Annotated in this window: 72 protein-coding genes (2 of these 72 cut by a window edge); 20 read left to right on the top strand and 52 right to left on the bottom strand. The window is 31.4% G+C overall.

All coding sequences use genetic code 11. From position 1 onward, the window contains the following. Positions 1–248: the 3' end of an energy transducer TonB gene (locus BWR22_RS04205; RefSeq protein WP_076732179.1), read on the top strand. 607 nt of this gene lie to the left of the window's left edge; the window shows 248 of its 855 coding nt (coding positions 608–855); the start codon falls outside the window, past its left edge; the stop codon is at positions 246–248. A 75-nt stretch (positions 249–323) separates the two neighbouring features. Here the strand turns inward: BWR22_RS04205 and BWR22_RS04200 are convergent, their stop codons facing one another. After that, positions 324–1,967, bottom strand: coding sequence for a dipeptidyl-peptidase 3 family protein (locus BWR22_RS04200; RefSeq protein ID WP_076732178.1), 1,644 nt, complete (start codon positions 1,965–1,967; stop codon positions 324–326). Between the two features lie 108 nt (positions 1,968–2,075). On the opposite strand from BWR22_RS04200, the gene BWR22_RS04195 reads away from it, so the two are divergent. After that, entirely contained in the window at positions 2,076–2,537 is a 462-nt protein-coding gene (locus tag BWR22_RS04195; RefSeq protein WP_076732177.1) for a hypothetical protein, read from the top strand. 4 nt (positions 2,538–2,541) lie between these two features. Here BWR22_RS04195 and BWR22_RS04190 read toward each other — a convergent pair whose 3' ends face one another. Beyond that, positions 2,542–3,540, bottom strand: coding sequence for a hypothetical protein (locus BWR22_RS04190; protein WP_076732176.1), 999 nt, complete (start codon positions 3,538–3,540; stop codon positions 2,542–2,544). A 210-nt stretch (positions 3,541–3,750) separates the two neighbouring features. Here BWR22_RS04190 and BWR22_RS04185 point away from each other — a divergent pair, with 210 nt between their 5' ends. Further along, positions 3,751–4,233 (top strand): hypothetical protein, encoded by a 483-nt coding sequence (locus BWR22_RS04185; RefSeq protein ID WP_076732175.1) that lies wholly within the window; start codon positions 3,751–3,753, stop codon positions 4,231–4,233. Between the two features lie 114 nt (positions 4,234–4,347). After that, the gene (locus BWR22_RS04180) at positions 4,348–4,701 is read left to right on the top strand and encodes a hypothetical protein (protein ID WP_076732174.1); all 354 of its coding nucleotides are present in this window, start codon (positions 4,348–4,350) and stop codon (positions 4,699–4,701) included. Positions 4,702–4,775: 74 nt separating this feature from the next. On the opposite strand, the gene hemL is transcribed toward BWR22_RS04180, so the two are convergent. From hemL to BWR22_RS04160, 4 genes are read right to left on the bottom strand one after another with little or no spacing between them, the layout of a single operon-like run. Next, a complete protein-coding gene (gene hemL / locus BWR22_RS04175; RefSeq protein ID WP_076732173.1) occupies positions 4,776–6,056 on the bottom strand; it encodes a glutamate-1-semialdehyde 2,1-aminomutase in 1,281 nt (426 codons plus the stop codon). A gap of 5 nt (positions 6,057–6,061) precedes the next feature. Next, the gene (locus tag BWR22_RS04170) at positions 6,062–6,877 is read right to left on the bottom strand and encodes a glucosaminidase domain-containing protein (protein WP_076732172.1); all 816 of its coding nucleotides are present in this window, start codon (positions 6,875–6,877) and stop codon (positions 6,062–6,064) included. 3 nt (positions 6,878–6,880) lie between these two features. Further along, positions 6,881–7,792 (bottom strand): 1-aminocyclopropane-1-carboxylate deaminase/D-cysteine desulfhydrase, encoded by a 912-nt coding sequence (locus tag BWR22_RS04165; RefSeq protein ID WP_076732171.1) that lies wholly within the window; start codon positions 7,790–7,792, stop codon positions 6,881–6,883. After that, complete coding sequence (locus tag BWR22_RS04160; protein WP_076732170.1) at positions 7,789–8,121, bottom strand: hypothetical protein; 333 nt, start codon at positions 8,119–8,121, stop codon at positions 7,789–7,791. Before BWR22_RS04160 ends, BWR22_RS04165 begins: the two co-directional genes overlap by 4 nt. A gap of 50 nt (positions 8,122–8,171) precedes the next feature. Here BWR22_RS04160 and BWR22_RS04155 point away from each other — a divergent pair, with 50 nt between their 5' ends. The 3 genes from BWR22_RS04155 to BWR22_RS04145 are packed head-to-tail and all read left to right on the top strand — an operon-like array spanning position 8,172 to position 10,906. After that, positions 8,172–8,351: a DUF5522 domain-containing protein gene (locus BWR22_RS04155; protein ID WP_076732169.1), complete on the top strand. Its 180-nt coding sequence runs from the start codon at positions 8,172–8,174 to the stop codon at positions 8,349–8,351. A 1-nt stretch (position 8,352) separates the two neighbouring features. Then, positions 8,353–10,338, top strand: a complete 1,986-nt coding sequence (locus BWR22_RS04150; RefSeq protein ID WP_076732168.1) for a urocanate hydratase — start codon at positions 8,353–8,355, stop codon at positions 10,336–10,338. A 19-nt stretch (positions 10,339–10,357) separates the two neighbouring features. Further along, positions 10,358–10,906, top strand: coding sequence for a DUF4136 domain-containing protein (locus BWR22_RS04145; RefSeq protein ID WP_076732167.1), 549 nt, complete (start codon positions 10,358–10,360; stop codon positions 10,904–10,906). Positions 10,907–10,952: 46 nt separating this feature from the next. Here the strand turns inward: BWR22_RS04145 and BWR22_RS04140 are convergent, their stop codons facing one another. From BWR22_RS04140 to BWR22_RS04110, 7 genes are all read right to left on the bottom strand, one after another. Beyond that, a complete protein-coding gene (locus BWR22_RS04140; protein WP_076732166.1) occupies positions 10,953–11,279 on the bottom strand; it encodes a thermonuclease family protein in 327 nt (108 codons plus the stop codon). Between the two features lie 154 nt (positions 11,280–11,433). Continuing rightward, on the bottom strand, positions 11,434–12,360 hold the full coding sequence (locus BWR22_RS04135; RefSeq protein WP_076732165.1) for a malate dehydrogenase: 927 nt from the start codon (positions 12,358–12,360) through the stop codon (positions 11,434–11,436). An 82-nt stretch (positions 12,361–12,442) separates the two neighbouring features. Continuing rightward, on the bottom strand, positions 12,443–13,453 hold the full coding sequence (locus tag BWR22_RS04130; RefSeq protein ID WP_076732164.1) for a DUF6588 family protein: 1,011 nt from the start codon (positions 13,451–13,453) through the stop codon (positions 12,443–12,445). Positions 13,454–13,516: 63 nt separating this feature from the next. After that, a complete protein-coding gene (locus BWR22_RS04125; RefSeq protein WP_241828229.1) occupies positions 13,517–14,311 on the bottom strand; it encodes a tetratricopeptide repeat protein in 795 nt (264 codons plus the stop codon). A gap of 124 nt (positions 14,312–14,435) precedes the next feature. Continuing rightward, positions 14,436–16,385 (bottom strand): DNA topoisomerase (ATP-hydrolyzing) subunit B, encoded by a 1,950-nt coding sequence (gene gyrB, locus BWR22_RS04120; protein ID WP_076732162.1) that lies wholly within the window; start codon positions 16,383–16,385, stop codon positions 14,436–14,438. 287 nt (positions 16,386–16,672) lie between these two features. Beyond that, positions 16,673–18,346 carry an asparagine synthase B gene (asnB, locus tag BWR22_RS04115; protein ID WP_076732161.1) on the bottom strand — a complete coding sequence of 558 codons (1,674 nt, stop codon included), beginning with the start codon at positions 18,344–18,346 and terminating at the stop codon, positions 16,673–16,675. A 222-nt stretch (positions 18,347–18,568) separates the two neighbouring features. Next, positions 18,569–19,198: a 7-carboxy-7-deazaguanine synthase QueE gene (locus BWR22_RS04110; RefSeq protein ID WP_076732160.1), complete on the bottom strand. Its 630-nt coding sequence runs from the start codon at positions 19,196–19,198 to the stop codon at positions 18,569–18,571. Positions 19,199–19,306: 108 nt separating this feature from the next. Here BWR22_RS04110 and BWR22_RS04105 point away from each other — a divergent pair, with 108 nt between their 5' ends. The 9 genes from BWR22_RS04105 to BWR22_RS04065 all read left to right on the top strand — a co-directional run bounded on the left by BWR22_RS04105 (position 19,307) and on the right by BWR22_RS04065 (position 26,184). Continuing rightward, positions 19,307–20,005: a hypothetical protein gene (locus tag BWR22_RS04105; RefSeq protein ID WP_076732159.1), complete on the top strand. Its 699-nt coding sequence runs from the start codon at positions 19,307–19,309 to the stop codon at positions 20,003–20,005. A gap of 100 nt (positions 20,006–20,105) precedes the next feature. Next, positions 20,106–21,644 carry a helicase HerA-like domain-containing protein gene (locus tag BWR22_RS04100; protein WP_076732158.1) on the top strand — a complete coding sequence of 513 codons (1,539 nt, stop codon included), beginning with the start codon at positions 20,106–20,108 and terminating at the stop codon, positions 21,642–21,644. Between the two features lie 86 nt (positions 21,645–21,730). Then, a complete protein-coding gene (locus BWR22_RS04095) occupies positions 21,731–22,282 on the top strand; it encodes a hypothetical protein (RefSeq protein WP_076732157.1) in 552 nt (183 codons plus the stop codon). Between the two features lie 54 nt (positions 22,283–22,336). Then, a complete protein-coding gene (locus tag BWR22_RS04090) occupies positions 22,337–22,741 on the top strand; it encodes a hypothetical protein (RefSeq protein WP_076732156.1) in 405 nt (134 codons plus the stop codon). Next, the gene (locus tag BWR22_RS04085; protein ID WP_076732155.1) at positions 22,738–23,712 is read left to right on the top strand and encodes a YitT family protein; all 975 of its coding nucleotides are present in this window, start codon (positions 22,738–22,740) and stop codon (positions 23,710–23,712) included. The genes BWR22_RS04090 and BWR22_RS04085 overlap by 4 nt, the downstream gene beginning before the upstream one ends. Positions 23,713–23,727: 15 nt before the next feature. Next, positions 23,728–24,093: a cupin domain-containing protein gene (locus BWR22_RS04080; protein ID WP_076732154.1), complete on the top strand. Its 366-nt coding sequence runs from the start codon at positions 23,728–23,730 to the stop codon at positions 24,091–24,093. A 4-nt stretch (positions 24,094–24,097) separates the two neighbouring features. Next, positions 24,098–24,925 (top strand): alpha/beta hydrolase, encoded by an 828-nt coding sequence (locus tag BWR22_RS04075; protein ID WP_076732153.1) that lies wholly within the window; start codon positions 24,098–24,100, stop codon positions 24,923–24,925. Between the two features lie 18 nt (positions 24,926–24,943). After that, positions 24,944–25,729, top strand: coding sequence for a 23S rRNA pseudouridine(2604) synthase RluF (rluF, locus tag BWR22_RS04070; RefSeq protein ID WP_076732152.1), 786 nt, complete (start codon positions 24,944–24,946; stop codon positions 25,727–25,729). A gap of 23 nt (positions 25,730–25,752) precedes the next feature. Further along, a complete protein-coding gene (locus BWR22_RS04065; RefSeq protein WP_076732151.1) occupies positions 25,753–26,184 on the top strand; it encodes a VOC family protein in 432 nt (143 codons plus the stop codon). Here the strand turns inward: BWR22_RS04065 and BWR22_RS04060 are convergent. From BWR22_RS04060 to ffh, 3 genes are all read right to left on the bottom strand, one after another. Next, positions 26,177–26,899, bottom strand: a complete 723-nt coding sequence (locus tag BWR22_RS04060; RefSeq protein WP_083678198.1) for a YwaF family protein — start codon at positions 26,897–26,899, stop codon at positions 26,177–26,179. The two genes, BWR22_RS04065 and BWR22_RS04060, sit on opposite strands and share 8 nt — an antisense overlap. A 10-nt stretch (positions 26,900–26,909) precedes the next feature. Then, a complete protein-coding gene (locus tag BWR22_RS04055) occupies positions 26,910–27,791 on the bottom strand; it encodes a bifunctional 5,10-methylenetetrahydrofolate dehydrogenase/5,10-methenyltetrahydrofolate cyclohydrolase (RefSeq protein WP_076732150.1) in 882 nt (293 codons plus the stop codon). A gap of 129 nt (positions 27,792–27,920) precedes the next feature. Next, positions 27,921–29,249: a signal recognition particle protein gene (ffh, locus tag BWR22_RS04050; RefSeq protein ID WP_076732149.1), complete on the bottom strand. Its 1,329-nt coding sequence runs from the start codon at positions 29,247–29,249 to the stop codon at positions 27,921–27,923. 416 nt (positions 29,250–29,665) lie between these two features. On the opposite strand from ffh, the gene BWR22_RS04045 reads away from it, so the two are divergent. The 4 genes from BWR22_RS04045 (at position 29,666) to BWR22_RS04030 (ending at position 34,202) form a co-directional block, all read left to right on the top strand. Continuing rightward, complete coding sequence (locus BWR22_RS04045; RefSeq protein WP_076732148.1) at positions 29,666–30,181, top strand: RNA polymerase sigma factor; 516 nt, start codon at positions 29,666–29,668, stop codon at positions 30,179–30,181. Between the two features lie 67 nt (positions 30,182–30,248). Then, positions 30,249–31,148: a FecR family protein gene (locus BWR22_RS04040; RefSeq protein WP_076732147.1), complete on the top strand. Its 900-nt coding sequence runs from the start codon at positions 30,249–30,251 to the stop codon at positions 31,146–31,148. Continuing rightward, a complete protein-coding gene (locus BWR22_RS04035; protein ID WP_076732146.1) occupies positions 31,141–33,450 on the top strand; it encodes a TonB-dependent receptor plug domain-containing protein in 2,310 nt (769 codons plus the stop codon). Before BWR22_RS04040 ends, BWR22_RS04035 begins: the two co-directional genes overlap by 8 nt. Before the next feature lie 188 nt (positions 33,451–33,638). Further along, positions 33,639–34,202, top strand: coding sequence for a helix-turn-helix domain-containing protein (locus BWR22_RS04030; RefSeq protein ID WP_076732145.1), 564 nt, complete (start codon positions 33,639–33,641; stop codon positions 34,200–34,202). Positions 34,203–34,308: 106 nt separating this feature from the next. Here BWR22_RS04030 and BWR22_RS04025 read toward each other — a convergent pair whose 3' ends face one another. The 36 genes from BWR22_RS04025 to fusA form a co-directional block, all read right to left on the bottom strand. Beyond that, positions 34,309–35,223: a dimethylarginine dimethylaminohydrolase family protein gene (locus BWR22_RS04025; RefSeq protein ID WP_076732144.1), complete on the bottom strand. Its 915-nt coding sequence runs from the start codon at positions 35,221–35,223 to the stop codon at positions 34,309–34,311. 62 nt (positions 35,224–35,285) lie between these two features. Continuing rightward, complete coding sequence (locus BWR22_RS04020; RefSeq protein WP_076732143.1) at positions 35,286–36,572, bottom strand: citrate synthase; 1,287 nt, start codon at positions 36,570–36,572, stop codon at positions 35,286–35,288. A gap of 175 nt (positions 36,573–36,747) precedes the next feature. Then, complete coding sequence (gene eno / locus BWR22_RS04015) at positions 36,748–38,040, bottom strand: phosphopyruvate hydratase (RefSeq protein WP_076732142.1); 1,293 nt, start codon at positions 38,038–38,040, stop codon at positions 36,748–36,750. A 151-nt stretch (positions 38,041–38,191) separates the two neighbouring features. Continuing rightward, a complete protein-coding gene (carA, locus tag BWR22_RS04010; protein WP_076732141.1) occupies positions 38,192–39,295 on the bottom strand; it encodes a glutamine-hydrolyzing carbamoyl-phosphate synthase small subunit in 1,104 nt (367 codons plus the stop codon). A 97-nt stretch (positions 39,296–39,392) separates the two neighbouring features. Further along, entirely contained in the window at positions 39,393–40,157 is a 765-nt protein-coding gene (locus tag BWR22_RS04005; RefSeq protein ID WP_076732140.1) for a hypothetical protein, read from the bottom strand. A 124-nt stretch (positions 40,158–40,281) separates the two neighbouring features. Further along, positions 40,282–40,998, bottom strand: a complete 717-nt coding sequence (locus tag BWR22_RS04000; protein WP_076732139.1) for a hypothetical protein — start codon at positions 40,996–40,998, stop codon at positions 40,282–40,284. A gap of 128 nt (positions 40,999–41,126) precedes the next feature. Next, positions 41,127–41,594, bottom strand: coding sequence for a 50S ribosomal protein L17 (rplQ, locus tag BWR22_RS03995; RefSeq protein ID WP_076732138.1), 468 nt, complete (start codon positions 41,592–41,594; stop codon positions 41,127–41,129). Positions 41,595–41,664: 70 nt separating this feature from the next. Continuing rightward, positions 41,665–42,657 (bottom strand): DNA-directed RNA polymerase subunit alpha, encoded by a 993-nt coding sequence (locus BWR22_RS03990; RefSeq protein ID WP_076732137.1) that lies wholly within the window; start codon positions 42,655–42,657, stop codon positions 41,665–41,667. Positions 42,658–42,752: 95 nt separating this feature from the next. Continuing rightward, positions 42,753–43,358 carry a 30S ribosomal protein S4 gene (gene rpsD / locus BWR22_RS03985; protein ID WP_076732136.1) on the bottom strand — a complete coding sequence of 202 codons (606 nt, stop codon included), beginning with the start codon at positions 43,356–43,358 and terminating at the stop codon, positions 42,753–42,755. 185 nt (positions 43,359–43,543) lie between these two features. Beyond that, positions 43,544–43,936, bottom strand: coding sequence for a 30S ribosomal protein S11 (gene rpsK / locus BWR22_RS03980; protein ID WP_076732135.1), 393 nt, complete (start codon positions 43,934–43,936; stop codon positions 43,544–43,546). 109 nt (positions 43,937–44,045) lie between these two features. Next, a complete protein-coding gene (rpsM, locus tag BWR22_RS03975; protein ID WP_076732134.1) occupies positions 44,046–44,420 on the bottom strand; it encodes a 30S ribosomal protein S13 in 375 nt (124 codons plus the stop codon). Between the two features lie 2 nt (positions 44,421–44,422). Then, complete coding sequence (gene ykgO / locus BWR22_RS03970; RefSeq protein ID WP_076732133.1) at positions 44,423–44,539, bottom strand: type B 50S ribosomal protein L36; 117 nt, start codon at positions 44,537–44,539, stop codon at positions 44,423–44,425. Between the two features lie 5 nt (positions 44,540–44,544). Continuing rightward, positions 44,545–44,760, bottom strand: coding sequence for a translation initiation factor IF-1 (gene infA / locus BWR22_RS03965; protein WP_007094967.1), 216 nt, complete (start codon positions 44,758–44,760; stop codon positions 44,545–44,547). A 9-nt stretch (positions 44,761–44,769) separates the two neighbouring features. Beyond that, complete coding sequence (secY, locus tag BWR22_RS03960; protein WP_076732132.1) at positions 44,770–46,122, bottom strand: preprotein translocase subunit SecY; 1,353 nt, start codon at positions 46,120–46,122, stop codon at positions 44,770–44,772. 15 nt (positions 46,123–46,137) lie between these two features. Beyond that, a complete protein-coding gene (gene rplO, locus BWR22_RS03955; protein WP_076732131.1) occupies positions 46,138–46,590 on the bottom strand; it encodes a 50S ribosomal protein L15 in 453 nt (150 codons plus the stop codon). A 14-nt stretch (positions 46,591–46,604) separates the two neighbouring features. Beyond that, positions 46,605–46,787, bottom strand: a complete 183-nt coding sequence (gene rpmD / locus BWR22_RS03950) for a 50S ribosomal protein L30 (RefSeq protein WP_076732130.1) — start codon at positions 46,785–46,787, stop codon at positions 46,605–46,607. Positions 46,788–46,798: 11 nt separating this feature from the next. Next, on the bottom strand, positions 46,799–47,323 hold the full coding sequence (rpsE, locus tag BWR22_RS03945; RefSeq protein ID WP_076732129.1) for a 30S ribosomal protein S5: 525 nt from the start codon (positions 47,321–47,323) through the stop codon (positions 46,799–46,801). A 6-nt stretch (positions 47,324–47,329) separates the two neighbouring features. Next, entirely contained in the window at positions 47,330–47,686 is a 357-nt protein-coding gene (rplR, locus tag BWR22_RS03940; protein ID WP_076732128.1) for a 50S ribosomal protein L18, read from the bottom strand. 10 nt (positions 47,687–47,696) lie between these two features. Next, positions 47,697–48,239, bottom strand: a complete 543-nt coding sequence (rplF, locus tag BWR22_RS03935) for a 50S ribosomal protein L6 (RefSeq protein ID WP_076732127.1) — start codon at positions 48,237–48,239, stop codon at positions 47,697–47,699. A 19-nt stretch (positions 48,240–48,258) separates the two neighbouring features. Further along, the gene (gene rpsH / locus BWR22_RS03930; RefSeq protein ID WP_076732126.1) at positions 48,259–48,657 is read right to left on the bottom strand and encodes a 30S ribosomal protein S8; all 399 of its coding nucleotides are present in this window, start codon (positions 48,655–48,657) and stop codon (positions 48,259–48,261) included. A 60-nt stretch (positions 48,658–48,717) separates the two neighbouring features. After that, complete coding sequence (gene rpsN / locus BWR22_RS03925) at positions 48,718–48,987, bottom strand: 30S ribosomal protein S14 (protein ID WP_040278732.1); 270 nt, start codon at positions 48,985–48,987, stop codon at positions 48,718–48,720. 3 nt (positions 48,988–48,990) lie between these two features. Continuing rightward, on the bottom strand, positions 48,991–49,542 hold the full coding sequence (gene rplE / locus BWR22_RS03920) for a 50S ribosomal protein L5 (RefSeq protein ID WP_076732125.1): 552 nt from the start codon (positions 49,540–49,542) through the stop codon (positions 48,991–48,993). 2 nt (positions 49,543–49,544) lie between these two features. Next, positions 49,545–49,856: a 50S ribosomal protein L24 gene (gene rplX / locus BWR22_RS03915; protein WP_076732124.1), complete on the bottom strand. Its 312-nt coding sequence runs from the start codon at positions 49,854–49,856 to the stop codon at positions 49,545–49,547. A 13-nt stretch (positions 49,857–49,869) separates the two neighbouring features. Further along, positions 49,870–50,238 (bottom strand): 50S ribosomal protein L14, encoded by a 369-nt coding sequence (gene rplN / locus BWR22_RS03910; protein ID WP_013869034.1) that lies wholly within the window; start codon positions 50,236–50,238, stop codon positions 49,870–49,872. Between the two features lie 2 nt (positions 50,239–50,240). Further along, complete coding sequence (gene rpsQ / locus BWR22_RS03905) at positions 50,241–50,498, bottom strand: 30S ribosomal protein S17 (RefSeq protein WP_013869035.1); 258 nt, start codon at positions 50,496–50,498, stop codon at positions 50,241–50,243. A 12-nt stretch (positions 50,499–50,510) separates the two neighbouring features. After that, complete coding sequence (gene rpmC / locus BWR22_RS03900; RefSeq protein WP_013869036.1) at positions 50,511–50,702, bottom strand: 50S ribosomal protein L29; 192 nt, start codon at positions 50,700–50,702, stop codon at positions 50,511–50,513. Between the two features lie 13 nt (positions 50,703–50,715). Next, positions 50,716–51,135, bottom strand: a complete 420-nt coding sequence (gene rplP, locus BWR22_RS03895) for a 50S ribosomal protein L16 (RefSeq protein WP_055435711.1) — start codon at positions 51,133–51,135, stop codon at positions 50,716–50,718. A gap of 21 nt (positions 51,136–51,156) precedes the next feature. Then, positions 51,157–51,876 (bottom strand): 30S ribosomal protein S3, encoded by a 720-nt coding sequence (rpsC, locus tag BWR22_RS03890; RefSeq protein WP_076732123.1) that lies wholly within the window; start codon positions 51,874–51,876, stop codon positions 51,157–51,159. 7 nt (positions 51,877–51,883) lie between these two features. Beyond that, complete coding sequence (gene rplV / locus BWR22_RS03885) at positions 51,884–52,291, bottom strand: 50S ribosomal protein L22 (protein ID WP_076732122.1); 408 nt, start codon at positions 52,289–52,291, stop codon at positions 51,884–51,886. A gap of 6 nt (positions 52,292–52,297) precedes the next feature. Next, a complete protein-coding gene (rpsS, locus tag BWR22_RS03880; RefSeq protein ID WP_013869040.1) occupies positions 52,298–52,576 on the bottom strand; it encodes a 30S ribosomal protein S19 in 279 nt (92 codons plus the stop codon). A 3-nt stretch (positions 52,577–52,579) separates the two neighbouring features. Beyond that, the gene (gene rplB, locus BWR22_RS03875) at positions 52,580–53,404 is read right to left on the bottom strand and encodes a 50S ribosomal protein L2 (RefSeq protein WP_076732121.1); all 825 of its coding nucleotides are present in this window, start codon (positions 53,402–53,404) and stop codon (positions 52,580–52,582) included. 10 nt (positions 53,405–53,414) lie between these two features. Next, complete coding sequence (rplW, locus tag BWR22_RS03870; RefSeq protein ID WP_076732120.1) at positions 53,415–53,705, bottom strand: 50S ribosomal protein L23; 291 nt, start codon at positions 53,703–53,705, stop codon at positions 53,415–53,417. Positions 53,706–53,713: 8 nt separating this feature from the next. Then, positions 53,714–54,343, bottom strand: a complete 630-nt coding sequence (gene rplD, locus BWR22_RS03865; protein WP_076732119.1) for a 50S ribosomal protein L4 — start codon at positions 54,341–54,343, stop codon at positions 53,714–53,716. Further along, positions 54,343–54,960: a 50S ribosomal protein L3 gene (gene rplC / locus BWR22_RS03860; protein ID WP_076732118.1), complete on the bottom strand. Its 618-nt coding sequence runs from the start codon at positions 54,958–54,960 to the stop codon at positions 54,343–54,345. Before rplC ends, rplD begins: the two co-directional genes overlap by 1 nt. A 123-nt stretch (positions 54,961–55,083) precedes the next feature. Further along, positions 55,084–55,389: a 30S ribosomal protein S10 gene (rpsJ, locus tag BWR22_RS03855; protein WP_007650482.1), complete on the bottom strand. Its 306-nt coding sequence runs from the start codon at positions 55,387–55,389 to the stop codon at positions 55,084–55,086. A gap of 11 nt (positions 55,390–55,400) precedes the next feature. Beyond that, positions 55,401–55,876: the final stretch of an elongation factor G gene (gene fusA / locus BWR22_RS03850; protein ID WP_076732117.1), read on the bottom strand. It continues 1,651 nt past the right edge of the window; only the last 476 of its 2,127 coding nucleotides appear in the window; its start codon lies off the right edge, out of view; the stop codon is at positions 55,401–55,403.

Genomic DNA, 55,876 nt, shown 5'->3' with positions numbered 1-55,876 from the left:
AAGCCGTTAGAGAAGAAGCTAATGTTGACCCAATGAAATTACAACCTGCTAAAATATACTTTACAGTAAGTAAAGACGGTAAAATTTCAGATGTTAAATTAGACAGAAGCTCAAATTATCCTTTAGTTGATAAAACCATGATAGCATTAATTAAAAATTTACCCGGAAAATGGAATCCTGCAGAAAACGAAAAAGGAGAAAAAATAAGTCAAGAACAAGTAGTATCTTTTGGTTTAATAGGCTGCTAAAAATCTAAATAAAATAGTAAAGGAATTACATTTCTGTAATTCCTTTACTTATTCTAACTTTTCTACCAATTTAAATTATTCCAAACCTAAAGTTTCAACTCCTTGCTCGAATACAACATCTACTGGAATATTAGCATCGCTTAAACGGTTTAAATCGCTTTGAAGCTCTTTAGCAATACTACCATAATTTTTAACAAACTTGGCAACGCCTTCATAATCACCATCTCCTTGGTAAGTTAAAATAACTTGAGATAGCATTTCCATAGCTGTTTTTAGTTTTTCAAAATTTACAGTATATGTACCATTACTATTTCTTGTAAAAGCTCCCATTTGGTTAAAGAAATTAAATCTTATCATGTTTGCTTTACCGTGAGCACTTGATGCTCCAAAACGCACCGATCTAAAGATACCTGCCATAAAAGTTACCATGTTATCTTTTAAATCATTTGTTAACTCACCTTTTTTATGTAATTGTTCTACCATGTATAATCCTAAAATATCTGCTTTACCTTCTTCTAAAGCGCTAGCGTGTTCTTTAAGCGAAGTTCTTACTGTTCCATTTCCGTTAATTGTATTTTTTATTCCTAATCCGTGAGCAACTTCATGAAACATTGTGTTTTCAAAAAAGGCATCAAAAGTAACGTGTTTACGCTGGCTTTCGTCTATTAACACATTCGAAATTGGTATTAATATTTTATCGAATTTAGCACGCATAGCATTTTTAAGCTGTAAACGTCTTGTTCCTTTTTTAAGTTGTACTTCTTCATCGTTAGGTAAGTTAATAGCTATAGTTTTACTACCTGAGTTACAATCTCCTGCATAAAACACAACATCATAAGCATTTAAATCGCTATCTGTACCTGGTTTTTCTTTTTTGTATTTTTCTTCTACAGGTAATCCTTTTTGAAGCTCTGGTAAAAAACTACTAAACTTAGCTAATTTTGCGCTCCACTCTTGATCTTTAATTAATACATAGCCTTCGTGCGCTGCTTTATTTCCAAAAAGTTGATCTTCGTAAGTTTCTATAGGACCAATTACAATATCAAGTGTGTTTGTTTTCATATCCATCCAAGCAAAATCACTTTCTTGGTATTCGTCGTTTAATACTGCTTGTGCTCTTAATTCTAAATACTTTTTTAAACCAGCATCTTCTGCTAATTTTGAAGCTTCTAATAATAAATTTGACACTTCTTTTACTTCTGCCTCAAACTTTTTATGATAAGGTATTGTATATAACTTACCGTCGTTATCACGTCTCACAAAATTATAAAGACTTGATTTGTTTTCCATTTCGGCAGTCTCAAACTCTTCTTTAGTTATATCTGCTGGATAAAAATTAGCTCCTTTTGGTTTTTCGCCAATTCCTTCTACAAACGGTTTGTTATTTGCCAACCTATCCCAAGGCCCATAATTTATTTTTACATACTTCTTGGTATCTTCGTCTTTAATATCTGCTAATAAAGCATCACAATCTCCATAAGCTTCGTACCAAAATAAATCGTTCATTTTATTAGCTGCACTAATTAATATAGGTAGCATTTGTCTTTCTTTATCGGATAAAACACTTAAATCTGTTGTTAATTTAACATTAACGTATTTATCAAGATTGGTTTGCATTTCGGTTGTTGTGTTTTCTGTTTCTATAGTTTCTACTTGTTTAACTTCTTCTTTACAAGAAAAAGCAGCAGCAAATACTAAAATATATATTATTTTTTTCATTGATTTATTGGAATTAATTATCGCTTTGTAAAGTTAGTTAATTTAATAAGTATTAAATTAGACAAGAGGTAAAATTCTGTTATTTAAATTTAAAATATTGCCATTATAATGAATGCAAACCAACATCTTGAGCACATAAAGCTTATTTTAAAAAAAGAAAACAATATTTTACTAGCTAGAGCCTATTTAAATGAGCAAGACATTGATGAAAGTACAAAAAACCTTTTATTTAGTCATGCTAAAGTTATTGTAAAAAATAATAAAGAAAACAGAATGGCTTGGACTCTAGTTATTTGTTTGGCGCTAAGTGGTGTTTTTATTTTTGCTACCTATTTTGCAATTACGCAGCAGAGCACCAACGAATACGATTTACTAAAATTATTAGACAATTTAGATATAATTCTATTTAGAGTAATACCTGTAGGCTCTATACTTTTATCCTTAATTATTGCGGCCACTTTGTCTGAAGAAGATTCTTATGGCATGCGTTTTATTAAAGCAAATGTAGTTACAGGCCTAGTGTGCTATATTTTGACCTTTTTTGTGGTTTTATCTGGAGCTTTAGGATAAATTTTTATCTATACTCAATAGTTCTAAAAAACAGTTTAATTGTTTTTTTAGTTTCGTTTTTTACTTCTCTATAAACCCAATTATTATATTCATCATATTTGTATTTTATGGTTTGTTTTTTTGTATGAATAGGCTTCTCTAAATATTCTCCATTAACTCGATACAAATCTTCAGAAACACTTATAATATTATTATTATCATCAAACTTATATATAGTTACAAAATTTATCTTTTTTGAGGATTCTTGATTAGAAAAACGCACTTCATTTTTGTTTTTATTATAAGTCATTAATACATTATTTGTAGATAAATAACCTTCATCTTTTATTTCGTAACCATTGTTGTTGTATGTTATATAAGAATTAGAATTGGAAAGTCCTGAAAAGCTTTCGTTTTTTACTAACTTGTTATCTTTAAAGTATAGTTTCTGAAATTTTTCAAACTCACCTTTAGAATCATCATTAAAATCTGGATCGTCAACTACATTTTTGTAAAAGTCTTCTTTTTGACTTATAACTATAGAGTCTTTATAGTGCTCAAAATTATAATAAACACTTTCTAATTCTTGAATATTTTTAGAATCGTATTTAAGTACTAATTTTAAATCTTTTAATTTATTTTCTTCATTATATGTATAAAAATACTCTTTAACAGAGTTTTCTCTATCATCTGGTTTATCTAAATCTTTGGCATATTTTTTCTGGTTTTTATTGTTGAAGATTTCAAATCGAGAACCTAGAAAATTTTCATCTGCTTCATTTTCTTTATAAACCTTGGTTTTTATTTGTTTTATATCTCCAGAATACTTTTCGTCAAAAACATAAAATTCATCTTGATTATTTTCTAAATAATCGATAAAAAAGTAATAAGAATATAAATCTATTTCATCTGTAAATTCGTTAAGTTTAAAATTGGTTATTGAGTTATCTATAAATCCGTTATTAATTTGCCCAAAGGACAAAACGCTATAGAAACTTAAAAATAGTAGTACAAGGTTTTTCATTTATTTTAAAATTAAAAAAAAACAATATACTATATATTATCTATTATAATAAAACATATTTTATGCAATTTTAGATTTATACATTACAAATACTAAGAGCTTATTTATAACGCATAAAATGTTAATTAAAAGCTAAATATTTAATGACATTTAAACTATTCTCGTTTTTATTTGTCTTAAGAGTGTAGAACAATTTAAAACAATAAAAACATGAAAAAATTATTAATAGTAGCAGTAGCATTATTTGCATTACAAATAAATGCTCAAGACAAAAAAGAAAACAAAAAAGAGCTGAGAAAAGAAAAAATGGAACAGTATAGAAATATGGATTCCAAAGAAATTGCAGCTTTACAAACTAAAAAAATGACGCTTGCACTAGATCTTACTCCAGAACAACAAAGTAAAGTTGAGCAAATAAATATTAAAAATGCAGATTTACGCAAAGCTGCAATGGAAAAACGAATGGCAGCAAAAGACACTGACAAAAAACTTTCTCCTGAAGATAAATTAAAAAGAGAAAACGAAAGGTTAGACCAAGAAATTGCTACAAAAAGAGAAATGAAAGCTATTTTAACACCAGAGCAATATGAAAAGTATTCAAAAATGTCTAAAAGACGTGGGAATAAAGGAATGCGTGGTAAAATGAAGGGCAAAAAAGGTGAAAAGAAAGAGCATAAAATGGAGAAAGAATAACTCCTAAATCATTTAATAGTAAAAAAGTGCCGATTATCTATTCGGCACTTTTTTATTTGCAATAGTTAAGTAAATAGCTTTACTTTGGTATATTAACGAATAACTTCTAAGACAATGAAAAAAATATTTACTTTTTGCTTTTTTGCTTTTGCTTTATTAATTGGAACTCAATCTGCATTAGCTCAAGACAATGCTAAAGTTAATGAAAAGGCTTACCTTAAAGCTAAAGAATTACGTTCTACATTAAAATTTGACGATAATACTTTAGAAAAGGTATATAAAGCTTACCAAGCATACGAATACAAATTTTTATCTATTTCTGAGCACCAAGAATCTGGATCTTCAGATTATAACAATTCTATGGCAACCTTAAATAATACTTTACAAGAAGGTATAAAAAACGCTTTAGGAAATGACTTATATAAAAGATATTTAATTATAAATGAATTAGAACACACTGTGGACTAACAATTATTTTTAAACATAAAAAAAGGCGATAACTAAAATAGTTATCGCCTTTTTTTATTGAGCTTATTTTAATATTATTTAAATACAGCATCACAAGCTGCTATTGTTTTGTCTAAATCTTCGTAGGTTAAAGCATCTGTTATAAACCAAGTTTCAAATGCACTTGGAGCTATATAAATACCGTTATTAAGCATACCATGAAAAAAGGTTTTAAACCTTTCATTATTTCCTTTAGCTGCTGTTTTAAAATCTATTACTTTTTCTTCATTAAAATGAACAGAAATCATAGAACCCATTCTATTAATTGTATGTGTAATATTATTTTTTTCTAAAACTTTAGCTAAGCCTTTATGCAAATATTCGGTTTTTTCTGCCAATCTATTGAATATTTCAGAATCTTCGTTTAATGCTTTTAACATTGCTAATCCTGCTGCCATAGCTAATGGATTTCCACTTAATGTTCCTGCTTGATAAACAGGTCCTAAAGGTGCTAAATAATTCATTATTTCATTTCTAGCAGCAAAAGCTCCAACAGGTAATCCACCACCAATTACTTTTCCAAAACAAACAATATCTGCATTAACGTTTAATAATTGTTGAGCTCCACCTTTTGCAAGACGGAAACCAGTCATTACCTCATCAAATATTAATAAAATATCATTGGCATCGCAAAGCGACCTTAAGCCTTCTAAAAAACCTGCAACTGGAGGTATACAACCCATATTTCCTGCAACTGGCTCTAAAATAATACAAGCTATTTCATTTTTATTAGCTTGTATTAATGCCTCTACATTCTTTAAATCGTTATAGTTGGCCAGTAATGTATCTTTTGCTGTACCTTCTGTTACTCCAGGACTATTAGGGCTTCCAAAAGTTACTGCTCCACTTCCTGCTTGTATTAAAAATGAATCGCTATGGCCATGATAACAGCCTGCAAATTTTATAATTTTGTCTTTTCCTGTATAACCTCTTGCTAACCTTACAGCACTCATACAAGCTTCGGTTCCAGAGTTTACAAATCTAATTTTATCAATATTTGGTACCATTGATACTGCTAATTCTGCAATTTCAGTTTCAATTTCGGTAGGCATTCCAAAGGACGTTCCTTTTTTTGCCTTTTCTACAACGGCGTTAACTACAGGAGCGTATGCGTGACCAAGAATCATTGGTCCCCAAGAATTTATATAATCTATTAGAACATTTCCATCTTCATCATATAAATATGCACCTTTAGCTTCTTTAACAAAAATTGGTGTTCCACCTACGGCTTTAAAGGCTCGAACTGGAGAATTTACACCTCCAGGAATTACTTTTTCTGCATTTGCAAAAAGAGTACTACTACGTTTATAAATCATTATAATTAATCTTTTGGTAAGGGCTTGATAAATAATACTTGTCCAACAAATAAATCGCTAGACTCTAAACTATTTAAAACTTTAAGTTCTGATACTGAAATATTATATTTTCTAGATAATGAATATAAAGTATCACCAGATACAACTGTATGCTTATCGTTTAATTCTGTTTCAACTCCTAAAACTTCGTTATCGAAACGATATAGTTGATAACGTTCTATTAAACTTATTAGTTTTTCTGGATATTTTCTATCTGTTGCATATCCTGCTTTTCTTAAACCTTTTGCCCAAGCTTCGTAGTCTCCTTTTCCAAGTTGAAACAATCCTGCATATCGAGAACGTTCTTTTAAAAATAGAGAGTGATCTCTAAAAGAATATTTAGAATTTTTATATTTTCTGAAACATTCTTGGCTAGCATCATCATCATGATAAATTTTACCACCAGTCCAACCTGTATGACACTTTATACCAAAATGATTATTAGCCTCAACAGATAACCTTCCTTTTCCAGATCCAGACTCTAAAATACCTTGAGCTAAAGTAATACTAGCAGGAACACCATAGTTACGCATTTCGTCTTGAGCAATATCGCTGTAAATAGCTATATACTCATCTGTTGGTGTTGCATATTGTTCTGGAGTTTCTTTTATAACAACAGTAACCTCCTTGTTTTCTGGAGCATTTACAACAACTCTAGGTTTCTTTTTAGTTTTAACTACACGCTCTGTTTTGGTTTTAGATTTTTTAGTGGTTACTTTTTTGCTTGAGCCACAACTTGCAACTAAAGCCATTAAGCATAATATTGTAAATAATCTTTTCATCAACTATTGTATTAATGGTAAATTTTTCTGTTTTAATCTATTATTCATTCCTGCAATACCTTGTATTCCTCCTGTATGTACTGCTAAAATTCTTGAGCCTTCTGGAAAATAATTATTTTTAATCATATCTACAATTCCATACATCATTTTTCCTGTATAAATTGGATCTAACTGAATTTTATTTTCTGTCTTAAATCTGTTTATAAACGTAATTAAATCTGTATTTATTTTCGCGTACCCACCAAAATGGTAATTATTAACTAACTCCCAATTATTTTGTTTAGCAAATTTACTAATATCTTCTTGTAAAAAGTCTCCTTTTAAGGCTGAAAAACCTAAAATTTGCTGATTAGGTTTTGAACCATTAATTAAACCTGCTAAAGTTCCTCCTGTTCCAACTGGAGCACAGACATAATCGAAATTATAATCTTCTTCTAGCAATATTTCCTCACATCCTTTTACAGCTAAACTATTTGTACCGCCTTCAGGAATTACATAAAAGTTTCCAAATTCCATTCTTAAGGCTTCAATAAAATTAGAATCATTTTTTTTTCTAAAATCACTACGGCTAACAAACTTAAATACCATACCACAATTTCTAGCATAGTTTAAAGTTGTATTTTCATCAATTTTAGATGCTAACTCTTCACCTCTTATAACTCCTATTGTTTTAAAACCGTATACGTTTCCTGCTGCTGCAACTGCGGCTATATGATTTGAAAAAGCACCTCCAAAAGTTAATAAAACAGTCTTGTTTTTTGATTTTGCTGCTTCGATATTGTATTTTAATTTCCTGTATTTATTTCCGGAAATAATATTATGTATAGCGTCTTCTCGTTTAATATATAACGAGACATTTGAGCTGTTTTTTAATTTAACAGCCTCATTTATACTTTGCTCTACTTTAAAAATCATGGGCTGCGAAGATACTTTAAAAAACTCCAAAAATTGCGCTCCTTTAAATACTTTAAATTAGCTTCATTGGTGTAAGACTCTCTTTCAAAAGAGATATTTCTATATGCTTTATACCAATTTTTATACTGAATCAATCTTATTAAAAACTCAAGCGTATAAAAAAAATAAAAAGGAATTATTAATAACTCTAGCTGCTGTTTTAAATGAATTTTTTCATGATTAATCAATACCTTATCTTTCTTTAAAGCTTTACTCTTTAAAAAAACAAATGGAAATATTGTTATACCAGTATAACCTTTAGGCACTAAATATTTAGAAATTAATATCACAAATTGATGTTTTCAAAAATCACTCCAATTTAAGTTATATTTGTAATATAATGAAGAAATATACTCCAATAGAAGAAGGCGATTACTATTTAACAACCGAAGGTTATAAATGCTTTACAGAACAATACCATTTAAAAAGAGGCTATTGTTGCGAAAGTGGTTGTAGGCATTGCCCATACGGATTTGATAAAAAAACAAACTCAGTAAAAAAAAGTAAAGGCGCAAAATAATATGACATTTAAAGAGCAAATATTAGAAGGTATACCAGAACAATTACCAAGTGTAAAACCTTTTGAAAAAGAAATAAATCACGCACCTAAAAGAAAAGCTATTTTAACTAAAGAAGAAGAAAAGCTTGCACTACGCAATGCTCTTAGGTACTTTGATAAAAAACACCATAAAATATTAATAAAAGAATTTAAAAACGAATTAGATACTTACGGAAGAATCTACATGTACCGTTTGCGTCCAGATTACAAAATGTACGCTAGACCAATAGAAGAGTATCCTGCAAAATCTAAACAAGCAGCAGCAATCATGTTAATGATTCAAAACAACTTAGATTATGCTGTTGCACAACATCCACACGAACTTATTACATATGGTGGTAACGGTGGTGTATTTTCTAATTGGGCACAATATAGGTTAACCATGAAGTATTTAGCCGAAATGAATGATGAGCAAACCTTAGTTATGTACTCTGGTCATCCAATGGGCTTATTTCCATCTCATAAAAATGCTCCTAGAGTAGTCGTTACAAATGGAATGATGATACCTAATTACTCGCAACCAGACGATTGGGAAAAATTTAATGCATTAGGTGTTACACAATATGGGCAAATGACTGCTGGAAGCTACATGTATATTGGTCCACAAGGTATTGTTCATGGTACAACTATTACCGTTTTAAATGGATTTAGAAAAATAAAAAAAGAGCCAAAAGGTAATTTATTTGTCACCTCTGGATTAGGTGGTATGTCTGGTGCACAACCAAAAGCCGGAAATATTGCTGGTTGCATTACAGTTTGCGCAGAAGTAAATCCGAAAATAACTCAAGTACGTTTAGATCAAGGTTGGATAAACGAAAAAATCACCAATTTAGATGAATTGGTAACGCGTGTAAATAAAGCGAAAGCCAATAAAGAAACTATTTCAATAGCTTATCTAGGCAACATTGTAGATGTTTGGGAAAAATTTGACCAAGAAAACATACATATAGATTTAGGAAGCGACCAAACATCACTTCATAATCCTTGGGCTGGTGGTTATTATCCTGTAGGTTTATCTTTTGAAGAAGCAAATGATATGATGGCAAATAATCCTGAAGCTTTTAAAACCGAAGTTCAAAAAACATTACGTCGTCATGCTAAAGCCATAAATAAACACACAGCAAAAGGAACCTATTTTTTCGATTACGGTAATGCTTTTTTATTAGAAGCTTCTCGTGCTGGTGCAGATGTTATGGCAAAAAACGGAGTAGATTTTAAATACCCAAGCTATGTTCAAGATATTATGGGACCAATGTGTTTCGATTATGGTTTTGGACCATTTAGGTGGGTTTGCGCTTCTGGGAAACCAGAAGACTTAGCAAAAACCGATGCTATTGCTTGTGCTGTTTTAGAAGAAATAAAACAAAATTCTCCAGAAGAGATACAACAGCAAATGGCAGATAACATTCAATGGATAAAAGGTGCCCAAGAAAATAAACTAGTCGTTGGCTCGCAAGCAAGAATACTTTATGCAGATGCTGAAGGTAGAGCAAAAATAGCCGAAGCTTTTAACCAAGCTATTGCAAAAGAAGAAATAGGAACTGTTATTTTAGGCCGAGACCATCATGATGTTTCTGGTACAGATTCTCCATACCGTGAAACTAGTAATATTTACGATGGTTCACGCTTTACAGCAGATATGGCAATACACAACGTTATTGGCGATAGTTTTCGTGGTGCAACCTGGGTAAGTATTCACAACGGTGGTGGCGTTGGTTGGGGAGAAGTTATTAACGGCGGTTTTGGTATGGTTCTTGATGGTAGTAAAGAAGCATCAACGCGCTTAAAATCAATGCTATTCTGGGATGTAAATAACGGAATTTCACGAAGAAGTTGGGCTAGAAACGAAGGCGCGATTTTTGCCATAAAGCGAGCCATGGAAATAGAGCCTAATTTAAAAGTAACATTACCTAACACTGTAGATGATGCTATAATTGATTCGTTATAACTATTTAAATCTTTTTACTATGAAAAAATTAATACAAAAAACATTACCATTTTTAGCATTATTAATTATTATTAGCTCTTGCTCGTCTGTTCAGGTAGCTTCAGATTACGATAAAAATGCAGATTTCAACAATTATAAAACTTTTGCGTTTTTTAAAACAGGAATTGATAAAGCTGAAATTAGCGATTTAGACAAACGTAGAATTTTAAGAGCTATAGAAGCTGAACTTATTGCAAAAGGATTTACAAAATCTGAAAAACCAGATTTACTTGTTAGTATTTTTACAAAAGAAAGGCAAGAAGTAAATGTTTGGAATAACGGATATGGTGGTTTTGGTTATGGTTGGGGATGGAGCCCTTTTTACGGTAATTTAAACCACAATGTTACTTCTTCAATACAAGGTTCATTATACATAGATCTTATTGATGCTAAAAAGAAAGAACTAGTTTGGCAAGGTAAAGGTTCTGGTTATTTAAGCAGAACTTCTAATGTAGATAAAAAAGAAGCAAGAATAAAAGAATTTGTTTCAGAAATCATGATGGAATATCCACCAGAATGGAAAAAATAAAAAACACTTTAAAACGCGGTTCAAAATAAAAATGAATCGCTTTTTTTTATGGCAAATAAACCTTTGCATGACCATTTGCAACTAACCATTGGTTAACATCGATGCCATCTATAATAATAGTCGCTAAATAACGTCCGTATTTTCCTTGTTTATCTTTATATGTTATAAGCTCGACTTCTTTATCAAGAATCATTTCTCTTAAAATATCTCTAACTTTTTTTCCCTCTTCTTTTTCTTCTCCACGTAATTCTGGAGTATCAATACCATAAAGACGAAGTTTCATTTCTTGAGAATGTAGAAACCCTAAATCTACAACTGCGGTTACAGTGTCACCATCGTAAACACCTATTATTTTAGCGTAATAATTATACATAAAATTTAATTTTAATTTACTGAAAATCAATTTACAATATAATTTTTAAAAAATAATAATCATCAAAAACAAAAAAACCTCACAAAGTAATTGTGAGGTTTTTTTATAGTTTTTAAATCTGAAAATTAAAAAACTTATAAGCGGTGTTATTTTATTATAACTCTAATAAGCCGTTTGTTTTTTTAACTCCTTCTGCAGATTCTGATAATTTTGATTTTTCAGCATCTGTTAAACTAATTTCTACAATTTTTTCAATTCCGTTAGCTCCTAATACACAAGGTACACCAATTGATAAATCGCTTAATCCAAATTCACCATTTAATAAAGCTGAACATGGGAATATTTTTTTAGTATCGCAAGCAATTGCCTGAACCATTGCAGATACTGCTGCTCCAGGTGCGTACCAAGCAGAAGTACCTAATAATCCTGTAAGTGTTGCTCCACCAACTTTAGTATCCTGTACTACTTGCTCCATTCTTTCTTCTGATAAGAACTCTGAAACTTTTACACTGTTTCTTGCTGCTTTACCAATTAATGGCACCATACCTTTATCGCTATGTCCACCAATTACCATTCCATCTACATCACTAATAGGTGCTCCTAAAGCTTCTGCTAAACGGTACTTGAAACGTGCAGAATCTAATGCTCCACCCATACCAATAATTCTATTTTTAGGTAAATCTGTTGTTTTATGAACTAAATAAGTCATTGTATCCATTGGGTTAGATACTACAATAATAATTGTATTTGGAGAATGCTCGATTAAACTAGCAGATACACTTTTTACTATTCCTGCATTAATACCAATTAACTCTTCACGAGTCATACCAGGCTTTCTTGGAATACCTGAAGTAATTACACAAACGTCTGATCCTGCTGTTTTAGAGTAATCGTTTGTACTTCCTGTAATTTTTGTATCGAAACCATTTAAAGAAGCAGTTTGCATTAAATCCATTGCTTTACCTTCGGCAAAACCTTCTTTAATGTCTAATATTACAACTTCACTTGCGAAATCTTTAATAGCAATATATTCAGCACAACTTGCACCTACTGCTCCTGCTCCAACTACTGTTACCTTCATTTTAATTATGTTTTTTGTTTATTTTAATTTTAAGTATCAAATTTACAAATTTTGCTTCAGAAAATAGTGATTAATAAAACTTTTAAAAGGTGAAATTCATTCCTAAAGAAGCGCTATTAAATTCTGCAAAAGAATACGAAGCATTTAATCCAAAAATTCCTAATTTTAAATTTGCTCCTAAAGTTGAAATTAAACCGTCTGTATCTTCATTTATGTTAACTGGATCTGTAACTCCTTCTGAAAAAACAGCAAGATTAGATACACGATATTCTCCGGCTAGTTTTGTTTCGCTTTGGCCATCTACATAACCAATTGAGCCATAGAAATTAATTTTATTTAGTTTTGTACCAACAATAGCTTGATATAACATTGTACTGGTTTCTGTTTCTATTCTTTGATTGCTTCCTGCTACACGAATGTTTCCTTGCAAATCGTACTCACCGTTTAATTGAGTATAAGCAATTAGTCCGGTAACAGTAAGTGGGAACAAGCTATCTTCTTTTAAAAATGCTGTAAAGTCTTGCTGTAAACCAATACCATAAAAGCCTGTTTCGACATCGTTTTGGTCTATTTTAGGAAAGTACCTCACCTTAACTTGTGTACCATAAAATGGAGCAAAGCTAGCTTGCAAGAAAGCTGTTGGCAAGGTGTTTATATTCATTTCGGCTAGGCCTGTTGGCAAGTCTATTGTTATTTCTTGACCTCCAAATATTGGCGCATCGTAGGTAAGAATTACTTGTTGTTTTGGGTCTCTATGCCCTAAAGCGGTAACTACTGTTTTTGAAGCACTATTATCTGGAAAACGTAAGTTATTATACTCATTTGCTCTTAAAACAAATTCTCGATCTTCATCTTTAATAAATACTCCATTTCCAATAATTGAAATTTCAAATCCAAAACGTTTAAGTGTTTTTGTATTGTTGTACCAACTATTATTAATACCATAAACCAACGCGCTATTGGCTGGTCTAAGATAATCTGCTGCAAAACGTTGTGCATCTTCTGCTCCAGCAATTAAAAAATCGTCTAGATTTTGTGATGATATTGATACCGAAAATAGTAACGTTACTATTAATGTTATTTTAATTTTCATGTTATATATTTTTTTGTTAGTTATTATATTAACGTAAATAGAGGGTTTTTAGTTTTAAAATTTTTATAAACCAAACCAATGTTTTTGTACTTGATACGGATAGCGCTCATAAATTGAATTATCTTCACGCATAGTATTATTATTTAAAAAATCTTCTTTAGCTTCTATAAGCATAACTTGGCCTTCATCTATTTTTTTTATATTAAACAAACTTAAGGCTTTATAATATTTTACATCGCTAAATTTTGGCTGTTGCAACAAGGCTTTATCGAAAACTTTTATAGCATTTTCATAATCTTTTAATTCATATTTTGCAATTCCTAAATACATTAAATCTGTATAATGCACCCAATCTTCGCTTTCTTCTCTTATAGATTGATCTATACTTTTTTGAAAATAATCTTCAGCTTTTTTAAATTCATTTAATTGCAAATTACATAAACCTAAATAAAAATAGTAAGAATGATCCATAACATAAGATGCTCCATTTAGCTTTAATGCCTTATTAAAATCTAATATTGCATCTTTATAGTTTTTAGAGAAAATACATTTTATAAATGCCATATATTCTACATATGTTTTTGGATCTAAGGCTGCTGCTTTCTCTAAATATGGTAATCCTAACTCATCTTTATCTTGTTTATACAAAGGCATAGCTCTTTGTTGGTAGAAGTAAGCAATATTAGGATGTTTTTTTATGGCAGAATCTAAAGCTAGTCTTCTTTCTTGAGAGTTTAAATAATACTTATTAACCTTTTCCATAACCTTATTTACAATAGAATCTCTCTTTTCTACAGAAAAATTAACATTATCGCCTTGTGCCTTATTTGTTTTAGAGCTTGTATTACATGAGAGCACAAAAAGACTAATTATTATAAAAAGACAACTTCTAACACCTAACATAAAAATAGAATTAAAAAAAGCCTGTATGAATAAAACATTACAGGCTTTTGATTTAAGTTTTTAAAACTTGTAAAAGTATTTATGCATCAATATTTGCATAGACAGCATTCTTTTCTATAAAATCACGTCTTGGTGGCACTTCGTCTCCCATTAACATTGAGAATACTCTATCTGCCTCTACTCCATTGTCTATATGAATTTGACGTAATGTTCTAAACTCTGGGTTCATAGTTGTATCCCAAAGTTGTTCTGCATTCATCTCTCCAAGACCTTTATAACGCTGTATTTTTGCTCCATCTCCATATTCTGCCATTAGTGCTGCACGTTCTTCATCGTTCCATGCATACTGCTTTTTAGCTCCTTTTTTAATTAAATATAAAGGTGGCGTTGCAATATAAATGTGTCCGTTTTCGATTAATTCTTTCATATAACGGAAGAAGAATGTTAAGATAAGTGTTTCAATGTGAGAACCATCAATATCGGCATCACACATGATTACTATTTTATGGTATCTTAATTTTGAAAGGTTTAGTGCTTTACTATCTTCTTCTGTACCTATAGTAACACCTAAAGCTGTAAAAATATTTTTTATTTCTTCATTTTCAAAAACCTTATGTGTCATAGCTTTTTCGACATTAAGAATTTTACCTCGTAATGGTAAAATAGCTTGAAATGCTCTATCACGACCTTGTTTTGCAGTTCCACCTGCCGAATCTCCCTCTACAAGGTATACTTCACATTTTTCTGGATCTTGCTCTGAACAGTCTGATAATTTTCCTGGTAAACCACCAATACTCATTACTGTTTTTCGCTGTACCATTTCACGCGCTTTTTGTGCTGCGTGACGTGCTTGTGCTGCAAGTATTACCTTTTGTACAATGGTTTTAGCATCTTCTGGATGTTCTTCTAAATAATCGGATAACATTTCAGACACTGCTTGACTTACAGATGCAGATACCTCTCTGTTTCCTAATTTAGTTTTTGTTTGGCCTTCAAATTGTGGCTCTTGAACTTTTACAGATACAATTGCTGTTAAACCTTCTCGAAAATCGTCTCCTGCAATATCAAACTTAAGTTTGTCTAACATTCCTGATTCATCTGCATATTTTTTAAGCGTGTGTGTTAAACCACGTCTAAAACCAGAAAGGTGCGTACCTCCTTCGTGTGTATTAATGTTATTTACATAAGAGTGTAAGTTTTCTGCATATGAGGTATTATAAACCATTGCAACCTCAACTGGCACGCCATTTTTTTCACCTTCAAAAGAGATTACATCTTTCATTAAAGGTTCTCTTGTAGCATCTAAAAATTTGATAAATTCTTTTAATCCTTCTTCAGAATGAAATGTTTCACCTTCGTAAGAACCATCTTCTTTTTTACTTCTTTTATCTATTAAGTGTACTGTAATACCTTTATTTAAATACGCTAATTCACGCATTCTACTTGCTAAAGTATCGTAGTTATACTCTAAAGTTTGAGTAAATATTGTTGGATCTGGTTTAAAGGTTACTGTTGTTCCTCTTTTATCTGTATCGCCAATGGCTTTTACTGGATATAAAGATTTACCACGTTCGTATTCTTGCTCCCAAATTTTACCGTTTCTGTAAACTGTTGCTGTTAAATGTTCAGACAATGCATTTACACAACTTACACCAACACCGTGAAGGCCACCAGATACTTTATAAGAATCTTTATCGAATTTTCCACCTGCTCCAATTTTAGTCATTACAACTTCTAGTGCAGAAATACCTTCTTTTTTATGTATGTCTACAGGAATACCACGACCATCATCTTCTGTTGTAATCGAGTTATCCTCGTTAATTGTTACTGTAATATTATCACAATGTCCAGCTAAAGCTTCATCAATTGAGTTATCTACTACCTCGTAAACTAAATGGTGTAAACCACGTACTCCTACATCTCCAATATACATTGAAGGACGCATACGTACGTGCTCCATTCCTTCTAATGCTTGAATACTATCGGCCGAATAATTGTGCTTATTAAACTCTTCTTTTTTATCGCTCATATAGATATTATATTTCTTAAATTAATTTGTACTGTCACAAAATCTGAATTTTTGACGACAAACAAATATACGAAAACATTAAGCTTATTTAACACCGTTTAACGGATTTACGCGTTTTTTATTAACAATTGTTGATTTTTGCAAAGTTGCTTAAATCGCTTAAAAACCACCTTAAAATAGATTTTAGCTTATTTTTAATTCTTGTAAAAAGCTAAAAATGCAAAAATCCCGCAAATGCGAGATTTTTGAGCTAATAATCTTATTTATTTATTGTAAAATATGCATATTTAAGATGTAGCATAAGATTTATCATGAACGTTTGCAATTGCACGACCAGAAGGTTCGTTCATGTTTTTAAATGCTTCATCCCATTCTAAAGCTGTTGCTGTACTACATGCTACACTTGCTTCTTGCGGTACACTTTTAGCTGCCGCATCGCTTGGAAAATGACTTTCGAAAATAGAACGGTAATAAAACTCTTCTTTGTTTTGTGGTGTTTGGATTGGGAAACGGAATTTTGCATTTTCCATTTGCTCATCGCTTACTTCTTTTTCTACAATTTCTTTTAAAGTATCAATCCAGCTATAACCAACTCCATCACTAAATTGCTCTTTTTGTCTCCATGCTACACTTTCTGGCAACATGTCTTCAAATGCCTTACGGATTACCCATTTTTCCATGCGTTCTCCATTAATCATTTTATCTTGTGGATTAATACGCATTGCAACATCCATAAATTCTTTATCTAAAAATGGTACACGACCTTCAATTCCCCAAGCAGCTAAACTTTTGTTAGCTCTTAAACAATCGTACATATGTAACTTATCTAATTTACGCACTGTTTCTTCATGAAACTCTTTTGCGTTTGGCGCTTTATGGAAGTATAGGTAACCTCCAAAAATCTCATCGGCTCCTTCGCCAGACAACACCATTTTAATTCCCATAGACTTAATAACTCTTGCCATTAAATACATAGGTGTGCTTGAACGTATTGTTGTTATATCGTAAGTTTCAATGTTATAAATTACATCTTTAATAGCATCTAATCCTTCTTGAATTGTAAATTTAATTTCATGATGCACTGTACCAATATGATCTGCTACTTTTTGTGCAGCTGCTAAATCTGGAGAACCTTCTAAACCAACCGAAAAACTATGCAATTGTGGATACCAAGCGTCTGACTGGTCGTCTGACTCCACACGCTTTTGTGCATATTTTTTTGCAATTGCAGAAGTTACTGAAGAATCTAATCCGCCAGAAAGTAAAACACCATAAGGCACATCACTCATTAATTGTCTACGTACTGCAGCTTCTAAAGCTTCTTTTACCTCAGCAATGCTAGTTTCGTTTTCTTTTACAGCATCATATTCGCTCCAATCTCTGTTATACCATTTTACAAACTTACCATCTGTACTAGACATATAATGTCCTGGAGGAAACAATTCTATTTTTGTACAAATACCTTCTAAAGCTTTAAGCTCTGAAGCTACATAAAAAGTTCCGTTTTGATCCCAACCTATATATAAAGGAATAATTCCCATATGATCACGAGCAATAAAGTATTCGTCTTTTTCTGTATCATAGATTGCAAATCCAAAAATTCCATTTAAATCGTCTACAAAATCAACACCTTTTTCTTGGTATAAAGCTAAAATAACTTCGCAATCACTTTGTGTTTGAAAATCATATTTTCCTTCAAATTGCTTACGAATTTCTCTATGGTTATAAATTTCGCCATTTGCAGCTAAAACCAATTTGCTGTCTGGGCTAAATAATGGCTGTTTACCTGATGCTGGATCTACAATTGCCAAACGCTCGTGTGCTAAAATAGCTTTGTCGTCACTATAAATACCTGACCAATCTGGACCACGATGACGAATGGTTTTAGACATTTCTAAAACCTGAGGTCTTAAATCTTCACTTTTCTGTTTTAAATCGAAAGCACATACAATTCCACACATAACTTATATATTTTAAATTCTTTTATTCTAATTGATATAGCAAATATTGGTTTTATGTTTCAATATTAAAACATTAAACACTATAACACTTACACTTTAAAACTTAATTTAAAAAAATGTATTAAAAACGAAACAATAAAACATAAAAAAGGAAGTCTAAACTTTAAATTGTTAAGTTTAGTGCTTTAAAATAAAAAAGCCTTCAAATTTGAAGGCTTTTATTTAAGGTATATTTAAATATTTATGAGTTTGTAGTGACACTTTCCATTTAGGGTTTGCCATAACGTAATCTACAATCATTGGGACTACTTTATCTCTTTTACTCCATTCTGGCTGTAAATATAAAATACAATCGCCGTTTACTTTTTCTGCTTGTTCTTCGGCAAAACGAAAATCGTCTTTATTGTATATAATACATTTAAGTTCGTTTGCTTTATCGTACACACCTTGAGTAGGTAGTTTCATTTTTTTTGGCGATAAACATATCCAATCCCACTCACCTGTTAACTCATAAGCTCCAGATGTTTCTATATGAATACTCATACCTTCAGCTTTTAACTGTTTTGTTAGCTCGGTCATATCCCATGTTAGTGGTTCGCCACCAGTAACAACAATAGTTTTACTGTATTGCTTTGCATTAGCAACAATTTTTTCTGTTTCTGTTGGTGGATGCAATTGCGCTATCCAACTTTCTTTAACATCACACCAATGGCAACCAACATCGCAACCACCAATTCTTACAAAATAAGCAGCTGTACCTTTATGGAATCCTTCACCTTGTATGGTATAAAACTCTTCCATTAACGGTAACATTTTACCTTGGTTTACTAAATTTTGAACTTCTTGCGTCATAGCTTGCAAAGATACATTACGTTAAACTTTTTATAGTTCAATTTTTCTATTTATTTTTTTTTTAGTTTTGTAACGATAGCAAAATAAAACCCTCAAACATATCCCTTAATGTTTAAAAAAATAAGTATTACCCTAATTATTGTTCTTTTTAATCTCTTAAACACCTATTCTCAAGTAGGTATTGGCACTACAAATCCAGACGATGGATCTTCATTACAAATTGATAGTACTACTGGTGCTTTTGTACCACCAAGAATGACTACAGAACAGATGAATTCAATTTCCACTCCTTTAGATGGAGCATTAGTTTTTAATACCACTTTAAATTCCTATTGTGTTTTTAAAAATAATAATTGGTCTAGCTTGAATAATAGTTCCATTATACTAAACAAAAGTTATTCTAACGGAAATAATGCCTTACAAACACCCGATAACACCTATGTAGATTTCCCTATTGGTAGTGATGATGTTATCGCTACAAATCCAAATGCATATGAAGTTATTGGTGATGGAAGAGTAAAAATAAAAGAAGAAGGAAATTATTTATTTAGTGCATCTCTCTCTACCTCAAATATGCCTAGCGGTAATAAAAAATACATTTTAGCCATAAATATTAATGGTAGCTTAGTTGCTTATTTATCTAGAGGTTACTCTTCTTTACCAAGCACTAATTATTGGGGAACCAGCGGAAATATAATGTATCCTGTTTCTGAAAACGATATTGTTACATTTCGTTACGTTTTAAATAATGAAGATAGCCCATTACATGCTAAATTTATAAATTTTGGCATTACTAAACTTAATTAACAACAGCTTTAAACACACTGTAAAATATTGGTGATTAAGTTGAAAAGGAGATTTTTTTCTTCTTTTTTTTTCATGTATTTTTATCCAAAATTATATAAGCATGGGTAGACAAGACGAATTCTTTAAACACATAACTAACGGTAATATTACTAAAGGAGAATCTATTACTTTAGGCTCTGCCATGTTAGATGGCAAAACTATTAAGGATGCCTTTGTAAAAGTACCTTTAAAAACTATGAATCGTCATGGTTTAATTGCAGGTGCAACTGGAACAGGAAAAACAAAAACCTTACAGGTATTAGCCGAAAACCTAAGCGATCAAGGTGTTCCCGTTTTATTAATGGATATTAAAGGAGACTTAAGTGGTTTAGCCCAACCAAGTCCAGGTCACGCCAAAATAGATGAACGTCACGCGGCTATAGGTTTAGATTTTGAAGCTAAAGGTTTTCCTGTAGAAATTATGTCGCTTTCCGAGCAAGATGGCGTACGCTTACGTGCTACAATTATAGAATTTGGTCCAGTACTATTATCTAGAATATTAGACCTTACAGATACACAAGCAGGTATTGTTGCTGTAATTTTTAAATATTGTGATGACAACAAATTACCTTTATTAGATTTAAAAGATTTTAAAAAAATATTACAATACTGTACTAACGAAGGAAAAGAAGAATTTAAAGAAGAATATGGAAGAATTTCTTCTGCTTCCACCGGCGCTATTTTAAGAAAAGTAATTGAAATTGAACAGCAAGGTGGCGACTTGTTTTTTGGAGAAAAAAGCTTTGAAGTTGAAGATTTAATGAGAACCACAAGAGATTCTCGTGGTTATATAAATATTATTCGTTTAACAGATATACAAGATAAACCAAAATTATTCTCAACTTTTATGTTGAGTTTATTAGCCGAAATCTATGAAACTTTACCAGAGCAAGGCGATTCTGGCAAACCAGAATTGGTAATGTTTATTGATGAAGCTCACTTGATTTTTAACCAAGCTTCTAAAGCATTATTAAACCAAATAGAAAGTATTGTAAAACTAATACGTAGTAAAGGCGTTGGTTTATATTTTGTAACCCAAAACCCAACAGATATTCCTGAAGGCGTATTAAGTCAATTAGGTTTAAAAATACAGCATGCTTTACGTGCCTTTACTGCAAAAGATAGAAAAGCAATTAAATTAGCTGCACAAAATTATCCTGATACAGAATACTATGACACTGCCGAAATTTTAACCGCTTTAGGAACCGGTGAAGCTCTAGTTTCTGCTTTAGATGAAAAAGGACGTCCAACACCATTAGCAGCAACAATGATGCGTGCTCCAATGAGTCGTATGGATATTTTAACTCCTAACGAACTTCAAAATTTACTTGACGACTCTAAGCTTGTTTTAAAATACAACGAAGAGATTGATAGAGAAAGTGCTTACGAAATGCTTAATAAAAAAATAGACAAAGCCGAAGAAGCTAAAGCCAAATTAGAAGCACAAGAAGAAAAGGAAAAAGCCGAAGCTAAAGCTAGAAAGGCAGCAAGTAGAACTACAACCAGAAGACGAAGCACTGCACAAAACCCAATAGTAAAAGTACTAACAAGCGCAACCTTTATTCGTAGCGTATTTGGCATACTAAAAAAAGTAATGTAATTAAGTTAGCACTTAAAATTATTATACCTAAAAAACCTTTCTAAAATTAAAAGAAAGGTTAAATAAATTATTACAAAATAAATTAAATGAAAAAAACAATTTTTGCCCTACTTACAATTTTAATAGTAATGACTTCTTGCAACAAAGAGGTAGATTTATTTTTAATATCAAAAAACAACATTGGCCTATTAACAGACTCTACGCAAGTTAAAGACCTAAAAACAGTTTTTGTAAACGATTCTATAGTAAGAAAAATTGCCGGAGATGAGTTTTTGGGCAATGTAAATGAAATTAAGATTTTTGAAAAAGGAGGAAAACCATTATTAGAATTATTACCTAAAGAAGCTCTTGACTCTACAACAACTATTGGCACAGTTAAAATTATAGACCCACGTTTTAAAACTAAAACTGGTATTTCTACATTAAGTACGTTTAGTGATATTAAACAAAATCATAAAATATCTAGCATAGAAAATACAATGCGAAACGTTATTATTTTTGTAGATGAAAACAATACCTTTTTTACAATAAGCAAAGAAGAATTACCTGAAGAATTACGTTATGACGAAGCTAAAAAAATTGACGAAATTAACATTCCAGACAATGCTAAAATAAAATACTTTATGGTACGATGGTAGTTTAAATTTCACTTAATTAATAGTTATAAAAACTATACATTTAAATTTAAAAAATTGAACAAAGTAGAAATTCATAAAAAAACATTTCCAAAACTAAATTTAGCTATAGGTATTATATGGTTTTTATCGGGTTTCAGTTCTTTATTAGACGAAGACAAGAGCATGTCATTTTTTAATGGCTTAAGCCTTGTTTTAGGTATTCTTTATATTTTTCTTTCTTTTTACGAAAGAAAACCTTTTTACATTATTGAAAATAAAAAAATAAAAAAAAATCACTTTCCATTAAAAGAATTTGACCTATCTTCTTTAAGTAAAATAATCAGATTTGCTTCGAGCTATGAATTGGTTTCAGAACATCAAAAATCATTTAAAATAAACACCGAAATTTTTGACAAAGCATCTTTACAAAAGTTAACTAGTATTCTTGAAGAATATGAAAGTAAAATAAACAAACAATGAATCCACTTTTTGGTAAATTTTTAGTAGATATTGCTCGTAAAAGAATAGAAGGAAAACAACTAAAAAAACAACCTATAACAGACACACAAATTGCGCCAGTTGTAAACAATATAAAAGTTGAAATTAGCCATGCAATTAAAGAATATATTTTTATAATTTTTGGTGTTTTCTCAGCAGGATTTGGCTTAAACGGTTTTTTACTTCCAAATCAATTTATAGATGGTGGCGCAACTGGTATTTCATTATTACTTCAAAATATAACATCCTTACCTCTTGGTGTTTTATTACTATTTGTTAATCTTCCTTTTTTGTTATTAGCAACACGAACCATTGGTGTTAAATTTGCAATAAAAAGTTTTATAGCCATTACATTTTTAGCAATTGTAGTACATTTTGTTAACTATCCAACTATAACAGAAGACAAATTATTAATTGCCGTATTTGGAGGCTTTTTTTTAGGATTAGGAATAGGAATGGCAATGCGTGGCGGAAGCGTTATTGATGGTACAGAAGTTTTAGCTATTTATTTAAGCAGAAAACTATCTCTAACCATTGGTGATGTTTTACTACTAATTAATATCCTTATTTTTTCGGTAGGTGCATACACGCTTTCTATAGAAACCGCACTTTACGCAATACTTACCTATTTGGCTGCTGCAAAAACAGTAGATTTTGTTGTTGATGGCGTAGAGGAATATGTTGGCGTTACTATTATCTCTAAACACCATGAAGCTATGAGGTTAATGATAACCAACAAATTAGAGCGCGCCTGTACTATTTATGCTGGAAAAGGAGGTTACGAAAGCAATGCAAGCGGCACAGATAAAGATATTATTTACACCATAGTAACTAGGTTAGAATTAGCTAAACTTAATACAGAAATAGATAAAATAGATAAAAATGCTTTTATTATAATGGGTATAGTAAAAGATTTAAGAGGCGGAATGATTAAAAAAAAGCCTTTAAAATAAAAAGAGAATAACATTATGAAAAAGAAATTTACAATACAAAACAGCCCATTTGTTGTACCAACAACTGATGGTAAATTAATAGAAGAACACTTTGGGCAAGCTACAGATGGTAATAAAGACATTAGTATTGCACATATGGTTGCTCCTGCTGGCTGGAGCGAACCGTTTCAAACACCAGAGTTTGACGAGTACACTTATATTATTAAAGGCAAAAAGCAGTTTATTATTGATGGCGAAGAAATAATTTTAGAAGCTGGACAGTCTATTAAAATTGAAAAAAATACTAGAGTACAATATTCAAATCCGTTTACAATAGCTTGCGAATATATTGCAATTTGTACACCTGCATTTTCTATGGATTTAGTAAATAGAGAAGAGTAAAATTATGTCAAAAAAAATTGTGAAAATTATTGGAAGCTCTTTAAACGCACTTAGTTTGTTTGCTCCAGAATATGCTTCAGAAAAAGCATTAGATTTATTTGCAACACCAAGACAAGGACGTATTTCAGAAAAACAAAAGGCTTTTTTAAATACAGCTAAAACATTTCAGCTTAAACACGATGGCTTAGACATTACAACATACCAATGGCAAGGTGATGGTAAAACCATTTTACTTGCTCATGGATGGGAAAGTAATTCTCACCGCTGGCAAGTTTTAATTGAAGAACTTCAACAATTAAATTACAATATAATTTCTATAGATGCTCCTGCACATGGTGCTTCTACTGGAAAACAATTTAATGCCATTTTATATTCGGAGTGTATACATGTAGCAGCGCAACATTACAAACCTCAAATTATTGTTGGACACTCGGTTGGTGGTATGTCTACAGGTTTTTACCAGCATACTTACCAAAATAAAGATTTAGAAAAGTTAGTTTTACTAGGTGCGCCATCAGAATTTACAGGTGTTTTTAAACGTTATGTAGATATGATGGGATATAACAAGAAAATTGAAAATGGCTTAAATAACCTTGTTGTAAAACGCTATAACAAGCAACCTTCTCATTTTTCTTTAGCTAATTTTGCTAAAAAAATTGACACTAAAACCCTTTTAATACATGATGTTGAAGATAAAATTATACCGCATAGTGATGCAGAGTTAATTGCAAAACATCATAAAAATGTAGAATTCATCTCTACAAAAGGTTATGGCCATGGTTTACGAAATGAAGTTGTTAATAAGCATGTTATCGATTTCATCCAATCTTAAATTGTATTTTTGCTTTCTATGGAAGAAAAACAAACAAGACTAAACAAATATCTTAGCGAAGCTGGTTATTGTTCACGACGTGAAGCCGATAGGTTAATTGATGCTGGACGTGTAACTATAAATGGTGCTGTACCAGAATTAGGTACTAAAGTTGGAGACAATGATGTTGTTGAAGTTGACGGAAAATCTATTACAGAACGAAAAGCAGACTTTGTTTACCTTGCTTTTAACAAGCCTGTAGGTATTGTATGCACAACAGATACACGCGTTGAAAAAGACAATATTATAGATTTTATAAAATACCCAAAACGTATTTTCCCAATTGGTAGGTTAGATAAACCTAGTGAAGGTTTAATTTTCTTAACAGACGATGGTGATATTGTAAACAAAATACTTCGAGCAAGTAATAATCATGAAAAAGAATACATTGTCACTGTAGATAAACCAATTTCGCAAACTTTTATAAAGCGTATGGCTGGTGGTATTTATCTTGAAGACTTAGATAAAACAACTAAAAAATGTACCGTAAGGAAAATAGACTCTCAAACCTTTAGTATTATACTAACGCAAGGTTTAAATAGGCAAATTAGACGTATGTGTGAGTATTTAACCTACGAAGTTACATCGCTTAAACGTGTACGTATTATGAATATTAAACTTGATGTGCCTATTGGTGAATATCGAGAATTTACGGCTGAAGAATTAAAAACTTTAAACATGCTTTTAGAAGATTCTGATAAAGATTATACTGAAAGTAAACTTAGTAAAAAGATTCATAAAATAAACAGAAGAAAACCTAATTAATCCTATAACAAAACCGAAAATTTATGCCTAAAATATCTCCTTTTCACATTGCTATTCCTGTACATAATTTAGAGGCTTGTCGTGATTTTTATAAAAATATACTTAATTGTGAAGAAGGCAGAAGTAGCGATCATTGGGTAGATTTTAATTTTTTTGGACATCAATTAGTTATACATTACAAAGCAAAATCTACAATAGAAAATGAAGAAGATGCTTCTAATCCTGTAGATGGTAAACAGGTACCAATACCGCATTACGGTGTTGTTTTACCATGGGAAACTTTTAAAGAATTGGCTAGAGATTTAAAACAGAAAAATGTTGCATTTGTTATAGAACCATACATAAGGTTTGAAGGCTTAGTTGGAGAACAAGCTACAATGTTTTTTAAAGATCCTTCTGGTAATGCCTTAGAGTTTAAAGCCTTTAGAGACATGAATCAATTATTTGCTAAGTAGTTTGTTTTTTAAACTTTTTGGCTATGTAAAATGGTAAATATATTATTAAAAAATAAGGCAGAATCATTAATTCTACTACCAACAAATACATTGGCCAATCGCCTAAATAATCTAACAAAGACGCCGATTTTGGCTTTTCATTTAGATAAGAATAATTTCCGCCTAAAACGTAATTAATTCCAAAAATTATAAGCATATATAGTTGTAATGCAAAAAACGATTTAAATACACTTTTAAATTTAGGTCGCATATTTAAAACAAAAGTTGCATAAAATATAATAACTAGTAAACCTAGATGTGCAATCCAGTACCTTAAGTATTCAAAACTTAGAAAGCCTTTAGAAATATCTGGTGTTATAACTGCTTGGCTTGTTCCTGCAATAATCCAAAATAATAAAATTTCGTAAAGCCAATATTTTCTTGAGTGTGTAAAAGTAAATACAAACAGTGCCATAAAACTGCACAAGTACAATGGCAAATCTGTTACAATACTATAACCACCTTTAAAATAGGCGTACAAATGATATATTAATACAGTAAGCGATACAAAAACACCTAAGCTTTTAAATACGGTAATTTGTTGTTCCTTGTTTAGTTTTTTATTAGCAAAAATAATTAAGCATATTGTAAATATAACTGCAAATAATACAGGCAAAATATGCTCTATACTACCAATAGCAACCTGCAATGTTGTAAGTGCGTTAGCAAAAACCACCCTTAAAAACTTATTTTAATCTATGTTGCTCTCTTGCCAACAATGTATTTTTAAGTAGCATAGCAATTGTCATTGGTCCTACTCCACCAGGAACAGGTGTAATAAAACTTGCTTTTTTACTTACATTCTCAAAATCTACATCTCCTGTAATTACATAGCCTTTTGGGTGAGACTCATCTGCAACTCTTGTAATTCCTACATCTATTATTACGGCATCATCTTTTACCATTTCTGCCTTTAAAAAGTTTGGCACACCTAATGCCGAAATAATAATATCTGCTTGAGATGTTATTTGTGTAATATTTTTTGTGTGACTGTGAGTAAGTGTTACTGTAGAGTTTCCTGGAAATCCTTTACGACCCATTAAAATACTCATTGGACGACCAACAATGTGCGAACGACCAATTACTACAGTATGTTTTCCTTTTGTATCTACTTGGTATCTATCAAGTAATTCTAAAATACCAAATGGTGTTGCTGGTATAAAGGTTGACATATCTAATGCCATTTTCCCAAAATTCATTGGGTGGAAACCATCAACATCTTTTTCTGGATTTACCGCCATTAATACTTTTTGAGTATCTATTTGCGGTGGTAATGGTAATTGTATTATAAAACCATCAATATCATCATCATTATTTAAGTCTTCTATTTTATCTAATAACTCTATTTCGCTTGTGGTGTTAGATAAACGTACCATTGTAGACTCGAAACCTACGCGCTCGCAAGCACGTACTTTGCTTCCAACGTATGTTAAACTGGCGCCATCATTACCAACGATTACAGCTGCTAAATGCGGCACTTTTTCGTTGTTAGCTTTCATTTTATCAACTTCAGCTTTGATTTCTTCTTTTATATCGTTGCTAATTTTTTTACCGTCTAAAATTGTCATAGTATCTTAATGGTTTCTATGCTAGGTTTTAAATTTTAAAACCGTTGCTAATTTATTTATAATGTGAGCTCTAATTTAATTTTCGAGTTCGGGATTGTTTTATTTTTATCTTAAACAAAAAAACATGAGTTACCTCATGTTTTTCATTGCATTCATCATTGCTTTTCCTTTTCCGCCTTGCATCATTTTCATCATTTTGCTCATTTGGTCAAACTGCTTTAGTAATTGATTTACTTGTTGCACAGATGTTCCTGAACCTTTTCCTATTCGCTTTTTTCTACTGGCGTTTATAATTGCTGGGTTGGTTCTTTCTTTTACTGTCATAGAATGTATTATTGCTTCTATGTGTTTAAAGGCGTCATCGTCTATGTCTACATCTTTCATCATTTTTCCTGCTCCAGGAATCATGCCTACAAGATCTTTCATGTTACCCATTTTCTTAATTTGCTGAATTTGCTTTAAGAAATCGTCAAACCCAAATTGGTTTTTAGCAATTTTCTTTTGCAGTTTTCTTGCTTCTTGCTCGTCAAATTGCTCTTGAGCTCTTTCTACTAAAGATACAACATCTCCCATTCCAAGAATACGATCTGCCATACGTGAAGGATAGAAAATGTCTATCGCTTCCATTTTTTCTCCTGTACCAATAAACTTAATTGGTTTATTTACTACAGATTTAATAGAAATTGCTGCTCCACCACGCGTATCACCATCAAGTTTTGTAAGTATTACACCGTCAAAATTTAAAACATCGTTAAATGCTTTTGCTGTATTTACTGCATCTTGACCTGTCATAGAATCTACTACAAACAGTGTTTCTTGTGGTTGAATTGCTGTGTGAATGTTAGATATCTCGGTCATCATGGCTTCGTCTACAGCAAGACGACCAGCTGTATCAATAATTACAACATTATGTCCATTTTCCTTTGCATGAGCAATACCTGCTTGTGCAATGGCAACAGGATCTGTATTACCTTTATCGCTATAAACATCTACCTTAATTTGGTCTCCAACTACATGTAATTGGTCTACGGCTGCTGGTCTATAAACATCACAGGCTACTAGTAAAGGTTTTTTAGTTTTTTTGCTTTTTAAGAAGTTTGCTAGTTTACCAGAAAATGTTGTTTTACCAGAACCTTGTAATCCAGACATTAATATTACGGTTGGTGCTCCAGATAGGTTTATACCTGTAGCATCTCCTCCCATAAGCTCGGTTAATTCGTCTTTAACGATTTTAACCATTAATTGTCCTGGCTGTAAGGTTGTTAATACGTTAGCTCCTAAAGCTTTTTCCTTTACACGGTTTGTAAATTCTTTTGCTATTTTAAAGTTAACATCGGCATCTAAAAGTGCACGACGAACTTCTTTTAAAGTTTCGGCAACATTTACTTCTGTAATGCTTCCGTGACCTTTTAGTACGTGTAGCGCTTTATCTAACTTTTCACTTAAATTATTAAACATAGTCTTTTAGTATTCTATAATCAGGTTACAATAGGCAGCCTGACGCGTTCTTAAGATTCGCAAATTTAATAATTTGAAGTGTATAAATGAAGTTTCAACTCAATAAATTAAATCAAAAAAAAGAGCTGCCAAAAAAAACGACAGCGCTTTCAAATTAACTCTCTTAAAAAGCAATATGGCATTACTTAAAAAGATAAATTAACTACAATATTTATCTAATATCAGTTCTCTTCTAGCATTACTAACAACTAATATTTTTTTTTATAAATGAATTTTAATGATTTAAAAAACATAACCCAAAAAGTATATTTAGTTTTTTTTAAAACTGGTTTAATTAATATTAAAACAATTTACTTTTAAAAATCCCTAGCTCTGTATTTGTTTTTTTTTACTTTTAGAAAGTTTTAAAATTGTTTATGGCTAAAAATTTACATGATAATATTTGCGATGAAATTCGTTTTAATGCATTGTTTAAAAAACATGCAAAAGACTTAAGTAACTTCCTATATTATAAATTTGGAGACCACTTAAATCCAAAAGACAAAACTCAAGATGCTTTTATTAAATTATGGCAAAATTGCAAAAAGGTAACTCCCGATAAAGCGAAAAGCTATTTATTTACTATTGCTAATAACTTAATGCTGAATGAAGTAAAACATCATAAAGTTGTATTAAAACACCATCAAACTAAACCAAAACATTATACAAACGAATCTCCAGAATTTATTTTAGAAGAACAGGAATATAATTTAAAACTACAAACTGCTCTCTCAAACTTAACCGATGCACAACGTGTAGCTTTTATGATGAATCGTGTAGAAGGTAAAAGACATAAAGAAATTGCTGAACTTTTAGGAATTAGTACTAAAGCTGTTGAAAAACGAATTTATGGTGCTTTAAAAAAATTAAGAGAAGACATTAAAGAACTCTAACTAGTATAAAAAAATTATTATGGTAGGAGATTTTATTATTTAGTTGTTATATAGTTGGATAAGTAATATGAAACGAGAAGATTTAATATTAAAATGGTTAGATAACAACCTTAATTCGCAGGAACTTGAAGCCTTTAAAGCGCTTGAAGATTATGACGAATTAATAAGGTTGAACAAATCTTTACAGCAATTTAAACCTGAAAATTTTGATTCGGACTACGAATTAGAAAGGTTAAATGCTACCTTAAAAAATAAAATTAAAAAGAAAAATAATTGGTTAAAACCTTTTTTACGTGTCGCTGCAATTTTAGCTATTTGTTTATGTGGCTATTACTACTATACAACAACCTTAGACACGAATTTTAATACACAATTAGCCGAAAAAGAAAATATTTTACTTCCAGATAATTCTCAAGTTCAACTAAATGCTAAATCTACTCTAGCTTTTAATAAAAGTAGTTGGAAAGACAGTAGAGATTTAGACCTAAATGGTGAAGCTTATTTTAAAGTAGCTAAAGGCTCTAAATTTACAGTACACACCAATGCTGGAAATATTTCTGTATTAGGTACAGAGTTTAATGTAAAAAACAGAACAAATCTTTTTGAAGTCACTTGTTATGAAGGTTCTGTAAAGGTTGAACATAATACTACTACACGAATTTTAAAACCTGGAGAAAGTTTTTTAATTTTAAACGGTAATTTAGTTGAAAAACCAATAGTAAATAACACGAGTCCATTTTGGATTAATAATGAATCTGCTTTTAAAAGCATGCCTTACTCACAGGTGATTGCTGAATTTGAAAGACAATACAATGTTACATTTAGCGTTAAAGATATAGACACTAATAAAGTGTTTACTGGTAGTTTTGCGCATAATAATTTGGACATTGCATTGCAAGCCATTACATTACCGCTTAACTTAACCTATTCTAAAAATAACAATAAGATATCGCTTAAGCGTGAGTAAAAAAATTACGTTCGCACTATTAATTATCCTATTCTTTTTTAGTTCTATTAGTGTGAAATCTCAAACTTTTAAAACTGAAAGACTTCCGCTTACAACAATTTTAAAAGCTTTAGAAAAACGTTTTGATATTAGGTTTACCTATGCAGATAAAACCATAGAAGGTGTAGAAATTAATGAGCCATCTAAAATATTATCTTATAATGATGCTATAACTTACTTAAGAACAAATACTAATTTAAATTTTAAAATAATAAATAGTCGTTTTGTTGCTATTGCACCAAGTAGAAAAGTAACTAGACCAATTGAAGCTTTACAAGAAGTACAATTAAAAACCTATTTAACTACAGGTATTTTAAAAACTAAAACTGGAGAAGTAGTATTAAATACAGAAGAATTTGGCATACTTCCAGGTCTTATAGAGCCAGATGTTTTACAAACTGTACAAGCATTACCTAGTGTTTTAAGTATAGACGAATCGGTTTCTAATCTTAATATTCGTGGTGGCACTCATGACCAAAATTTAATTTTGTGGGATGGTATTAAAATGTATCAATCCGGACATTTTTTCGGACTTATTTCTGCATTTAATCCAAATTTAGTATCTAACGTTGTGATTTCTAAAAATGGAACAAGTGCATTATATGGAGATGGAGTTTCTAGTACAATTGACATGCGATTAGATACAGATTTAAATCAAAAAAACACTTCTGGGCTAGGTTTAAATTTAATTCAATTAGATGGATTTACTAAACTTAAACTACAAGATAATATGGAGCTACAAGTGTCTGCTAGACGCTCTAATACAGATATTGTTAACACACCAACATACACACAGTACTTTAATAAAATATTTCAAGATTTAGACGCAGACAATTCTTCAATAAGCAGTAAAAAATCTACCTCTAACGAAACTTTTTATTTCTACGATATAAGCGCAAAATTATTACACGACCTCTCCTATAAAGATAAATTAAGAATTAGTTTCACTACCATTTATAATTCTCTTGATTATATAGAGAGTAGCTTCAACAATAATACTACAACTGCTTTAAATAATGGCATAACACAAAATAATCTTGCTGCAGGATTAAACTATAATAGACAATGGAGTAAATTTGTAAGTAGTGAATTGCAAATAAATGTTTCAGACTATAAATTAAAAGCGACAAACTTTAATACCCAAAACAACCAAAGTTTACAGCAAAACAACGAAGTTTTAGACAAAGGCATTACTTTTCAGTTAAAATTAGATTTTAACGATAGGTTACGATGGATTAATGGTTATCAGTTTTCTCAAGTTGGTATTACCAATTTAGAAATACAAAATAATCCTGAATTTAGAAATAATACTGAACATGTAGTAAATACTCATTCTACTTTTAGTGAATTTACTTTTTCTTCTTATAACAATAAAACACATTTAAAAATTGGTACAAGAAGCAACTATTTTAAACCATTTAATGTATTATTATTAGAACCTAGAATTAGTGTAAATCATAAATTTTTTAAACATTTTAAAGTTGAATTATTAGGTGAAATAAAAAGTCAAGTTACGTCTCAAGTTATAGAAAGACAAAACGATTTTTTAGGAATTGAAAAACGCCGCTGGATCTTAGCTAATAACACTACATTACCTATAATAGAAAGTAATCAAGCCTCACTTGGGTTACACTATAATAAAAACAAACTGTTAGTTAGCGCAGAAGCTTTTATAAAACATGTAGATGGTATTACTTCCCGAAGTCAAGGTTTTCAAAACCAATATCAAAACATTAATGCTATTGGAAATTACGAAACAAAAGGCATAGATTTTCTAGTAAATAAGCAATTTAAAACATTTAGCACGTGGCTAAGCTACTCTATAAGTGATAATAACTATTCGTTTCCTACATTAAACAACGCCCAATCTTTTGCTAATAACACAGATATATCTCATGCATTAACCTTTGCAGGAACCTATACTTTAAATAGTTTAAAATTAGCTCTTGGTTTTAATTGGAGTTCTGGAAAACCTACCACTACTCCAAACAATGAGTTACCTGTATTTGATAATGCTATTAATTACGACACTGCAAACAACACCAATTTAGACGATTATTTTAGAACCGATTTCTCTGGTACTTATAATTTTAATTTGGCAAAAAAAACAAAAGCAGAGTTAGGTTTTTCTATTTGGAACATACTAAACCGAAAAAATACAATTAATAGATACTATATTTTAAATAACGATAATTCTATTTCTAAAATAGATAATAAATCGCTTGGTTTTACTCCTAATTTAAGTTTTAGAGTATTTTTTTAGCAATTGATTTTTTCATGTTTTTAAATTAGTTTTGTGTAAAAACTAATATTAAATAATATTATTAAACTTTAAAAAACTCAATAAAATCAATAGATTGACAAGAATGTCGTAAAAATGTCGCAAACAAACCGTTATCAAACAAGTTGTTTCATAAGTAGTTTTGTTAAAACAATAAACCAAAATTAATTATGACTGAAATCGGGAAAAAAATAAAAGAGATAAGAAAGAAAAAAGGATTATCTCAAGAAGAATTAGCAGAATCTGCTAAAGTTAATTTAAGAACTATTCAACGAATTGAAAATAATGAAAGTGAACCTCGTGGTAAAACACTAAATTTAATTTGTAATGTTTTAAATATAAATGCAGAAGACGTTTTGGATTACGGAAAAAAAGAGGATAAAACTTATCTTATAATTTTTCATCTTTCTGTAATAACATTTTTAGCAATACCAGTAGGAAATATAATTCTTCCTTTAATTCTTTGGATGAATAAAAAAGATAAAATAACTGGTCTTAAAAAAATTGGAGAAAATTTATTGAATTTTCAAATTATATGGTCGATAATAGCATTCTTATCTATTTCAGGATACGCATTTTCTAAAATAATGCATTATGGATACTATCCTATATTACTTTACATATTTATTGGTCTTTATGTTCTAAATATAATATTACCAATATTTTTTGCCATTAAAACAAATAAAGGTAAAACAGACAGTTTATACCCAAATATTATAAAACTCATAAGATAATTTATAACTAATACATGTGCATGTATTTAATCTTTATGTGCTAATTTAGTTTTAAAACACACAATTAAATTAGCACATGTATTTGCTTAAATATTTATTATTTTAATTAGTCTCTAATTAAAGGCATTGTACTACAGCGTAATAATCCTTCTTGTTTAGAAATTTCGGCATAGGGCACTTCTTCAACTGTAAAACCTTGCTCTCGCAACCAAGTATTTAATCGTGTAAACTTTTTTTCAGAAATAATTACGTTTTCAGAAATTGAAAAAATGTTACTATTCATATTATACATTTCTTCTTTTGTTATAATAAAACAATTGTCTTTTCCGAAAAAATTTAAAAGCCACTCATACTCTTCTTCTTCAAGAAAACCTTCTTTATGTAAAATTGCTTTGTTTGTACCAATAGGCTGAAAACAACAGTCTAAATGCAATGCATTATCTCTTGGGTTGGTTTGCGACTTTCTTAAATTAAAAGATTTTACTTTTTTATGAGGAAATGTTTTTTCTAAAAATTCAACTCCTTGAATATTTGTTCTTGCTACAATATAATCTGAATAATCGCTTTCTCTATATGTACCAACAAAAATATAATCGTTCCAAGGCATAACGTCTCCTCCTTCAATATGTACTTCTTCCGGTGGACGTATAACCTTTTCTGGATTAATTTTATCTATAATGTATTGTATAGCCTCTAGCTCATTTTCTCGTTCTGGTAATATATTTGCTTTTACAAAAACATCGTCAATTACAAAAGCTATATCTCTTGCAAAAATTTGATTGCAATTTTCTATTAATTCTGGTCTATAAACTGTTACATCGTATTTTTTAAACACACTAGCTACAGCTTCCATTTCTTTAACCATATCCTCTTCTACAGGATAAGTTCCTGCTTTTATATGCTCTGCAGATTTAGGGTCGTAAGCTTCTTCTAAACTTGGTGTAGGCCCATTACTTTTTGCTGTACCTAAAACAACAGCTCTAAGCCGTGATGTTTCGTTTTTTATATTAAGTTTTAACATGGTAGTAATATAAAAAAAGCCTCATAATTTCTTATGAAGCTTTATATAAAATTTTAATTATTTTATCTATTTTCTATAGATTTAAAATCTCTTAAATTTTCTCCAATATAAATTTGTCTTGGACGTCCTATTGGCTCTTTACGGTTTCTCATTTCTTTCCATTGCGCTATCCATCCTGGTAAACGACCTAAAGCAAACATAACTGTAAACATTTCTACAGGAATACCCATAGCTCTGTAAATAATTCCTGAGTAAAAATCTACATTAGGATATAATTTTCTTTTTACAAAGTACTCGTCACTTAATGCTTCTGCTGCTAAGCCTTTAGCAATATCTAATACTGGATCTTCAACACCTAAATCTCCTAGAACTTCGTCTGCAGCAACTTTTATAATTTTTGCACGAGGATCGAAGTTTTTGTATACTCTATGTCCGAATCCCATTAAACGGAAAGGATCGTTTTTGTCTTTAGCCTTAGCCATAAACTTTTTAGTATCTCCTCCGTCTTCTTTAATTGCTTCAAGCATTTCTAAAACAGCTTGGTTTGCACCACCGTGTAATGGTCCCCAAAGTGCAGAAATACCTGATGATAAAGACGCAAATAATCCTGTGTGTGCAGAACCAACTATTCTTACTGTTGAAGTAGAACAGTTTTGTTCATGGTCTGCATGTAGGATTAATAATTTATCTAATGCATTTACTAATATATCGCTTTGTTTATAAGTTTCGTTTGGTTTAGAGAACATCATATTTAAAATGTTTTCTACGTAACCTAAAGAGCTATCTCCATAACTTAATGGCATACCTTTTTTCTTACGCATTGTCCAAGCGACTAATACTGGAAATTTTCCCATTATCTTACATACGGTATTGTACATATCTTCTTCAGAATCTACATTTACCGATGAAGGATTAAAAGCTGTTAACGCACTTGTTAAAGATGATAACACTCCCATTGGGTGTGCTGACTTAGGAAAAGCATCTAATATTTTCTTTACATCGTCATCTACAACAGATTGCTCTTTGATATCTTCATTAAATTTATCTAATTGCTGCTGAGTTGGTAGCTCGCCAAAAATTAACAAATATGCAACTTCTAAAAAGTCTGCTTTTTCTGCTAGTTCTTCTATAGAGTAACCTCTATATCTTAATATACCTTCTTCTCCATTTAAAAAGGTAATGGCACTTTCGCAAGAACCTGTATTTTTATAACCAGGATCTATAGTAGTAACTCCACCAGTAACACTTCTAAGTGTTTTTATATCTATTGCGACTTCATTTTCTGTTCCTACAATTAAAGGAAACTCGTGCTTTTTTCCGTCTATTTCTAACGTAGCAGTTTTTGACATATTTTTATTTGTTTTTTTCTAGTTTATTGAGGACTGCTAATTTACAAAATAAGCTCCTATTTATAAAGTATATTTACAAGGATTTAACAATTTAAGTATTGATAAAAATTATGGCACAAAAAAGCCTTTCAAAAAATTAATGAAAGGCTTAAATTTTAATATCTAATAAATGCTATTATCCTATTTTAAAAGCATTCATTTTAGGGTAATATGCTACCTCTCCTAATTCTTCTTCAATACGTAATAATTGATTGTATTTTGCCATACGATCGCTACGTGATGCAGAACCTGTTTTTATTTGACCACAATTAAGTGCTACAGCTAAATCTGCAATAGTATTATCTTCTGTTTCACCAGACCTATGTGACATTACAGACGTGTAACCTGCATTGTGTGCCATATTTACCGCTGCAATAGTTTCGGTTAACGTACCTATTTGGTTTACTTTAATTAAAATTGAATTAGCTATATCTTTTTTAATTCCTTTAGATAACCTTTCTACATTAGTTACATATAAATCGTCTCCAACTAATTGTACTTTATCTCCAATTTGCTCGGTAAGATATTTCCATCCATCCCAATCGTTTTCATCCATTCCATCTTCAATAGAAATAATTGGATATTTTTTTGAAAGTTCTGCAAGATAATCTGCTTGTTCTTTACTTGTTCTTACTTTTCCTGCTTCTCCCTCAAATTTAGTGTAATCGTATTTTCCATCTACATAAAACTCTGCTGCTGCACAGTCTAAAGCAATCATTACATCATCTCCTAAAGTATATCCTGCATTATCAACAGCTTTTTTTATAGTGTCTAACGCATCTTCTGTTCCTCCTTCTAAATTTGGTGCAAAACCTCCTTCGTCTCCAACTGCTGTACTTAAACCTCTGTCGTGTAGTACCTTTTTTAAGTTATGAAAAATTTCTGTTCCCATTTGTAATGCATGAGAAAAGCTTTCTGCTTTTACAGGCATAACCATAAATTCTTGGAAAGCAATAGGAGCATCACTATGCGAACCTCCATTAATAATATTCATCATTGGCACTGGTAAAGTATTAGCACTTACTCCTCCAACATAACGATATAGTGGCATTCCTAATTCTGCTGCTGCGGCTTTTGCTACTGCTAAAGAAACTCCTAAAATAGCATTTGCTCCTAACTTAGCTTTATTTGATGTTCCATCTATTTCGCACATTAATGTGTCTATATAGTTTTGCTCGAATACGTTTACTCCTAAAAGTTCCTCGGCTAGAATAGTATTTACATTTTCTACGGCCTTTGTAACACCTTTTCCCATAAATTTATTTCCGCCGTCGCGCAACTCTACTGCTTCGTGTTCTCCTGTTGATGCTCCAGATGGTACTGCTGCTCTTCCTAAAAATCCGTTTTCGGTTTCTACATCTACTTCTACCGTTGGATTTCCTCTTGAATCGAAAATTTGTCTTGCGTGAACGTTGATTATTATACTCATAATTGGTGTTTTAAAATTTATTTAACCTTCAAATTTACTATTTAATTCTGTGTTTTTTAAAATTTACATATAGAATTGAATATAAATTTTGCGATAACGTTTTAGTATAATAAAAAAAGCAACAGATTGAATTTCTATTGCTTTTTTTATATTATTTGTTTTTTAAAATATTTATAAAGTCATCAAATAAATAAGATGAATCATTTGGTCCAGGACTTGCTTCTGGATGGTATTGTACTGAGAATACATTTTTAGATTTCATTTTTATACCTGCTACGGTATTATCATTTAAATGTACATGTGTAATTTCTATATCATCATGTGCTTCGGTTTCTTCTCTATTAATTGCAAATCCATGGTTTTGAGATGTTATTTCTCCTTTTCCTGTTACTAGATTTTTTACAGGATGATTTATTCCTCTATGTCCATTGTGCATTTTGTATGTTGAAATACCATTAGCTAATGCTATTACTTGGTGTCCTAAGCAAATTCCAAATAAAGGCAAATCTCTTTTAATAATTTCTTTAGCAACTTCTTGAGCTTCTATTAATGGTTCTGGATCTCCTGGTCCATTTGATAAAAAATATCCATCCGGATTCCAAGAACTTAAATCTTCGAAAGTTGAATTATAAGGAAATACTTTTATATAACTTCCTCTTTTTGCAAGGTTTCTAAGAATATTCTTTTTAATACCAATATCTAATGCTGCAATTTTTATTGGCGCATTTTCATCTCCTACAAAATAAGGTTCTTTTGTAGATACTTTTGAAGCTAACTCTAATCCATTCATATTTGGAATATTTGCTAACTCTTTTTTTAATTTTTCTATATTATCAGTTTCAGTAGATATTACTGCATTCATTGCTCCATTATCTCGAATATATGCAACTAATGCTCTTGTATCTACATCTGAAATTGCTAAGAGATTGTTTTCATTTAAAAAGTCTTCTAAAGATCCATCTGCAGCATCACGAGAAAAATTATAGCTAAAATTCTTGCAAATTAAGCCCGCTATTTTAATAGAGTCAGACTCTACTTCCTCATTATTAACACCATAGTTTCCTATGTGTGCGTTTGTTGTTACCATTAACTGGCCATAGTATGAAGGATCTGTAAATATTTCTTGATAACCAGTCATTCCGGTATTAAAGCATACTTCACCGAATGCACTGCCTTCTCTACCTACTGCTTTACCATGAAAAATGGTACCATCGGCTAATAAGATTACTGCTTTCTTTAATTTTTGATATTTCATAATTTGTAGTAGTTGTGTCAAAAAGTTTTGCAAAATTGCATAAAAAAAAGGATAAACTAAAATAGTTTATCCTTTATATATTAAATGATTATTAACATTATAACGAATTATAATATTTCATAATCTTAATTACGTCTTTTTCTTCTTTATAAGATAAATTATTTTTCTTTACATAACTAACGATTTCTTTTTTAAAATCGGACATTATATCTAAAATCTGCTTCTTTTTTAATTTAATTTCTTGAACATTATAGTTGTCTTTTGAATAAAAATAGTCTTCTTTTATATAATATCTATCGTTTGTTTCTTTAAGTTTAGTCAGAACATTTACAGATCCTTTTAAAATTTCTCCTTGATAGCTTTTTGTAAAAGTTATTTTCTCTCCTTGAGATAAGAGAAAATGAAATCTAGACTTATTTGTTTCAATATTGTTCATCTTCTTTAAAAGGATATTGTCAAGTTTGGCATAATTTATATTGCTGTCTCCAAACATGTAAATAGAATCCTTTTTATATTCGGTAACCAATTTATCTTCGTTCGAATTATAATTACCGTTTTCTATTTTATATACTTTTTTATCTTTAGTATAAATAGTTAACTCTCTATTGTTTTCTAAAACTAACGGAGTTCCTTTAACTAATTCCTCTTTATTTACATACATCCACTGGCCTTTTGAGTTCACTGCGGCATAAGCTAAATGATCGTTATTATTTATTTGAGGCCCTTGCCACATGGCGTGACTATAAGTTTCTGGGTTAAGCGTTAAACTGCTTTCTCCTACTGCTCCAACGTTAGGTTGGTTAATTTGAGCATTACTGATAAAAAAAATAAAATTAATGGCAATAAAAACTACTTTTCTCATAATTAAAATATTTTTGGTTACTATAAAATATATCAAAAATCACACCAAAAAATAAAAAATTAACAAACAAAAAAAAGGATAAACTGTTTAAGTTTATCCTTTTAAGTATTAATGTTAATTTAAATTATAGTGTATTATAATATTTTATAATTTTAACTACATCTTCTTCTTCTTTATAAGATAAGTCATTTCTCTTAACATAGTCTGCAATTTCTTTTTTTGCATCGGACATTACGTTTAATAAATGTTTTTTCTTAAGTCTTATCTCCTCAACTGTTGAATTATCTTTTGAAATGTAATAATCGTCATTAAGAATATACTTGTCGCTTGTTTCTTTCAACTTTGTCATTACATTAATTGTACCTTCTTTTATGGTAGAAAAATAAGCTTTTGTTAATGTAAGTTTTTCTCCTTGACTTAATACAAAATGAAATCTACTTTTATTAGATTCTGTATCGTTAAATTTTCTTAAAACAACGTTATCAAGTTTTGCGTGAGCGATATTTTTATCTCCAAATACATAAATTGAATCTTTAGTATACTCTGTTACTAATTTATCTAATTTAGCATTATAATTACCATTTTCAATTTTATAAACTTTATCATCTTTTGTAAAAATAACTAAATTGCAATTATCTTCTAAAGCTAATGGCGTCCCTTTTACTGTAGTTTTCCAAGAAGAAGTCATCCATTGTCCTCTGGAATTAACGGCATCAAAAGCGTTTCTAAAATCGTTAGATGCTGCCGGGCCACTTAAATTCTGCATAGGATTTGCGCTTCCTTGAGAATAAGAAGTTAAAGTTATTAAAAGAGTTAATGCAATAAACATTATTTTTTTCATAATTGTATTTTTTTATTAGTTATAATTAAGGTATCAAGAATTATACCTTTTGGGTGGTTAAACCAAAAATAAAAAAAAAGGATAAACTATTTTAGTTTATCCTTTTAAAATAATGTTAATTAACATTATTATTCTTCTTCGTTAGTTGCTTTAGTTTCAACTGGAGTAGCTGCAGCTTTTCCACCACGACGACTTCTACGTGTAGTTTTCTTAGCTTTCTTATCTGCATTGTAGATTTCATTATAATCTACAAGTTCAATCATTGCCATATCAGCATTATCACCTAAACGGTTTCCTAACTTAATTATTCTTGTATATCCACCTGGACGATCTCCAATTTTTGCGGCTACATCTCTAAATAATTCTGTAACTGCATCTTTTTGACGCAATTTAGAAAAAACTAAACGACGATTATGTGTCGTATCGTTTTTAGATTTTGTAATCATTGGCTCAACAAAACCTTTTAAAGCTTTAGCTTTTGCTACAGTTGTGTTAATACGTTTGTGCTCGATTAAAGAACAAGCCATGTTTGCTAACATTGCTTTTCTATGAGCGGTTTGTCTTCCTAAGTGATTTACTTTTTTTCCGTGTCTCATGACATTTGTGTTATCATCTTGCTACCAAACTCATTTTTTGAGGAGCAAAATATGATTAATAAAAAAATTGTTAGTCTTTATCTAACTTATATTTTGATAAGTCCATTCCGAAATTTAAACCTTTTACATTTACAAGCTCTTCAAGCTCTGTTAAAGATTTCTTACCGAAGTTACGGAACTTCATTAAATCGTTTTTATTGAAAGATACTAAGTCTCCTAATGTATCTACTTCAGCAGCTTTTAAACAATTAAGTGCACGTACAGATAAATCCATATCCACTAATTTAGTTTTAAGCAACTGTCTCATGTGAAGTGACTCTTCATCATAAGTTTCGGTTTGTGCTATTTCATCAGCTTCTAATGTAATACGCTCATCTGAGAATAACATGAAGTGGTGAATTAACGTTTTTGCAGCTTCTGTTAAAGCATCTTGAGGAGTTATTGATCCGTCAGATTGAATTTCGAAAACTAATTTTTCGTAATCTGTCTTTTGCTCTACACGGTAATTCTCAATGCTATACTTAACATTCTTTATTGGTGTATAAATTGAATCTGTGAAGATTGTTCCTATTGGTGCAGAAGCTTTCTTGTTTTCTTCTGCAGGAACATAACCTCTTCCTTTTTCAATAGTAATTTCCATAGAAACACTCACTTTAGGATCTAAGTTACAGATTACTAAATCTGAATTTAATACTTGGAAACCTGAAATAAACTTTTGGAAATCACCTGCTGTAATTTTATCTTGACCAGAAATAGAGATAGAAACAGACTCGTTATCTACATCTTCTATTTGACGCTTAAAACGCATTTGTTTTAAGTTTAATATAATTTCTGTTACGTCTTCTACGACACCTGCTATTGCAGAAAATTCGTGATCAACACCTTCTATTCTTACCGATGTTATTGCAAATCCTTCTAAGGAAGATAATAAAACTCTTCTTAAAGCATTTCCTACTGTTAATCCATATCCTGGTTCTAGTGGTCTGAATTCGAATTTACCTTCGAAATCAGTAGAATCAATCATGATTACTTTATCGGGCTTTTGAAAATTAAATACTGCCATTTTTTTCTTCGTTTTAATTGTTATTTAGTTGCGCGGTTAATAAGTTTGAAGAACACAAATAAACCCTTTGGCTAAATACCAATATTAATAATTTATTATTTAGAGTATAATTCGACGATGAATTGCTCATTAATGTTTTCTGGAATTTGAATTCTAGCAGGAACAGAAACATATGTTCCTTCTTTAGTTGCAGAATTCCAAGTTATCCATTCGTAAACATTACTTGAATTTGATAATGATCTTTCGATAGCTTCTAAAGATTTAGATTTTTCTCTAACTGCTACAACATCACCTGCTTTTAATTGGTAAGAAGGTACATTTACCAACTCTCCATTTACCGTAATGTGTCTGTGTGATACTAATTGTCTTGCGGCACTTCTTGTTGGAGCGATTCCCATTCTAAATACTACGTTGTCTAATCTAGACTCACATAATTGTAATAAAACCTCACCTGTAATACCTGGAGCAGCTGTTGCTCTTTTAAACATATTTCTGAATTGCTTCTCTAATACACCGTAAGTATATTTAGCTTTTTGCTTTTCCATTAATTGGATTGCATATTCAGATTTCTTTCCACGACGACGTGCGTTACCATGTTGCCCTGGTGGGTAATTTCTTTTTTCGAAGGCTTTATCGTCTCCGAAGATAGCTTCGCCAAATTTACGAGCTATTTTAGTTTTAGGACCAGTATATCTTGCCATTTTAAATTGTTTTATGAGAGTGCTTGGTGAATTAAGGTCTTAATCTTATCCTTCGACTAGCGTTGGTCTCTCGTTAATACTTGTTAATATTATTTTTTTCAGTTTGCAAATTTACACAAAAAATTAACATCAGCTATATTAAATAACTGATATTAATTTTATCTATAAATGCAAATGCAATGTAATTAAACTCTTCTACGCTTAGGAGGACGACATCCATTGTGCGGTAAAGGTGTAACATCAATAATTTCTGTTACTTCAATACCAGCATTATGTATAGAACGAATAGCAGATTCTCTACCATTTCCTGGACCTTTAACGTAAACTTTTACTTTCTTTAATCCAGCTTCCTTTGCTACTCCTGCAGCATCTTCTGCACATAATTGTGCTGCGTAAGGTGTGTTCTTTTTAGAACCTCTAAATCCCATTTTTCCAGCAGATGACCATGAAATTACATCACCTTTCTTGTTTGTTAATGAGATAATAATGTTGTTAAAAGAAGCTGTTATGTGAGCTTCTCCAACAGCTTCAACTATAACTTTACGTTTTTTAGCTGATTTTGTATTTGTCTTTGCCATATTTCTATAGGGTTGAGTAATTAGTGTATAGTCGCTAGAATCCTAAACTATTATAATTTCAAACAGATTCTTTCCAACGCCTAAATACTAAAGACTAAATATTTAATTATTACTTAGTTGCTTTTTTCTTATTAGCAACAGTTTTTCTTCTACCTTTTCTAGTTCTAGAGTTGTTTTTAGTACGTTGACCTCTTAAAGGTAAACCAGCTCTATGACGAATACCTCTGTAACATCCGATATCCATTAATCGCTTAATGTTTAATTGTGTTTCAGAACGTAATTCTCCTTCGATAGTAAATGTTCCAACAGACTCACGAATAGCTGCTATTTGATCATCGTCCCAATCTTGAACTTTAATACTTTCATCTACTTTAGCTGTCGCTAAAATTTCTTGAGCTCTACTTCTACCTATTCCATAGATATAAGTTAAAGATATAACTCCTCTTTTGTTTTTTGGTATGTCTACACCTGCAATTCTAGCCATAATTATCCTTGTCTTTGTTTGAATCTAGGATTCTTTTTGTTAATGACGTAAAGTCTTCCTTTTCTACGTACGATTTTGCAATCTACGCTTCTTTTTTTAACTGATGCTCTTACTTTCATCTCTGTTAGTATCTATAAGTTATACGAGCCTTAGTTAAATCATAAGGACTCATTTCTAATTTCACCTTATCTCCAGGTAACAATTTAATGTAATGCATACGCATTTTACCCGAAATATGTGCCGTCACTATGTGACCATTTTCTAATTCTACACGAAACATAGCATTAGATAATGCTTCTATAATTGTTCCGTCTTGTTCTATTGCTGCTTGTTTTGCCATAGTATAATATTAAGCTACTGCTTTTCTATTTTTACCAGTTTTCATTAAGCCATCATAATGTCTATTCAACAAATAAGAATTTACTTGCTGCATAGTATCAATTGCAACTCCAACCATAATTAATAATGATGTTCCTCCAAAAAATAACGCCCAACCTGATTGTACTCCCATTAACTTAAATACAAATGCTGGAAAAACAGCAATTAAAGCTAAAAAGATTGAACCTGGTAATGTTATTTGAGACATGATCTTATCTAAATATTCTGATGTTTCAGATCCTGGTCTAATTCCTGGAATAAAACCTCCACTACGTTTAAGATCGTCTGCCATTTTATTAGTTGGTACTGTAATAGCTGTATAAAAATATGTGAATATTATAATTAACAATCCAAATACTATATTATACCATAAGCCAAACATATCTTGAAAATTAGCCTGTATCCAAAGTCCCGTTGAAGTATCTTTTAATAAAGACGATCCTCCTATTAAACCAGGTACAAACATAATTGCTTGAGCAAAAATTATTGGCATTACTCCAGAAGCGTTAAGCTTTAACGGAATAAATTGTCTTGCTCCTCCAAATACATTTTTTTCGTATCCTCCTGTTGCAGATCGTCTAGCGTATTGCACTGCTATTTTTCTAACTGCCATTACTAATAATACAGAAGCTGCTATAATTGCAAACCAAATTACAATTTCAAAAAGAATCATCATTGCTCCACTTCCAGAAGTTGTTCTAGCACTTACATTCTGTAAGAAAGATTTTGGTAATGTTGCAATAATACCTACCATAATTAATAATGAGATTCCATTACCAATACCCTTATCAGTAATTTTTTCTCCTAACCACATAGCAAAAATACAACCGGTAACTAAAATTACTATAGATGAAAAATAGAATACACCGCCTTGTCCTAATAGAAAAGCAGAGTTTGGAATACCAAACATTGGCTGTAAACTAGCTAAATAACCTGGAGCTTGTACTAAACAAATTCCAATAGTTAACCATCTAGTAATTTGAGTTATTTTCTTTTGTCCGCTAGCACCTTCTTTTTGAAGCTTTTGCAAATAAGGAATAGCTATTCCCATTAACTGAACTACAATAGAAGCCGAAATGTATGGCATAATACCTAAAGCAAAAACTGATGCATTTGCAAAAGCTCCACCTGTAAAGGCATTTAACACTCCTAATATACCGTCTTGAGTACTATTCTGTAAATTTGTTAACTGAGTAGCATCAATTCCTGGTAATACAATTTGTGCACCAAAACGATAAACTAATAATAAACCTAAAGTAAATATGATTCGGTTTCTTAGTTCCTCGATCTTCCAGACATTCTTAATCGTTTCTATAAATTTCATATTCTTTAGTAGGTCTTATAAAGTTTCTGCTTTTCCACCAGCAGCTTCTATAGCAGCTTTAGCGGTAGCAGTAAATTTATGTGCAGTTACATTTAATTTTGCTTTTAACTCTCCTCTTCCTAAGATTTTTACAAGCTCGTTTTTACCAGCTAATCCTAAAGAAACGATAGTTTCAAAATCTAATGTATCATTAATTTTCTTATCATCAACTAATTGTTGTAAAGTATCCAAGTTAATTCCTTGGTGCTCTATACGATTGATGTTAGTAAAACCAAATTTAGGCACACGTCTTTGAAGTGGCATTTGACCTCCTTCAAAACCAACCTTTTTAGAATATCCTGAACGAGATTTTGCTCCTTTGTGACCACGAGTAGCAGTACCACCTTTTCCAGAACCTTGTCCTCTTCCTATTCTTTTTCCTTGGTTTTTTACTGAACCTTCTGCAGGTTTTAAATTACTTAAATTCATTTTTCAGTATATTGTTATTTAGCTTCCTCTACAGAAACTAAGTGATTAACTTTTCTAATCATTCCTAAAATATTAGGAGTGTCTTCGTGCTCAATAGTTTGTCCAACTTTTTTTAAACCTAAAGCTAATAATGTAAGCTTTTGTCTTTTAGTACGGTTGATTGCGCTCTTAACTTTTGTTACTTTTATTTTTGCCATTTCTGTAAATATTAACCGTTAAAAACTTTCTCTAATGATATCCCTCTTTCACGAGCAATAGCTTGTGCACTTCTTAATTGTAATAAAGCATCAAAAGTTGCTTTTACTACATTATGAGGATTTGATGAGCCCTGAGATTTAGAAAGTACATCATGTACTCCTACTGCTTCAAGAACTGTTCTTACAGCTCCACCAGCAATTACTCCTGTACCCGGAGCTGCAGGAATGATATTTACTCTTGCTCCACCAAATTTACCTTTTTGTTCATGAGGTAAAGTTCCTTTAATAATAGGAATACGAACAAGGTTCTTTTTAGCGTCTTCAATAGCCTTTGCAATAGCACTTGCTACATCTTTTGATTTTCCTAAACCGTGTCCTACAACACCTGCTTCATCACCAACCACAACGATTGCTGAAAAACCAAATGCTCTACCACCTTTTGTTACTTTTGTAACCCTTTGTACACCAACCAAACGATCTTTAAGATCTAATCCACTTGGTTTTACTAACTCTGCACTTTTGTATTTTTGATACATAATTTCTTAGAATTTAAGTCCTGCTTCTCTAGCTCCTTCAGCTAATGATTTGATTCTTCCATGATATAAATACCCACCTCTATCAAAAGCGATAGTATTTATCCCTGCTTTAATTGCTTTTTCGGCAACAGACTTCCCTACTAATGTAGCGATTTCACTTTTATTACCTTTTGCAGAACTAATGTCTTTATCTCTTGAAGAAGATGCTACTATAGTTTTACCTGAAACATCATCAACTACTTGAGCATAAATTTCTTTATTACTTCTAAAAACAGCTAATCTAGGTCTTGCTTCTGTTCCAGAAACAACCTTACGGATTCTGCTTTTTATTCTTAGTCTTCTTTCGTTTTTTGTTAACGCCATAACTTAATTATTATGCTGATTTACCAGCTTTTCTTCTTAGTAATTCACCTACAAATTTAACACCTTTTCCTTTGTAAGGTTCTGGTGGTCTAAAACCACGAATTTTCGCAGCTACTTGTCCTACAAGTTGTTTGTCGTGTGATGTTAACTTAATGATTGGATTCTTACCTTTATCTGAAACTGTTTCCACTTTCACCTCTGGTGCAATACTCATAATAATATTATGAGAAAAACCTAAAGCTAACTCTAATTTGTTACCTTGGTTACTTGCTCTATATCCTACTCCTACTAGCTCAAGCTCTTTTGTCCATCCTTTTGATACACCTTCAATCATATTATTGATTAATGATCTGTATAAACCGTGCTTAGCTTTATTTTCTTTATTGTCTGATGAACGTGTAACTAAAACATTTTCATCTTCAACTTTAACTTCAACTGTATCATAAGTTTGAGACAATTCTCCTAACTTACCTTTTACAGTGATTACGCTATCTTTTACCTCTATAGTAACTCCTTCTGGAATTGCCACTGGATTATTTCCTATTCTTGACATCTCTTTCTTGTTTTATAGATTAGTAAACGTAACATAAAACTTCACCACCAACATTCTCACGTTGTGCTTGCTTTCCTGTCATTACTCCATGAGAAGTTGAAACGATAGCAATACCTAATCCGTTAAGAATTCTTGGTAATTCAGCTGAACTAGAATATTTACGTAAACCAGGCTTACTGATTCTTTGTAACTTTCTAATTACTGGTTCTTTTGTTTCTTTATTGTACTTAAGAGCAATTTTAATTGTTCCTTGTACAGAAGAATCATCGAATTTATAACTTAAAATATATCCTTGATCGAATAAAATTTTAGTTATATCCTTTTTTAAATTTGATGCAGGTATCTCAACAACTCTATGGTTAGCACGCACTGCGTTTCTAACTCTTGTAAGATAATCTGCAATTGGATCTGTATACATATGTATTAATTTGCGGACTGGGTTTTCGCACTATTGCGAACCTTAGACCAATTTATAATTTTACCAACTTGCTTTTCTAACTCCTGGTATTAATCCTTGGTTAGCCATTTCTCTAAATGTAACACGAGAAATACCAAATGTACGCATGTAACCTTTTGGTCTTCCTGTTAATTTACATCTATTGTGCTGACGAATTGGAGATGCATTTTTTGGTAGCTTTTGTAATGCTTCGTAATCACCAGCTTCTTTTAAAGCTTTGCGTTTCTCTGCATATTTTGCTACTGTTTTAGCTCTCTTCACCTCGCGGGCTTTCATTGATTCTTTAGCCATAACTTAGTTTTTTTGAAAAGGTAAACCTAATTCTGTTAATAATGATTTTGCTTCTTTATCAGTTTCAGCAGAAGTTACAAATGTAATATCCATTCCTGAAATTTTATTGATTTTATCAATATCAATTTCTGGAAAAATAATTTGTTCAGTAATTCCTAAATTGTAATTACCTCTTCCATCAAAACCTTTTGCTTTAATACCACTAAAGTCTCTTACTCGTGGTAAAGCAGAAGTTACTAAACGATCTAAAAATTCGTACATTCTTTCTCCTCTTAACGTAACCATAGCGCCAATAGGCATACCTTTACGTAATTTGAAACTTGCAACATCCTTTTTAGACAATGTAGCGATAGCTTTTTGTCCTGTTATAGTTGTTAACTCATCTAAAGCGTAGTCAACTAATTTCTTATCTGCAACTGCTGCACCAACACCTCTAGATACTACTATCTTTTTAAGTTTAGGTACTTGCATTACATTACTATAACCAAATTCTTCTGTAAGAGCTGCAATTACTTTGCTTTTATACTCTTCTTTAAGTCTAGGTGAATATGCCATAACTATATTACTTCGTTTGATTTTTTTGAAAATCTTACTTTCTTTCCATCTTCCATTCTATAACCTACTCTTGTTGCTTCTCCCTTAGAAGTTAACAATGATAAGTTTGAAATTTGAATAGGAGCTTCTTTTTCAACGATTCCTCCTTGTGGACTTTGTGCACTTGGCTTAGTATGTTTCTTTACCATGTTCACGCCCTCAACGATCGCTTTGTTCTTATCGGCTAATACTTTTTGTACTTTCCCTTCTGATCCTTTATGATCTCCAGCAATTACTTTTACAGTATCTCCAGATTTTATTTTAAGCTTTGTCATCTTATTAAATGTCTTAAAGCACTTCTGGTGCTAATGATACAATTTTCATGAATTGTTTATCACGAAGTTCTCTAGCAACAGGTCCAAATACACGTGTTCCTCTCATTTCACCCGTTGGGTTTAAAAGTACACAAGCATTATCATCAAATCTTATATAAGATCCATCTGGACGTCTTACTTCTTTTTTAGTACGAACAACTACTGCTGTAGATACTGCTTTTTTCTTAATGTTTCCATTAGGAGTTGCATCTTTAACAGAAACAACAACTTTATCACCTACAGAAGCATATCTTCTTTTAGTACCTCCTAAAACACGGATTACTAAAACTTCTTTAGCTCCTGTGTTATCTGCTACTTTTATTCTTGATTCTTGTTGTACCATAATTACTTCGCTCTTTCAATTATTTCAACTAATCTCCAACATTTAGATTTAGATAAAGGTCTTGTTTCCATGATCTTTACTGTATCTCCAATGTTACAGTCGTTTGTTTCGTCGTGTGCTACGTATTTTTTCGTTTTTAAAACGAATTTTCCGTACATAGGATGTTTTACTTTTTTTACTTCGGCAACAACAATTGATTTCATCATTTTGTTACTAGTAACTACTCCTATACGTTCTTTTCTTAAGTTTCTTTTTTCCATCTTTCAGCAGAATTATTGTAATTCTCTTTTAGTTAATTCCGTTGCCAATCTAGCTACATCTCTTCTTACAGAACGTAATTGAATTGGGTTATCTAAAGGAGATATTGCATGTGCCATTTTTAGGTCTGAATAACTCTTTTTTGTCTCACTAAGTTTCTCTTGTAACTCAGCTACAGATAATTCTTTAATTTCTGATTGTTTCATAATATCAAATAAATTATGCTTCGTAATCTCTAGCGATTAAAAACTTTGTTTTTACCGGTAATTTTTGTGCTGCTAAACGTAATGCTTCTTTTGCAACGTCTAATGGCACACCTCCTATTTCAAAAAGGACTCTACCTGGCTTTACTACTGCTGCCCAATATTCTACTGCACCTTTACCTTTACCCATACGTACTTCAAGAGGTTTTTTAGTAATTGGCTTATCTGGAAATATTTTAATCCAAAGTTGCCCTTCTCTTTTCATGTGACGAGTTGCTGCAATACGTGCTGCTTCTATTTGACGCGAAGTTAAAAAGTTCGAGTCTAGTGATTTTATTCCAAAAGTTCCGTTAGATAGTTGATGCCCTCTTCCGGCATTACCTTTCATACGTCCTTTTTGTTGTTTACGAAATTTTGTTCTTTTAGGCTGTAACATTTTTGTCTTTTCTTTAAAAAATTACTTTCTACGACGTGATTTGTTGTCTCTGTTTCCTCCACGTCCACCTTTTCCTTGCTTCTTAGATAACCCAACAAGAGGAGAAAGTTCTCTTTTACCATATACTTCACCTTTCATGATCCATACTTTAACACCTAATCTACCATAAGTAGTATGTGCCTCAACTAAAGCATAATCAATATCGGCTCTAAAAGTTGATAAAGGAATACGTCCTTCTTTGTAGTGTTCTGAACGTGCCATTTCAGCTCCATTTAAACGACCACTAATTTGGATTTTTATTCCTTCAGCATTCATACGCATAGTAGCAGCAATAGCCATCTTAATTGCACGTCTGTAAGAAATTCTATTTTCTATCTGACGAGCGATACTTGTTCCTACTAAGAATGCATCTAATTCAGGTCTTTTAATCTCAAAGATATTGATCTGAACTTCTTTACCAGTAATTTTCTTAAGTTCTTCTTTTAACTTGTCTACTTCTTGCCCACCTTTACCAATAATGATTCCAGGTCTTGCAGTAGTAATAGTAACGGTTACAAGTTTTAAAGTTCTTTCAATTATTACTCTACTTACACTAGCTTTAGATAAACGCGCGTGAACGTATTTTCTAATCTTATCGTCTTCGGCAAGTTTGTCACCATAATCGTTTCCTCCGTACCAGTTAGACTCCCATCCTCTGATAATTCCTAAGCGATTCCCGATTGGATTTGTCTTTTGTCCCATATCTATCTTAGCTTTGTGTATTATTGTTAGCTCCAACTACGATTGTTACGTGGTTAGAACGTTTTCTTATTCTGTGTGCACGTCCTTGAGGTGCTGGACGTAATCTCTTTAACATAGATCCTCCGTCAACTCTAATTTCTTTAACAAAAAGTTCTGCTTCTTCTATAGATGCATCTTCATTTTTAGCTTGCCAGTTTGCAATAGCAGATACTAACAAAGTTTCTAAACGGTTTGATGCTTCTTTAGAGCTAAACTTAAGAATATTAAGTGCTTTTTCCACGCGTTCACCTCTTACTAAATCGGCTACTAAACGCATTTTTCTCGGTGATGTAGGACAGTTATTAAGTTTTGCAAAAGCAATTTGCTTTTTACTTTCCTTAATAGCGTCTGCCATTTGTTTTTTACGACTTCCCATAGCTTACTACTTTTTACCTTTATTTTTAGCACCAGCGTGACCTCTAAAAGATCTTGTTGGTGAAAATTCTCCTAATTTATGTCCTACCATATTCTCAGTAACATATACTGGAACAAATTGACGCCCATTGTGTACTGCTATTGTTTGTCCAACAAAATCTGGAGTTATCATACTAGCTCTAGACCAAGTTTTGATAACTGTTTTTTTATTAGCCTCTACATTAGCCGCCACTTTTCTTTCTAATTTATAATGAACGTAAGGTCCTTTTTTTAATGATCTTGCCATGTCTTATTTTTTTCTACGTTCTACAATATATTTATTACTTGCTTTAGTTTTAGAACGAGTTCTAAATCCTTTAGCTGGTATACCGTTTCTAGAACGTGGATGTCCACCAGATGATTTTCCTTCACCACCACCCATTGGATGATCGACAGGGTTCATTACTACTGGTCTTGTTCTTGGTCTTCTACCTAACCATCTTGATCTACCTGCTTTACCTGAAACTAATAATTGGTGATCTGAATTAGATACTACTCCAATTGTAGCCATACATGTAACTAAGATTAATCTTGTTTCACCTGAAGGTAACTTTACTGTTGCAAACTTTCCATCTCTTGCCATTAACTGAGCAAAAGCACCAGCACTACGAGCCATAACAGCTCCTTGACCTGGACGTAATTCTATACAAGAAATTATTGTCCCTAATGGTATATTTGCTAAAGGCATTGCATTTCCGATTTCTGGAGCTACATTTTCACCTGAAACAACAGTTTGTCCAACTTGTAATCCATTTTGAGCAATTACATAATTCTTCTCACCATCTTGGTAATTTAATAATGCGATAAACGCTGTACGGTTAGGATCGTATTGAATTGAAGCAACTTCTGCAGGAATTCCCGCCTTAGTTCTTTTAAAATCAATTATACGATACCTTCTTTTATGACCACCACCTTTATAACGGCTTGTCATACGACCTTGACTGTTTCTACCACCTGAACGTTTTTTCGGAGCTAATAAACTTTTCTCCGGCTTATCAGTTGTAATGGCGTCAAATCCATTAACAACTCTAAATCGCTGTCCTGGTGTGATTGGTTTTAATTTTCTTACTGACATTTGTCTTTAATTACATGTTAGTGTATAAATCAATTATCTCACCTTCCGCCAGTTGTACTATCGCTTTTTTCTTTGCGTTAGTTTTACCATGTTGAATACCAGTTTTTGTATACTTGGTACTTCTATCTGGACGGACATTTATAGTACGAACTTTTTCTACAGAAACTCCATAAGCAGCTTCAACTGCTTTTTTTATTTCTACCTTGTTCGCCTTAGTGTTCACGAAGAAGCTGAAACAGTTGTTTAATTCGCTGTTTGCAGTTGCTTTTTCTGTGATTATAGGTTTAATTAAGATACTCATTTTGTTTCTTATTTACTTAAATTCGTTACAATTCCTTCTAAAGCTCCTTCTAAAAGCACTACTTGATTTGCATTTAAAATCTTATAGGTGCTTAATTCTGAAGCAGTTACAACTTCAGAGCCTTTTAAATTGCGTGACGACAAATATACATTTTTATTTGACGCACCCAACACGAAGAGTGATTTTTTATTTTGTAAGTCTAAAGCATTCAAAATATTAGTGAAATTTTTAGTCTTTGGAGAATCAAAATTGAAGTCTTCTAAAACTACAATTGCCTTCTCATTTGCCTTGATACTAAAAGCTGATTTACGAGCTAATCTCTTTAAGCTTTTATTAAGCTTAAAACTATAGTTTCTTGGTCTTGGTCCAAACATACGTCCTCCACCTCTAAAAACTCCAGATTTAATTGAACCTGCACGAGCTGTACCTGTTCCTTTTTGCTTTTTAATCTTACGTGTTGATCCAGTAATCTCAGCTCTTTCTTTAGATTTGTGAGTACCTTGTCTTTGGTTTGCTAAATATTGTTTAACATCCAAATACACAGCATGATTATTAGGCTCAATAGCAAAAACATCGCTAGAAAGGTCTGCCTTTCTACCTGTTTCTTTTCCGTTTATATCTAAAACTGCTACTTTCATTATTTTCTAATAATTACATAAGCGTTTTTGTGACCAGGAACACATCCTTTAACCACAAGTAGATTCTTTTCAGCAACTACCTTTAAAACTCTTAAATTTTGAACTTTAATTGTGTCTCCACCCATTCTTCCTGCCATTTTCATTCCTTTGAAAACTCTTGCAGGATAAGATGCAGCTCCAATAGATCCTGGCGCTCTTAAACGGTTATGTTGACCGTGAGTAGCTTGACCTACACCACCGAAACCATGACGTTTTACAACACCTTGAAATCCTTTACCTTTTGATGTTCCTGAAACATCTACAAATTCGCCTTCTGCGAAGTGATCCACGGTGATAGCATCACCTAATTTGTACTCCTCCTCAAAACCTTGAAATTCGGCGATTTTGCGTTTTACAGAAGTTCCTGCTTTTTTAGCGTGACCTAAGTCTGCTTTTGTAGCACTTTTTTCTGTCGCGTCATCGAAACCTAATTGAACAGCTTCATAACCGTCAACTTCTTCAGTTCTGACTTGGGTAACGATACATGGTCCAGCTTCGATTACTGTACATGGAATATTTTTTCCATTTTCGTCGAAAATGCTGGTCATACCGATTTTTTTTCCAATTAACCCAGACATAATTATTATTTATTTATTGTTATTATTTATTAAAAACATTCAAGGCCGAAAATACGTTTCAGCCTTGAATTGTATTTTTTTCCGTTTTTCCTCAACCATCGTTAAGGACATGTAAGTTTATACTTAAACTTTGATTTCTACTTCTACTCCACTTGGTAACTCTAATTTCATAAGAGCATCAATTGTTTTTGAAGATGAAGAGTAAATATCTAATAATCTCTTGTAAGAGCTTAATTGAAATTGTTCTCTTGACTTCTTATTCACGTGTGGCGAACGTAGTACAGTAAAAATTTTCTTGTGTGTTGGTAATGGAATTGGTCCAGTTACAACAGCTCCAGTACTTTTAACTGTTTTTACAATCTTATCAGCAGACTTATCTACTAAGTTGTGATCGTAAGATTTTAATTTTATTCTGATTTTTTGACTCATTTTCTTAAGATTTACGATTCAACTCCTTTAGCTGCTTTGATTACTTCTTCTGATATATTAGAAGGTGTTTCAGCATAGTGAGAAAATTCCATTGTTGATGTTGCACGACCTGAAGATAATGTTCTTAATGTTGTTACATATCCAAACATTTCAGATAATGGTACAGTAGCTTTAACTGTTTTTGCTCCAGCTCTGTCACCCATATCACTTACTTGACCACGACGACGATTTAAGTCACCTACAATATCACCCATATTTTCTTCTGGAGTAATAACTTCAAGCTTCATGATTGGCTCCATAATTACCGCTTTTGCTGCTTTAGCTGAATTTTTAAATCCAAGCTTCGCTGCTAATTCGAACGATAATTGATCAGAATCCACATCATGGTAAGATCCATCTGTTAATGTTACTTTCATAGCATCAACTTCGTAACCAGCTAATGGTCCGTTAATCATTGCCATTTTAAATCCTTTTTCAATTGAAGGGA

This window comes from Lacinutrix venerupis (assembly GCF_001971745.1).
Taxonomy (GTDB): domain Bacteria; phylum Bacteroidota; class Bacteroidia; order Flavobacteriales; family Flavobacteriaceae; genus Lacinutrix; species Lacinutrix venerupis.
The sequence above is the reverse complement of the archived record's forward strand: the minus strand, read 5'-3'. Positions and strand labels throughout refer to the sequence as shown.

What these genes read in the sequence shown, in the direction of transcription:
- hemL (WP_076732173.1), bottom strand. Translation starts at nt 6,056, where the DNA reads ATGATTTATAAACGTAGTAGTACTCTTTTTGCAAATGCAGAAAAAGTA.
- rpsH (WP_076732126.1), bottom strand. Translation starts at nt 48,657, where the DNA reads ATGTATACAGATCCAATTGCAGATTATCTTACAAGAGTTAGAAACGCA.
- eno (WP_076732142.1), bottom strand. Translation starts at nt 38,040, where the DNA reads ATGAGTATAATAATCAACGTTCACGCAAGACAAATTTTCGATTCAAGA.
- rpsM (WP_076732134.1), bottom strand. Translation starts at nt 44,420, where the DNA reads ATGGCTAGAATTGCAGGTGTAGACATACCAAAAAACAAAAGAGGAGTT.
- rplF (WP_076732127.1), bottom strand. Translation starts at nt 48,239, where the DNA reads ATGTCAAGAATAGGAAATAATCCAGTGGCAATTCCAGAAGGAGTTACT.
- rpsS (WP_013869040.1), bottom strand. Translation starts at nt 52,576, where the DNA reads ATGGCAAGATCATTAAAAAAAGGACCTTACGTTCATTATAAATTAGAA.
- rpsD (WP_076732136.1), bottom strand. Translation starts at nt 43,358, where the DNA reads ATGGCAAGATATACTGGTCCTAAAACTAAAATAGCTCGTAAATTTGGC.
- rpsJ (WP_007650482.1), bottom strand. Translation starts at nt 55,389, where the DNA reads ATGAGTCAAAAAATCAGAATAAAATTAAAATCTTACGATCACAACTTA.
- rpsQ (WP_013869035.1), bottom strand. Translation starts at nt 50,498, where the DNA reads ATGGAAAAAAGAAACTTAAGAAAAGAACGTATAGGAGTAGTTACTAGT.
- BWR22_RS04005 (WP_076732140.1), bottom strand. Translation starts at nt 40,157, where the DNA reads ATGAGAAAAGTAGTTTTTATTGCCATTAATTTTATTTTTTTTATCAGT.
- BWR22_RS04055 (WP_076732150.1), bottom strand. Translation starts at nt 27,791, where the DNA reads ATGACAATTTTAGACGGTAAAAAAATTAGCAACGATATAAAAGAAGAA.
- rplP (WP_055435711.1), bottom strand. Translation starts at nt 51,135, where the DNA reads ATGTTACAGCCTAAAAGAACAAAATTTCGTAAACAACAAAAAGGACGT.
- BWR22_RS04140 (WP_076732166.1), bottom strand. Translation starts at nt 11,279, where the DNA reads ATGTATAATTATTACGCTAAAATAATAGGTGTTTACGATGGTGACACT.
- ffh (WP_076732149.1), bottom strand. Translation starts at nt 29,249, where the DNA reads ATGTTTAATAATTTAAGTGAAAAGTTAGATAAAGCGCTACACGTACTA.
- rplQ (WP_076732138.1), bottom strand. Translation starts at nt 41,594, where the DNA reads ATGAGACACGGAAAAAAAGTAAATCACTTAGGAAGACAAACCGCTCAT.
- BWR22_RS04150 (WP_076732168.1), top strand. Translation starts at nt 8,353, where the DNA reads ATGACATTTAAAGAGCAAATATTAGAAGGTATACCAGAACAATTACCA.
- BWR22_RS04080 (WP_076732154.1), top strand. Translation starts at nt 23,728, where the DNA reads ATGAAAAAGAAATTTACAATACAAAACAGCCCATTTGTTGTACCAACA.
- carA (WP_076732141.1), bottom strand. Translation starts at nt 39,295, where the DNA reads ATGAAATATCAAAAATTAAAGAAAGCAGTAATCTTATTAGCCGATGGT.
- rpsK (WP_076732135.1), bottom strand. Translation starts at nt 43,936, where the DNA reads ATGGCAAAGACAAATACAAAATCAGCTAAAAAACGTAAAGTTATAGTT.
- rplW (WP_076732120.1), bottom strand. Translation starts at nt 53,705, where the DNA reads ATGAGTATCTTAATTAAACCTATAATCACAGAAAAAGCAACTGCAAAC.
- gyrB (WP_076732162.1), bottom strand. Translation starts at nt 16,385, where the DNA reads ATGAGCGATAAAAAAGAAGAGTTTAATAAGCACAATTATTCGGCCGAT.
- rplX (WP_076732124.1), bottom strand. Translation starts at nt 49,856, where the DNA reads ATGACAAAGCTTAAAATAAAATCTGGAGATACTGTAAAAGTAATTGCT.
- BWR22_RS04030 (WP_076732145.1), top strand. Translation starts at nt 33,639, where the DNA reads ATGACTGAAATCGGGAAAAAAATAAAAGAGATAAGAAAGAAAAAAGGA.
- BWR22_RS04190 (WP_076732176.1), bottom strand. Translation starts at nt 3,540, where the DNA reads ATGAAAAACCTTGTACTACTATTTTTAAGTTTCTATAGCGTTTTGTCC.
- rpsN (WP_040278732.1), bottom strand. Translation starts at nt 48,987, where the DNA reads ATGGCTAAAGAATCAATGAAAGCCCGCGAGGTGAAGAGAGCTAAAACA.
- secY (WP_076732132.1), bottom strand. Translation starts at nt 46,122, where the DNA reads ATGAAATTTATAGAAACGATTAAGAATGTCTGGAAGATCGAGGAACTA.
- rplE (WP_076732125.1), bottom strand. Translation starts at nt 49,542, where the DNA reads ATGGCATATTCACCTAGACTTAAAGAAGAGTATAAAAGCAAAGTAATT.
- BWR22_RS04180 (WP_076732174.1), top strand. Translation starts at nt 4,348, where the DNA reads ATGAAAAAAATATTTACTTTTTGCTTTTTTGCTTTTGCTTTATTAATT.
- BWR22_RS04170 (WP_076732172.1), bottom strand. Translation starts at nt 6,877, where the DNA reads ATGAAAAGATTATTTACAATATTATGCTTAATGGCTTTAGTTGCAAGT.
- rpsC (WP_076732123.1), bottom strand. Translation starts at nt 51,876, where the DNA reads ATGGGACAAAAGACAAATCCAATCGGGAATCGCTTAGGAATTATCAGA.
- BWR22_RS04200 (WP_076732178.1), bottom strand. Translation starts at nt 1,967, where the DNA reads ATGAAAAAAATAATATATATTTTAGTATTTGCTGCTGCTTTTTCTTGT.
- rpmD (WP_076732130.1), bottom strand. Translation starts at nt 46,787, where the DNA reads ATGGCAAAAATAAAAGTAACAAAAGTTAAGAGCGCAATCAACCGTACT.
- rpmC (WP_013869036.1), bottom strand. Translation starts at nt 50,702, where the DNA reads ATGAAACAATCAGAAATTAAAGAATTATCTGTAGCTGAGTTACAAGAG.
- BWR22_RS03990 (WP_076732137.1), bottom strand. Translation starts at nt 42,657, where the DNA reads ATGGCAGTATTTAATTTTCAAAAGCCCGATAAAGTAATCATGATTGAT.
- BWR22_RS04000 (WP_076732139.1), bottom strand. Translation starts at nt 40,998, where the DNA reads ATGAAAAAAATAATGTTTATTGCATTAACTCTTTTAATAACTTTAACT.
- rluF (WP_076732152.1), top strand. Translation starts at nt 24,944, where the DNA reads ATGGAAGAAAAACAAACAAGACTAAACAAATATCTTAGCGAAGCTGGT.
- infA (WP_007094967.1), bottom strand. Translation starts at nt 44,760, where the DNA reads ATGGCAAAACAAGCAGCAATAGAACAAGACGGAACAATTATAGAAGCA.
- rplC (WP_076732118.1), bottom strand. Translation starts at nt 54,960, where the DNA reads ATGTCTGGGTTAATTGGAAAAAAAATCGGTATGACCAGCATTTTCGAC.
- BWR22_RS04130 (WP_076732164.1), bottom strand. Translation starts at nt 13,453, where the DNA reads ATGAAAATTAAAATAACATTAATAGTAACGTTACTATTTTCGGTATCA.
- BWR22_RS04085 (WP_076732155.1), top strand. Translation starts at nt 22,738, where the DNA reads ATGAATCCACTTTTTGGTAAATTTTTAGTAGATATTGCTCGTAAAAGA.
- BWR22_RS04100 (WP_076732158.1), top strand. Translation starts at nt 20,106, where the DNA reads ATGGGTAGACAAGACGAATTCTTTAAACACATAACTAACGGTAATATT.
- BWR22_RS04155 (WP_076732169.1), top strand. Translation starts at nt 8,172, where the DNA reads ATGAAGAAATATACTCCAATAGAAGAAGGCGATTACTATTTAACAACC.
- BWR22_RS04075 (WP_076732153.1), top strand. Translation starts at nt 24,098, where the DNA reads ATGTCAAAAAAAATTGTGAAAATTATTGGAAGCTCTTTAAACGCACTT.
- rplO (WP_076732131.1), bottom strand. Translation starts at nt 46,590, where the DNA reads ATGAATTTAAGTAATTTAAAACCTGCAGAAGGTTCAGTAAAAAACCAA.
- BWR22_RS04185 (WP_076732175.1), top strand. Translation starts at nt 3,751, where the DNA reads ATGAAAAAATTATTAATAGTAGCAGTAGCATTATTTGCATTACAAATA.
- BWR22_RS04165 (WP_076732171.1), bottom strand. Translation starts at nt 7,792, where the DNA reads ATGATTTTTAAAGTAGAGCAAAGTATAAATGAGGCTGTTAAATTAAAA.
- BWR22_RS04095 (WP_076732157.1), top strand. Translation starts at nt 21,731, where the DNA reads ATGAAAAAAACAATTTTTGCCCTACTTACAATTTTAATAGTAATGACT.
- rplR (WP_076732128.1), bottom strand. Translation starts at nt 47,686, where the DNA reads ATGGCGTTAACAAAAAACGAAAGAAGACTAAGAATAAAAAGCAGAATC.
- rplV (WP_076732122.1), bottom strand. Translation starts at nt 52,291, where the DNA reads ATGGGAAGTCGTAAAAAACAAATGGCAGACGCTATTAAGGAAAGTAAA.
- asnB (WP_076732161.1), bottom strand. Translation starts at nt 18,346, where the DNA reads ATGTGTGGAATTGTATGTGCTTTCGATTTAAAACAGAAAAGTGAAGAT.
- ykgO (WP_076732133.1), bottom strand. Translation starts at nt 44,539, where the DNA reads ATGAAAGTAAGAGCATCAGTTAAAAAAAGAAGCGTAGATTGCAAAATC.
- BWR22_RS04135 (WP_076732165.1), bottom strand. Translation starts at nt 12,360, where the DNA reads ATGAAGGTAACAGTAGTTGGAGCAGGAGCAGTAGGTGCAAGTTGTGCT.
- BWR22_RS04045 (WP_076732148.1), top strand. Translation starts at nt 29,666, where the DNA reads ATGGCTAAAAATTTACATGATAATATTTGCGATGAAATTCGTTTTAAT.
- rpsE (WP_076732129.1), bottom strand. Translation starts at nt 47,323, where the DNA reads ATGTATCAAAAATACAAAAGTGCAGAGTTAGTAAAACCAAGTGGATTA.
- BWR22_RS04145 (WP_076732167.1), top strand. Translation starts at nt 10,358, where the DNA reads ATGAAAAAATTAATACAAAAAACATTACCATTTTTAGCATTATTAATT.
- BWR22_RS04110 (WP_076732160.1), bottom strand. Translation starts at nt 19,198, where the DNA reads ATGACGCAAGAAGTTCAAAATTTAGTAAACCAAGGTAAAATGTTACCG.
- BWR22_RS04040 (WP_076732147.1), top strand. Translation starts at nt 30,249, where the DNA reads ATGAAACGAGAAGATTTAATATTAAAATGGTTAGATAACAACCTTAAT.
- BWR22_RS04195 (WP_076732177.1), top strand. Translation starts at nt 2,076, where the DNA reads ATGAATGCAAACCAACATCTTGAGCACATAAAGCTTATTTTAAAAAAA.
- BWR22_RS04105 (WP_076732159.1), top strand. Translation starts at nt 19,307, where the DNA reads ATGTTTAAAAAAATAAGTATTACCCTAATTATTGTTCTTTTTAATCTC.
- rplB (WP_076732121.1), bottom strand. Translation starts at nt 53,404, where the DNA reads ATGTCAGTAAGAAAATTAAAACCAATCACACCAGGACAGCGATTTAGA.
- BWR22_RS04025 (WP_076732144.1), bottom strand. Translation starts at nt 35,223, where the DNA reads ATGTTAAAACTTAATATAAAAAACGAAACATCACGGCTTAGAGCTGTT.
- BWR22_RS04065 (WP_076732151.1), top strand. Translation starts at nt 25,753, where the DNA reads ATGCCTAAAATATCTCCTTTTCACATTGCTATTCCTGTACATAATTTA.
- rplD (WP_076732119.1), bottom strand. Translation starts at nt 54,343, where the DNA reads ATGAAAGTAGCAGTTTTAGATATAAACGGAAAAGAAACAGGTAGAAAG.
- rplN (WP_013869034.1), bottom strand. Translation starts at nt 50,238, where the DNA reads ATGGTACAACAAGAATCAAGAATAAAAGTAGCAGATAACACAGGAGCT.
- BWR22_RS04020 (WP_076732143.1), bottom strand. Translation starts at nt 36,572, where the DNA reads ATGTCAAAAACTGCTACGTTAGAAATAGACGGAAAAAAGCACGAGTTT.